This window comes from Streptomyces sp. bgisy159 (assembly GCF_965341775.1).
Classification (GTDB): domain Bacteria; phylum Actinomycetota; class Actinomycetes; order Streptomycetales; family Streptomycetaceae; genus Streptomyces.
In genome coordinates, this window is the sequence record NZ_CBDQZH010000052.1 from 1 (window position 1) to 45,030 (window position 45,030).

At 72.0% G+C, this 45,030-nt stretch carries 30 protein-coding genes and 1 pseudogene; 3 read left to right on the plus strand and 28 right to left on the minus strand.

The features are described from left to right. Positions 1 to 248 precede the first annotated feature (248 nt). The 3 genes and pseudogenes from ACSLTV_RS31810 to ACSLTV_RS31820 form a co-directional block, all read right to left on the minus strand. Positions 249 to 1,010 carry an SDR family oxidoreductase gene (locus ACSLTV_RS31810; RefSeq protein ID WP_432159206.1) on the minus strand — a complete coding sequence of 254 codons (762 nt, stop codon included), beginning with the start codon at positions 1,008 to 1,010 and terminating at the stop codon, positions 249 to 251. Positions 1,011 to 1,327: 317 nt separating this feature from the next. After that, positions 1,328 to 1,597: a Tn3 family transposase gene (locus ACSLTV_RS31815; RefSeq protein ID WP_432159207.1), complete on the minus strand. Its 270-nt coding sequence runs from the start codon at positions 1,595 to 1,597 to the stop codon at positions 1,328 to 1,330. A gap of 77 nt (positions 1,598 to 1,674) precedes the next feature. After that, positions 1,675 to 2,626 (minus strand): annotated as a pseudogene (locus ACSLTV_RS31820) (transposase); the annotation flags it as partial. A gap of 432 nt (positions 2,627 to 3,058) precedes the next feature. On the opposite strand from ACSLTV_RS31820, the gene ACSLTV_RS31825 reads away from it, so the two are divergent. After that, a complete protein-coding gene (locus tag ACSLTV_RS31825; protein WP_435613357.1) occupies positions 3,059 to 4,690 on the plus strand; it encodes an IS1182 family transposase in 1,632 nt (543 codons plus the stop codon). A 632-nt stretch (positions 4,691 to 5,322) separates the two neighbouring features. Here ACSLTV_RS31825 and ACSLTV_RS31830 read toward each other — a convergent pair. From ACSLTV_RS31830 to ACSLTV_RS31850, 5 genes are all read right to left on the minus strand, one after another. Further along, positions 5,323 to 6,324 carry a helix-turn-helix domain-containing protein gene (locus ACSLTV_RS31830; RefSeq protein ID WP_435613358.1) on the minus strand — a complete coding sequence of 334 codons (1,002 nt, stop codon included), beginning with the start codon at positions 6,322 to 6,324 and terminating at the stop codon, positions 5,323 to 5,325. Between the two features lie 231 nt (positions 6,325 to 6,555). Then, positions 6,556 to 8,604, minus strand: coding sequence for a phenylalanine--tRNA ligase subunit beta (locus tag ACSLTV_RS31835; protein WP_435613359.1), 2,049 nt, complete (start codon positions 8,602 to 8,604; stop codon positions 6,556 to 6,558). A gap of 9 nt (positions 8,605 to 8,613) precedes the next feature. Beyond that, a complete protein-coding gene (locus ACSLTV_RS31840) occupies positions 8,614 to 9,687 on the minus strand; it encodes a phenylalanine--tRNA ligase subunit alpha (RefSeq protein WP_435613360.1) in 1,074 nt (357 codons plus the stop codon). A gap of 256 nt (positions 9,688 to 9,943) precedes the next feature. Further along, on the minus strand, positions 9,944 to 13,021 hold the full coding sequence (locus ACSLTV_RS31845) for a condensation domain-containing protein (protein ID WP_435613361.1): 3,078 nt from the start codon (positions 13,019 to 13,021) through the stop codon (positions 9,944 to 9,946). Then, positions 13,018 to 13,758, minus strand: a complete 741-nt coding sequence (locus tag ACSLTV_RS31850; protein WP_435613362.1) for a hypothetical protein — start codon at positions 13,756 to 13,758, stop codon at positions 13,018 to 13,020. The genes ACSLTV_RS31845 and ACSLTV_RS31850 overlap by 4 nt, the downstream gene beginning before the upstream one ends. Positions 13,759 to 14,001: 243 nt before the next feature. Here ACSLTV_RS31850 and ACSLTV_RS31855 point away from each other — a divergent pair, with 243 nt between their 5' ends. Both ACSLTV_RS31855 and ectB read left to right on the plus strand, forming a co-directional pair. After that, positions 14,002 to 14,991: an AMP-binding protein gene (locus tag ACSLTV_RS31855; protein ID WP_435613363.1), complete on the plus strand. Its 990-nt coding sequence runs from the start codon at positions 14,002 to 14,004 to the stop codon at positions 14,989 to 14,991. A gap of 18 nt (positions 14,992 to 15,009) precedes the next feature. Then, positions 15,010 to 16,284, plus strand: a complete 1,275-nt coding sequence (ectB, locus tag ACSLTV_RS31860) for a diaminobutyrate--2-oxoglutarate transaminase (protein WP_435613364.1) — start codon at positions 15,010 to 15,012, stop codon at positions 16,282 to 16,284. An 82-nt stretch (positions 16,285 to 16,366) separates the two neighbouring features. On the opposite strand, the gene ACSLTV_RS31865 is transcribed toward ectB, so the two are convergent. The 20 genes from ACSLTV_RS31865 to ACSLTV_RS31960 all read right to left on the minus strand — a co-directional run bounded on the left by ACSLTV_RS31865 (position 16,367) and on the right by ACSLTV_RS31960 (position 44,519). After that, positions 16,367 to 19,171, minus strand: a complete 2,805-nt coding sequence (locus ACSLTV_RS31865) for an AAA family ATPase (protein ID WP_435613365.1) — start codon at positions 19,169 to 19,171, stop codon at positions 16,367 to 16,369. Positions 19,172 to 19,219: 48 nt separating this feature from the next. Beyond that, positions 19,220 to 20,194 (minus strand): ornithine carbamoyltransferase, encoded by a 975-nt coding sequence (locus ACSLTV_RS31870; protein ID WP_435613366.1) that lies wholly within the window; start codon positions 20,192 to 20,194, stop codon positions 19,220 to 19,222. Between the two features lie 25 nt (positions 20,195 to 20,219). Continuing rightward, positions 20,220 to 21,167: a diiron oxygenase gene (locus ACSLTV_RS31875; RefSeq protein ID WP_435613367.1), complete on the minus strand. Its 948-nt coding sequence runs from the start codon at positions 21,165 to 21,167 to the stop codon at positions 20,220 to 20,222. 34 nt (positions 21,168 to 21,201) lie between these two features. Next, positions 21,202 to 21,354, minus strand: a complete 153-nt coding sequence (locus ACSLTV_RS31880; protein ID WP_435613368.1) for a hypothetical protein — start codon at positions 21,352 to 21,354, stop codon at positions 21,202 to 21,204. A gap of 202 nt (positions 21,355 to 21,556) precedes the next feature. Continuing rightward, the gene (locus ACSLTV_RS31885) at positions 21,557 to 22,840 is read right to left on the minus strand and encodes an MFS transporter (RefSeq protein WP_435613369.1); all 1,284 of its coding nucleotides are present in this window, start codon (positions 22,838 to 22,840) and stop codon (positions 21,557 to 21,559) included. Further along, positions 22,837 to 24,144: an ATP-grasp domain-containing protein gene (locus tag ACSLTV_RS31890; RefSeq protein WP_435613370.1), complete on the minus strand. Its 1,308-nt coding sequence runs from the start codon at positions 24,142 to 24,144 to the stop codon at positions 22,837 to 22,839. Before ACSLTV_RS31890 ends, ACSLTV_RS31885 begins: the two co-directional genes overlap by 4 nt. Beyond that, positions 24,141 to 24,398, minus strand: coding sequence for an acyl carrier protein (locus tag ACSLTV_RS31895; RefSeq protein WP_435613371.1), 258 nt, complete (start codon positions 24,396 to 24,398; stop codon positions 24,141 to 24,143). Before ACSLTV_RS31895 ends, ACSLTV_RS31890 begins: the two co-directional genes overlap by 4 nt. Continuing rightward, positions 24,395 to 25,522, minus strand: coding sequence for a branched-chain amino acid aminotransferase (locus ACSLTV_RS31900; RefSeq protein ID WP_435613372.1), 1,128 nt, complete (start codon positions 25,520 to 25,522; stop codon positions 24,395 to 24,397). Before ACSLTV_RS31900 ends, ACSLTV_RS31895 begins: the two co-directional genes overlap by 4 nt. Positions 25,523 to 25,528: 6 nt before the next feature. Next, positions 25,529 to 26,659, minus strand: a complete 1,131-nt coding sequence (locus tag ACSLTV_RS31905; protein ID WP_435613373.1) for a thioesterase domain-containing protein — start codon at positions 26,657 to 26,659, stop codon at positions 25,529 to 25,531. After that, positions 26,656 to 29,922, minus strand: coding sequence for a non-ribosomal peptide synthetase (locus ACSLTV_RS31910; protein ID WP_435613374.1), 3,267 nt, complete (start codon positions 29,920 to 29,922; stop codon positions 26,656 to 26,658). Before ACSLTV_RS31910 ends, ACSLTV_RS31905 begins: the two co-directional genes overlap by 4 nt. Next, on the minus strand, positions 29,919 to 34,712 hold the full coding sequence (locus tag ACSLTV_RS31915; protein WP_435613375.1) for an amino acid adenylation domain-containing protein: 4,794 nt from the start codon (positions 34,710 to 34,712) through the stop codon (positions 29,919 to 29,921). Before ACSLTV_RS31915 ends, ACSLTV_RS31910 begins: the two co-directional genes overlap by 4 nt. 12 nt (positions 34,713 to 34,724) lie before the next feature. Next, complete coding sequence (locus tag ACSLTV_RS31920; RefSeq protein WP_435613376.1) at positions 34,725 to 35,465, minus strand: thioesterase II family protein; 741 nt, start codon at positions 35,463 to 35,465, stop codon at positions 34,725 to 34,727. Positions 35,466 to 35,501: 36 nt separating this feature from the next. Beyond that, positions 35,502 to 36,764: a cytochrome P450 gene (locus tag ACSLTV_RS31925; protein WP_435613377.1), complete on the minus strand. Its 1,263-nt coding sequence runs from the start codon at positions 36,762 to 36,764 to the stop codon at positions 35,502 to 35,504. Positions 36,765 to 36,845: 81 nt separating this feature from the next. Then, entirely contained in the window at positions 36,846 to 39,128 is a 2,283-nt protein-coding gene (locus ACSLTV_RS31930) for an amino acid adenylation domain-containing protein (protein ID WP_435613378.1), read from the minus strand. Further along, positions 39,125 to 39,358, minus strand: coding sequence for an MbtH family protein (locus tag ACSLTV_RS31935; RefSeq protein ID WP_435613379.1), 234 nt, complete (start codon positions 39,356 to 39,358; stop codon positions 39,125 to 39,127). Before ACSLTV_RS31935 ends, ACSLTV_RS31930 begins: the two co-directional genes overlap by 4 nt. Positions 39,359 to 39,391: 33 nt before the next feature. After that, positions 39,392 to 39,682, minus strand: coding sequence for a hypothetical protein (locus tag ACSLTV_RS31940; RefSeq protein ID WP_435613380.1), 291 nt, complete (start codon positions 39,680 to 39,682; stop codon positions 39,392 to 39,394). A gap of 45 nt (positions 39,683 to 39,727) precedes the next feature. After that, complete coding sequence (locus ACSLTV_RS31945) at positions 39,728 to 41,812, minus strand: molybdopterin-containing oxidoreductase family protein (protein ID WP_435613381.1); 2,085 nt, start codon at positions 41,810 to 41,812, stop codon at positions 39,728 to 39,730. A 20-nt stretch (positions 41,813 to 41,832) separates the two neighbouring features. Then, positions 41,833 to 42,702, minus strand: a complete 870-nt coding sequence (gene dapF / locus ACSLTV_RS31950) for a diaminopimelate epimerase (RefSeq protein WP_435613382.1) — start codon at positions 42,700 to 42,702, stop codon at positions 41,833 to 41,835. Continuing rightward, on the minus strand, positions 42,699 to 43,382 hold the full coding sequence (locus tag ACSLTV_RS31955) for a 2OG-Fe dioxygenase family protein (RefSeq protein ID WP_435613383.1): 684 nt from the start codon (positions 43,380 to 43,382) through the stop codon (positions 42,699 to 42,701). Before ACSLTV_RS31955 ends, dapF begins: the two co-directional genes overlap by 4 nt. Positions 43,383 to 43,466: 84 nt before the next feature. After that, positions 43,467 to 44,519 (minus strand): iron-containing redox enzyme family protein, encoded by a 1,053-nt coding sequence (locus tag ACSLTV_RS31960; protein ID WP_435613384.1) that lies wholly within the window; start codon positions 44,517 to 44,519, stop codon positions 43,467 to 43,469. Between the last annotated feature and the right edge of the window lie 511 nt (positions 44,520 to 45,030).

Sequence of the window (45,030 nt, forward strand, 5' to 3'; positions counted from 1 at the left end):
TTCCCCTGTGGCCCCCCCCCCCCCACACCCACTGGTCAGCGCCCCAGGGCGACTCCGCCGCCCGCCGTGGGGCGGGCAAATCGAAGGTGCCAGAGACTTGGTGACCTTGGAACGAATCTTTTGCGCGTCAGGAGGCAGGGATGGCGGTCACCAGACCGCCGCCGACGGTGCCGCTGTCCTGTGGCTCGGTGACGATGGCCGAGCGGGACATGCCCCCATGGCGGCTCTGGTGGGTGACTGGGGAAATGTCAGGCCTGGCGGGTCGGCAGGACGATCGACTGGCGCAGGTTGACGTGCTGGCGACGGCTGACGGTGTACGCGATGAGGTCGGCGATGTCCTCGGCGACGAGGGCTGGGATCGCCGTGAACATACCGCCGAGCTGCTCGCGCAGTTCCGGGTTGTCGATGTGCTCACCGAGTTCGGTGTCGGTCAGGCCCGGCTCGATGGTGCTGACCCGGACGTCGCGCGGGCCCAGCTCGGTGCGCAGTGCTGCGGACAGCTGGGTGAGGGCGGCCTTGGTGGCCCCGTACACGGCGTAGTCGGGGAAGGGAACATGGGAGGCGATGGAGGAGACGTTGACAAGGTCGGCGGTGCGGCCGTCGGCGGCGGCTGCGGTGAGGTCGGGGGTGAACGCGCGGATGACGCGCAGGGCGCCGGTGAGGTTGGTGTCGATCATGCGGGTCCACTCGTCAAGCCGGCCCTCGGCGAGGGGGTTGGGAAGCATCACGCCGGCGTTGTTGACCACCAGGTCGACCCGGCCGTAGGCATCGTGGACGGCCTTGGCGGCGGCGTCGACGGAGGCCTGGTCGGTGACGTCGGCGGTGACGGCCAGGGCTTGGCCCCCGGCGGCGGTGAGTTCGGCGGCCAGCGCGTCCAACCGATCGGTGCGCCGGGCGAACAGGGCGACGCGGGCGCCACCCGCTGCGAGCAGGCGGGCGGTGGCCGCGCCCATGCCACTGGCCGCTCCAGTGACGACGGCGGTACGGGCGGCGAGGGCGGGATAGCTCATGGGGTGCTCCTGGGTCTGCTACGCGGGCCGGTCCCGGTGGACCGGCCCGGCGGGTCGGTGCGGTAGGGCGGATGCGGACCACTCTGCGCCCGGCCGGGACGGCCAACTAGGGCCTGCCTTTCCCTGGGAGAGCCAGTACCCCCCTGGGCCGGGCGGCCGGGTCTGCGCTGCGGGCTGGAGAACGCGGGCTTGGAGATGGCGGGCAGCCGCTCGGCGACCGTATCGACCAGCTCGCTATGGCGGCCGGGTACGACGCGGCGGCCTGGTTGCACATCGCAGACCGGCACGAGCAGCCCAGCGCGCGGGGGCGGCGTCGCTCACGCCTCCGTACGTTCCTCGGCCGACTTCCCATCGCCCGCAGTGCGGGGGCCTGGCACCGCAGCCACTGCGAGATTGAGGCGAGCGTCCATGTCGAGGTTGACCTCTCCGTAGGGGCGGACATGGGACCAGAACAGCGGGGCCAGGCCGCGCCGGTCGGCCGGTGTCAGAAGGTCGGCCCACTCCGGCTCGCCGAGGATGTCCTGGAGCATGAGGGTGTTCACGTAGACCAGAGCGGACTGGAGGATCCGCAGGCAGAGGACGAACATTTCCTGCTCGTCGCGCCGGTTCGGGGACTGTAAATCGTTCGGGTCTGTTCCGTAGTCGGTGGTGACGGAGGGTGTCGTCAGCCCAGGAGGAACCGGTGGCGGAGGAGAGAGAAGCTCGCGCGACCGTACATCTGGCACTTGATCAGCTTGGTTTTGTTGTTGACGCCTTCGGTACCGCCGTTGTGGTGCGGCAGGGTGAGGGCGGCGTCGACTGCGGCGCGGTCCTTCTCGAGGCCCCGGGTGAAGGCATGCAGGTGGGGCAGGTCCTCGGCCTGGACCGAGGTGATCCAGGTGCTCAGCAGGGTGGCATTGCCGTCGGCGGGATCCAGCAGCACGGCGAAGTGGTGGATGAGGTCGGCCAGAGCGGTCATCTCGTGGCAGGCGGTGCCGGCGGCCTCGATGCGTTCCCGCTGGTGGTCCTTGAGCCGGTCGGGTCGGGTGAGCAGCTAGCGGGCGAGGCGCCGGGGCGAGAGTGCGGGCCGGTCGGCCTCGACTCGGCCCTGGTTGATGTAGCGGACGAGCAGGTTCGAGCTGCCGGTGTAGCCCAGTTCCCTGATCTCCTGGAGGAGATGGGTGACGGGGACGGCTGGGTTCTCCAGCCGGCGTCGGCGCAGGTGATCGCGGTAGGGATCCACGAGGGTGGGCCGGTACTTGGGGGCGCGGATGAGGCGCTCGGGCTCGGCGACGCGGTCGTAGCGCTTGACGGTGTTGAGAGCCAGGTTCAGGCACGCGCGCACTCAAGAAGTCCGACTCCGCGCTCGCGCAGGGCGTGGACCTGCTGCCAGCGCTCGCGGGTAGTGGCCGGCCTGTCTCCCCTCGGCCGGGGGCGGGCCCGATTTCGCCCAGCAGGTGCTGTGCGCGGCGACCTCCTTGCGGACGGCCTCGGCGTAGGTGGCCGATCCGTCCCGGCACACGGCCTCGATGCCCGCGCAGCCAGGCTTCCAGAGTGGCGGCTTCGCGGCCGGGCAGTACCTCGATTCGCTCACCAGTCTCGGCGTTGATGATGATCGTGGCGTAGCTGTGCCGGCGGGGCACCGACGGAATGCGCTGGTCAGCAGCTCCCCGCGTGCAACGGAGATCGTTTCCCGGGAAGAGATTGATCGTTTCCCACCGTGCAGGTCCCACGGGCTCCCGGTCAGATCAGGCAGGTGGCCTGTCCTCTCAGATCTCCTCAATCAATGCCGACAGACTCTTCGTCACATTGGAGGTAAGCAGTGTTGTCTTTCTGATCTTGAGAGCTTCTGATCATGGACAGAGTTTGGATCGAACCGCAGTGGCAAGAGTTCGGCATCGGCCCCCTGGCTGCCTCGGAGGCCATTGAGCGACTCTGTCGGTGATCTTGAGATTCCCCGGCGCGATGGCGTGATCATCAGGCAGGCTCGGCTCGGTTTCGAAGGTCGGACGTCTTCGTGAGGTGAGTTGGTGTCGCTGCGTGCTCGTCCGGGTGGGCAAGTTCCGTCGTTGACCGCGCAGGTGGCGCGGGCGAGTAACCCGAACGGGACGACCGCGATGTGGGTCCGTGACAGGCTGGACGGGTTGTGGCGTGATGAGGACTTTGCCGCCTGGTACTCGCGCAACGGGCGGCCGGGATTGTCCCCGGCCCAGCTCGCCACGGTGAGCGTGCTGCAGTTCCTGCTGAACCTCTCGGACCGGCAGGCGGCCGAGGCGGTGCGGTGTCGCATCGACGTGAAGTACGCCCTCGCGCTGGAACTGGACGATCCGGGCTTTCACCACAGCGTGCTGTCCGACTTCCGGGACCGGCTCGCCGAGAACGGCCGCGCTGACGCCCTGTTCGATCTCGCGCTGGCACGGCTGAAGGATGCGGGCCTGGTCAAGGCCCGTGGGCGGCAGCGCACCGACTCCACCTGCCTGCTGGCCTCGGTGCGTGAGCTGACCCGTCTGGAGCTGGTGCTGGAGGCGGTCCGCGCCGCGCTGGAGGAGACCGCCCGCACCAACCCGCAACTGCTGGACGGTCTGGTGGACGAGGACTGGGCCCTGCGTTACGGCCGACAGGTCCGCCTGGTCAGCCAGCCCAGCCGGCCGGCCACGCGGCTCAAGCAGGCCGGCGCCGATGCCTTCCGGCTCCTGGACCACGCCCGGGGCGCGGGGACCACTCCGGGCCCCGCTGTGGAGGCACTCCGCCAGATCACGATGCAGAACTTCCTCGTTGACGCTCACGGCAGGCCATGCCCGCGGGCTGAGAAGGACGGGCTCCCGCCCGCCCGCTTACGCATCGAGTCGCCGTACGGCCTGCAGGCACGCTGGGTGCGCCGCGGCCACCGACGCTGGACCGGCTACCTCGCCCACGTCACCGAGACCTGCGACGACAGGGGCGTCAACGTGATCACGGACGTGGCCACGACCGTCCCGACCGCGGACAGCACCGCCTTGCCCGGCATCCGCACCCGGCTCGAACGGCGCCACCTGCTACCCGCACAACACCTGGTCGACGGCGGCTACACCTCCGTCGCGCTGATGGACACCGCCGCCCGCACCCACCGCATCGAGGTCATCGGTCCCGTCGCGCCCGACAACTCCTGGCAGAGCAAGGCCGGCACCGGCTTCACCCGCGAGGACTTCGCTGTCGACTTCGACCGTCGTCAGGTCACCTGTCCCGGCGGAAAGACCAGCGGAAACTGGACTGAACCGCCCTCCCAAGCGCCCTATACCCTCGTGGCGTTCGACGCCCGGCACTGCAGCCCGTGTCCCCACCGCAGCGGGTGCACCCGCTCAACCGATCCACGCAAGGGACGAACCGTACACTTCCTCCCTCGTCGCCTCCACGACCTCCAGGCCCAGAACCGCGCCGACCAGCAAGATCCGCAATGGCGGCGCCTCTACGCCTCCCGCTCCGGCGTCGAGGGCACGGCCAATGTGCTGGCCAACGCCCATCAGATGCGCCGCTGCCGCTACCGGGGCACAGCCAAAGCGCACATCCAGCACGTGCTGACCGCGATCTCTGTCAACATCGCACGCCTCAGCACGCAGGAGCCAGACGACTCCACCTACCGGCCCCGACCGCCGACAGCATTCCAGCAGTACCTCGACGCCCAGGAACTGCCCCGCCCCCGCTGGTGGCGCCAAGGACAGTGACCAAGGAAAACCAAGATCACCGAAAGAGTCGCTCATTCGCCGCTTGGCGGGCGGCTACTGCGCGGTTGCGTGTGAGCCTGCAACGACCGACCGGGACTTCGGAACGACAAGGCGGGCTACGCCAAGGCTCAAGCCAAGATCGCCAAGGCGTGGGAAGCGGTGGCTTTGAGCCTTTCACCAGGGGCGTGTACCTGCTGGACCTACCCTGCGCCATGCCTCCGACTCCCGGGAGAGGTGGCAGAAGCGGTTCGGCCGGTGAAGGGCCTGAGGTGCGGGAGGCTTCAGCGCACCCGCGGTCTGGCCCGTTGAGGCCGCCGCCACATCTCTGACCAGGGATCGGCCGCCCGCAGCTTGGGAGTTGTACACCTGCCAGCCCGCTTGTCGACCTTCTGCCGTTCGGGGCCGCCGTACTCCAGGGGCTGCCCTGCTTGTCGTCGGTCTCGGGGCTGATGTGCTCAGTGCATGGGTGTCGTCGGCGCGTTCGACGATGGCGAGGTTGGCTGAAGCTTGTCGGTTGCCCAGGCCCACTCGGCACCGTCCGTTCACGGGTGATGAGGGACTCACCACGCCCTGATCACTGGACCAAGACTCCTGTTCGGCCAGCCAAGCCCCATGCTCGGAGGGATGCCATCTCACCCATGTGAACCACTGATCCACCCCCGCCTGGTCGCGTGAACAGCGAGTTCGAAGCGGCTGCGGGCACTGACGCGGCCCATCAGGTCAGCGGTAATGCGGCGGGCAGTGCGGACCGAGACGCCGAGACGGCGGGCGACGGTCTCGTCCGTGTGCCCGTCGGCCAGCAGATCGAGCAGGGCCCGCTCCTGGGCGGCGAGATCGTCGTCGGCCTTCGGGACCCTGTGGTCCACGGTCAGCGGACGAGATTCCTGCCACAGGAGGTCGAAGAGCTGACACATGGCGACGAGGACGGCGGAGCCCTTGACCACCAGGGCGCCGCTTCCCGAGGCGTCCGCGTTGAGCGGGGCGACCGCGACCTCCCGGTCGAAGATGAGCATGCGCGAGGGAACAGTGGCTCGGGTGCGAACCTCCGCTCCCAGATCGGTCAGCCATTGCGCGTACTCAACAGATTCCCGGTCGTTTCGGAGACTGTCGAGGTAGATCGTTTTGAAATTGACGCCGCGCTCCAGAAGCATCTGGTTCAAGGGTCGTCCGGCGGAACGATTTTGCGCCGTCTGCGCACCGTCTGGCGCACAGGACAGTACCTCGCTACGGCAGTCATACGAAAGCTGCTCGATCCGTGCGCGTATGGCCTCGATGCCGATGAGGCGCTCCACATCGCCGTTTTCCTTGGCTCTGACGGACTGCACGAAATCCTCTTCGAGTCGCGCCGCGAGAACCTTGCTCGCCGCCAGGTCGCTCTGAAGCCGCATCAGGTCGACTTCTTTGCGCGCGATCAGCGCTGCCAGTCCCAGCTGAGGGCTTATGGGCTGATATGCCCCGGAAGACTCCCATGAGGGCCGAACCAGTTGCTGCTCGGCCAATTCGGCGAGAAATTTTCGCACTTCTTCAGGAGACCACCCCAGTTCACCGGCGAGCTCATCCACACCGGCACTGGGCTTGCGCAGCATCTCCTGATAGACTTTGAGCTGCCGCTCCTCCAGCCCCAGGACGTCCACAAAGCACCCCCATGTCTGCCTTGTCACGCGAACCCGGGTCGGTCGAGGCCCCAGGTTCGAACAGATTCAACATTGACGTCCGGGGGAGTTGCAAGACTGCCCCGTCTTCGACGGCAGGATGGCCGAAACACGCTTGAGGAGTGCGGTGACTCCGCGCGGGACGCGGACCAGCAGAGAGTCGGTCTTTCTCCCCTGCCGGTCCGCGGACCCGTGCACCAACAACGTGTCCGCTCAGCGCAGACGTGCCCCGAATTCCCGGTGCAGTGCTTCGACCACGTCTGCGCGCACGGTGCCGATGGACTCCGAGGTCAACGTCGTCGTCCGGGACCGGAGCGTCACCCGGAGGGTGAGCGACCGGTGCCCCTCGGGCACCCACCCGTCACGGAACTCACCGATATAGGAAACGGCAGAGATCGCCTCGTCGACTTCCCTGACGGACTTCTCGATCCGTTCCCAGGCCACCTCGTCGGCGACCACCACCGATAGATCGAAATCCGCATCGGGCAGCTCGGGGATCGACCGGAAGGTGTTGTGGCGCGACGCGTGCCGGTGCAGCGGCCCGAGATCGAGTTCGAGGCAGGCCACCTGCACCCCGTCGATCCCCGCCGCCCGCCGGATGCGGGGCGGCAGGAGCGCGAGCGTGCCCACGGGGGTCTCGTCCGACCTGACGGCCAGCCGCGCGGTGCCGTCCGCCCACGCCGCGTCGCCCCCGCGCGCCCAGCCCACCCGGTCGAGGTGGGCATGGCGGACGATCAGCTCCAGGACGCCCTTGGCCCGCCGGAAGAGGACCGGTCCGTCCTCGCCCACGAGGGCGAGGACGAGCGCCTTGCCCATCCGCGGAAGCGGTTCGTACCGTCCCTGGTACGGCTGGAGCGGACCGGCCGCGAAGACGGTGCCGATCTCGAACACCCCGAACTCCGGGGTGTGACGCAGGTTGGTGGCGACGGCCTCCAACAGGCCGGGGACGAGCGAGGGGCGCAGCGCGCCGCGGTCGGGCGCTGGCCCGCCCTCGAACCGGACCAACCGGTCCACCGGGAAGCCGACGGCGGCCATCAGCTGCTCCGGGGGCCAGGGGTAGGTGATGACCTCCTGCAACCCGGACCGGTGGGCCAGCACTTCCCGGATCACGCGGTCCACCGGCGCGCGGTTCAGCGACCGCACGGGGTGCAGGGTCACGCTGGTCCGCGTCCTGGGGAGCCGGTCGTACCCGTGGATCCGCGCCACCTCTTCGAGGACGTCGTGGGCCAGGGTGATGTCGCCGGTCGAGCGCCAGGTCGGTGCCGTGACCCGGAGCGTCGTGTCGTCGATCTCCGCGTCGAAGCCCAGAGCGGTCAGCATGCGGTGCAGCTCGGATGTCTCCAGGGCCTCGCCGATACGGCTGTCGAGGAACTCCCGGGTGAGCTGCACCCGCGCCCGCTCCGTGGGCTCCACGGTCACATCCTGCATCCCCGTGATGCCGGCGCCGGGCACGACCTCCCGGAGCAGGTGCAGGAAGAGGTCGACGGCTTGGTCCACACGCTGGGTGTCGAGCCCCTTCTCGTACCGTGCCGACGCCTCGGTCCGCAGGCCCAGGCGCTGCGTGGCCGCCCGCACCGGTCCGGGCAGGAACGTGGCGGCCTCCAGGAGGAAGCGGCGGCCGGCCGCGTCCACCGCGGTGGCCTCGCTGCCCATCACGCCGGCGACGGCCACGGGCGTCGCGTCGTCCCGGACGACCGGGGTGGCCTCGGTGAGCTGGGCCTTGTGGCCGTTGAGTAGTTCCAGGGCGGTGCCCGCCTCGGCGCATCCCACCGACAGCGGCGGGGCGAGGCGGTCACGGTCATAGACGTGGGTGGGCTGGCCGACCGTGAACATCACGTAGTTGCTCAGATCGACCAACAGCCCGTTCGTGCTCTCGCCGATGCGGCGGAGCCGGTCCTGGACGTACCGCGGTGTGCCGGCCACCTGGTCGACGGTGAACTCCACGGTGGTGAAGCGCCGGCACAGCGCCGGGTCCAGCGTGCCGATCAGGCCGTCGACCGCCCCCGGCCGCGCGGCGGCTGGTAAGGTCCGCAGCGGCAGGCCGTAGATGACCGCGAACTCCCGCGCGATGCCGTAGTGCCCCCACAGGTCCGGCCGGTTGGTGAGCGACTTGTTGTCGATCTCCAGGACGACGTCGCCCTCGACCTCGACGACGTTCTCCACCTCGACCGTCTTCAGGGTGAGGTCGTGGGCGAGCTGCGCGGGGCTCCTGTCGGCGGGGAGGTCGACGAAGTCGGAGAGCCACTCGAGCGATACCTTCATCGTGCCCTCCTAGGCGAACTGGCTCAGGAACCGCAGGTCGGCGCTGTGCATCAGCCGGACGTCGTCGATGCCGTAGCGCATCATGACGAGCCGGTCCAGACCGACGTTGACGTAGAAGCCGGTCCAGCGGTCCGGGTCGAGGCCGCCCGCGCGCAGCACGTTGGGGTGCGGCATGCCGCCGGGCATGATCTCCAGCCAGCCGACTTGGCCGCAGGTGCGGCAGCCCTGCCCGGCGCACACCTGGCACTCCATGTCGATCTCGAAGCCAGGCTCCACGAAGGGGAAGAAGCCCGTCCTCATGCGGGTGCGGACGGGCCGCCCGAAGACGGTGTCCAGGATCGTGTCGACGAGGAACTTGCCGGCCGTCATCGGCATGTTCTCGTCCACCAGCAGCACTTCGTACTGGAAGAACGCGCGCTCGTGCCGGGCGTCCGTGCTCTCGTTCCGGTAGACCCGGCCCGGATATACGAACCGGAACGGCGGCTCGTGCTCACGCATGTACCGCACGCTCGCCCCGGTGAGGTGCGGACGCAGGCACAGGCGCTCCGCCCCCTGGCGTTCCTCGGTGCCGCCGAGCCAGAAGGTGTCCATGCTCTCCCTGGCCGGGTGACCGGCGGGGAAGTTCATGTGGTCGAACTCGTACAGCTCGGAACTGATCTCTGGGCCTTCGTAGACGTCGAAGTTGAGCGCGGCGAACGCGTCGTTGAGGTCGTACATCAGCTGCACGGTCGGATGCATGCCGCCCGTGCCGGGGCCGGGCCGCAGGCCGGGGAGCGTGACGTCGAACGGCGCGGACAGGGCGGGTTCCGCGTCGAGCAGCTCCCGCTCCCGCGTGTCCAGGGTGGCCGTGAGCAGTTCATGCGCCTCGTGCAGGGCCGCACCGATCACCTTGCGGTCCTCGGGTGCCAGGGCGCCAATGCCGCGCCGGAGCCGGAGCAGGGAACCAGACTTGCCCAGCACGTCGCGCCGGACGTCCGCAACGTCGGCCGGTGCCGAGGCGCCGCTGATGTCGGCGAGCGCCCTTTCCCTGATCTCCTCCACCTCACGCAGCAGAGATGCCGGATCGCGGGTGCGATCGGTCATGAAAGTCTCACTCTCTGGAAGTCATGGCCCGTCCACCGGGCAGGGCTTGGGTCGGCGCACCGTGGAGAAGGGGGGAGAGTGCCCCCGGGGCTGCCCTACGGTGCTTGCCGCTGGCGCCGGGGAAGGACTGCTAGCTCGACGCGTCGTGGCACCCGGCAACCCCGGGGCACATAAATCGGAACGCGGAGACCTTCATGGGCCGCAAGTGTGCCAGCCGCACCGCGAGCAGGCAAACGGACCGGCGGCCCGGCAGGTCTCAAATGGCTTGATCCCGCCCCGCCTTGCCGGTGAGCACGGAGGCGACGCGGGCCAGCGCCGGGGGGCTCGCCAGCTGCTCGTGGACCGCGTCGACGGTGTGCTGCTCGATCACGCCCGTGACGTACGGCCGCCACAGCTCGGCCGAGCCGGCGGCCACGGGCCGTCCCCGCCCGGCGTCGAAGGCCAGCACGTCTCCCGCGTACGTGCCCGGGGTGTGGTGGCGCATCAGCCGCACATGGTGGGCCGACGCCTTCATCAGGGCCGCAACGGCCTCCTCATCCAGCTCGGCGAGCGGGCTGCCCACGGTGCGGGCGGCGTGCAGCACCTGGCCCGGCGTCGTCCCGCCCTCCGGCAGCAGGGCGGGGTCCAGGCCCAGCCCTTCGGCGAACAGCCGGTGCTCATTGGCCGGGGTGGGCGCCGCGTCGTCGGCGGCCCGGGGGAAGGAGTCCAGCAGGGCCAGCAGCTCCACCCGTTCCCCGCGTTCCTGGAGTAGGCAGGCCACGGCGTGGGCCACGACGCCGCCGAACGACCAGCCCAGGAGCCGGTAGGGGCCCGTGCCCTGCACCCGCTGGAGCAGGCCGAGATAGTGCTCGGCCATGGTCGCCACGGAACCGGGTGCCGCGCCGGGGTCCGTGAGAACGGCGGCCTGCACGCCGTAGAGCGGCTGGTCGGGGCCGAGGAGGCGCGCGAGTCCGGTGTAGCACCAGCTGAGGCCGCTGCCGGGGTGGAAGCAGAACAGCGGGGTCGGACCGCCCTCGCGGCGGATCGCCATCAGCGTGTCGAGGCCGGCGGTCGAGGAGCTGCGCGTGCCGTCCTCCGAGGGGGCGGCCCAGGCCAGCATCCCGGCCACCGTCGGTGCCTCGTAGAGCCGGCGGACGGTCAGGCGCAGCCCCGCTTCGCCGTTGACCCGGCCGACGATCCGGGCGGCGGTCAGCGAGTCGCAGCCCAGGTCGAAGAGGTTGTCGTCGAGGCTGACGTCCGGGACGCCGAGGATGTCGCCGACGGCCGCGCACAGCGCCTTCTCCCGCGGGGTGCTCGGCGGCCGGCCAACCTGTGGAAGGGCGGCGTCGGGGGCTGGCAGGGCTTTGCGGTCCACCTTGCCGTGCACGGTGACCGGGAGGGCGTCCAGCCGCACGAACACCTGCGGCACCATGTAGTCGGGCAGCAGGGCGGCGAGGTGGCGCCGCAGCTCGGCGTCGCCGGGATCCTCGTCCGGCCGGGCGACGACGTAGGCGACCAGCCTGCGGCGGCCCGGCGTGTCCTCCCGGGCGAGGACGACGGCGCCGGTCACCGACGGGTGGGCGGCGAGAGCGGCCTCGATCTCCGCCAGCTCGATCCGGTATCCCCGGATCTTGACCTGGTGATCGGCCCGGCCCAGGTACTCCAGTTGCCCGTCGGCCCGCCAGCGGGCCAGGTCGCCCGTGCGGTACATGCGGGTGCCGGGCGCACCATACGGGTCGGGCCGGAAGGCGGCGGCCGTCATGGTCGGCCGGTTGAGGTAGCCGCGGGCGATCCCGGCACCGGCCAGGTACAGCTCGCCCATCACCTGCGCCGGCAGGAGTTCCCCGGCCGGGCCCAGGACGTAGGCCCGGTCACCGGGAACGGGCCTGCCGATGGGGGCGATGGCGCCCGGCGGCACCGGCGCGCGCTCGCGCGGGCTGTTGTTCCAGCGGTCCAGCAGGTCGCGGCGCTCCTCGTCCCCGACGACGTCGACGTCCCCGACCGGCAGGTCGGGCCGACGGGCCATCTGCTCCAGCACCAGGGCCAGCCGGGCGAGCAGCCGATCGGCGCCCCCGGGCACGGCGGCGCCGGACCGGTACGTCAGGTCCAGGAGCAGCTCCTCACCGGGCACGGCCATGAGACTGACGGGGTAGTGCGTCGCGTCGTGGGCGTCGACGGTGCTCACGCGCAGCCCGTGGACGGGCGTCTCCTCGTCGGGGCCGCCGGGGTAGTTCTGGAAGACCAGCAGCGTGTCGAAGAGGTCCCCGGCCCCGGCGAGGCGCTGGATCTCGGCCAGTCCGAGGTGCTGGTGGTCCAGCAGGCGTGTCTGGGCGTCCCGCAGCCGCCCGAGCACCCGGGCGACGGATTCGTCGTGGCGCATGCGCACCCGGACGGGGACCGTGTTGATGAACAGGCCGACCATCCGCTCTGCACCGGGCAGCTCGGGGGGACGCCCGGAGACCACGGTGCCGAAGACGACGTCGTCCCGCCGGGTCAGACGCCCGAGCAGCAGGCCCCAGGCGCCCTGCACGACAGTGTTGAGGGTGAGCCCCTGCCCATGGGCGAGCCGCGTCAGGGCGGCGCTCGTCCCGGCGCTGAGGGTCCGCCGCAGCTTGCGGGGGGCACCGGTGGCCCGCCCGCCCGGCACGAGATACGTGGGGCCGTCGACGCCGTCCAGCGCCTGGCGCCAGTGCGCCCGGGCCGCCGCGTCGTCGCGGGACTTTAGCCACTTCAGATAGTCGCGGTAGGGCACGGCGGGCGGCAGACCGGCGTCCTCGGGCAGCCGTCCGCCCCGCACCGCCGTGCCGTAGAGCGTCATCAGGTCGTCGACGAGCAGCGGCAGGGACCAGCCGTCCAGCAGGATGTGGTGGCAGGTCAGCAGCAGCCGGTGCGCGTGGTCGCCGAGGCGGGCGAGGGCGAACCGCACCGCGGGAGGGCGGCGCAGGTTGAAGCGGGCGGTGCGCTGCTCTTCGGCCAGCCGGGCCAGTGCGGCGTCCTGGTCGTCCGCGCCGAGTCCGGACAGGTCGTGCTCGGTGCGGGGCACGCGGACCCGGGTGGGGATGACCTGGATCGGCTCGCCGGTGCGGCGGTGCCGGAAGGCGGCCCGCAGGGAGGAGTGCCTCTGGAGCAGGGCGTCCGCGGCGCGCCACAGCGCGGCCGCGTCCAACGGCCCGTCCAGCCGGAGCACGAGCTGGATCGCGTAGGAGTCCTGGTCCGCCTCGTCGAACTCGGCGTGGAACAGCAGGCCTTGCTGGAGCGGAGAGAGTCCCAGGACGTCCTCGATCCGGGGTCCGCCGGCCTGTGCGGCCGACGGGGCGGCGGCCCCGTGGGGGGTGGTGGTCGGGGGAGTCGTCATGACAGAGCCTTCTCGTCTCGTCGCACCCACACGGCCGAACTCCTGCCGAGTTCCGTGCCATCGTGGCGGAAGATCGCAGTCTCGCACCGGACGGCCCGGTCGGCGGACGGCACGCCGCGGGCCGTGAGGACCGTGGTCTCGCCCGCGCGCGGCAACGCGCGGACGCGTGCAGTCATCCGGCCGAGGACCATCGGCGTGGCCACCGGGTCGAACGTCCAGCCGCCCGGGCAGTCCAGCACCGCCCAGACCAGCTCGGGCCGGACCAGTCCGTCGTCGCCCGTGTGCTCGTCCCCGGGGGTCCAGGTGCACGCCGTGGTGCCGGCGCGGCCGGCTACCGGTCCTGGCGCCAGCCGCAGCCCGTGGTCGTCGTGCCGGGGGCCGCAGACGTAGCAGGTGTCGAAGGGGTGGCCGGCGCGGCCGGCGTAGCCCTGCTCGGCCCGGCGCGCCGTCGGCGGGTCGACGAAGCCGACGGGCTCCTGCGGTACGGCGCCGACCGCGGCCGAGGCGATGAGGTCGTCCCCGTCCCAGAAGGTGACGCGCCGTCCGGCGACGACCCTCAGGTCGGTCTCCAGCGGCGGCGGCGCGAGGAGCTGGACGACGACGTCCCCGGTGCCACCGCGCCCGCCGGTGCCGAGCACGGGGCGCGCCGCCTCGGCGAAGACACCGCAGGCGTAACCCCCGTTGGCGCTATCGGGAGGGCCGTTGTAACGCCGGCCGATGCGTACGTGAGTGGGCACGGTCCCTGGCTCCCTGGTCGGTGGAGAGGCGGACGGATCAGTCGCCATTCCCGCACCGCACCGAGGCGCGTCACAACCCCTACCACCCCCCTGCCCGCACCCCGGGAATCCGGAATGCGCAGGGGGCGAGGTCCCATTCTTCGCCGACGCGCGTTGTCCGCCGCGCAGGCCGTGTCTACGGTCGTCGGGCGAAAGGGTGTGTCGTTCTGAAGCAGTGCTTCCCGCAACAGAATTCGAGGCCGTATGAATGCCGAAAACGCTTCATGGGAAGGGCGCACGGCAGGCGCTCTCTTCCTGGCTCAGGCGGCGCGCCGGCCCGGCGCGGAAGCCGTTGTCGACGGAGAGGCCCGCCGCACGTACGGCGAACTGGCCCGGGACGTGGAGAAGCTGGCCGCCGATCTGGTGGCCCGCGGCGTCGGGCGGGAGGTGTCCGTCGGCGTCCTGCTGCCCCGCTCGTACGAACTGGTCGTCTCGATGCTGGCGGTGCTCGTCGCCGGCGGTGTCTACACGCCGCTGAACCCGGCGCTGCCGGACTCGCGGCTGAGCGCCCTGGCCGAGGACACCCTGCCGCCCGTGGTGCTCTCCCGTCACGCGCTGGACGACCGGCTGCCCGGCCTGACCGCCGCGCGGGGCGTGGCGCGCGTCGAGGTCCCGGCCCTGCTCGCGGACGCGTCCGCGCCGACGGCGGGATCCGCGGTCGCCGACCGGCACGCGTCGGCCGCCGCCGCGTACGTGATCCAGACGTCCGGTTCGACTGGCCGGCCCAAGAGCGTGCAGGTCGGGATGGCTTCCCTGATCAACACGCTGACCTGGTGCCGGGACGCATGCGGCATCCACGAGGACAGCCGGGTCCTGCAGGTGATCGCCTCCAGTTTCGACGCGTCGATCCGCAGCTATCTCACGCCCCTGCTCACCGGCGCCGCCCTGGTCCTCTTCCCCGAGGGCCCCTTCGACCCCGCCGCGCTGCTGGAGCACCTGGCCCGGGAGCGGATCTCCGTCTTCAACCCGGCCGTGCCCAGCCAGTTCCACCCGGTGGTGGAACTCGCCGCGGCGGAGGGCTTCCGGCATCTGGACGCGCTGCGCTGCCTGGCTCTGGGCGCCGAATCCCCGGACCTGACGGCCCTGCGCCCGTGGATCGACTCCGGGCACTTCCACGCCCGGATCCTGAACGTCTACGGCCCGACCGAGGCCGCGGACATCGCCTGCTACGCGGAACTCGTCACCACCCGCTGACCCCACGAAGGAGTTCCCATGGCCCCCCTCCACTCCGACACCACCGTCTTCGAGTCCGTCGAGTCCGAGGTGCGCAGTTACTGCCGCACCTGGCCGACCGTCTTCACCCGCGCCCAGGGCAGTCATATGTACGACGAGGACGGCAGGGCTTTTCTCGACTTCTTCGTGGGCGCCGGAACCCTGAATTACGGGCACAACAATCCGGTGCTGAAACGGGCTCTGCTCGACTACCTGACGCACGACGGCATCACGCACAGCCTGGACATGTACACGGAGGCGAAGCGGACGTTCCTGGAGTCGTTCCGGGACCTCATCCTGCGCCCGCGCGGCCTCACCTACAAGGTGATGTTCCCGGGGCCGTCGGGCACCAACGCGGTGGAGGCGGCGCTGAAGCTCGCGCGGAAGGCGACCGGCCGCGAGGCCGTGGTGTCGTTCACCCACGCCTTCCACGGGATGACGCTGGGCTCCATGTCGGTCAGTGGCGCCGCGGCCCGCAGCGAGAACCCCGGCATCCCGCGGCTGCCCTCGTACCACCTGCCCTTCGACCGTTACCTGGACGGTGACACGGGCGCCCCCGACGTCCGCTGGTTCCGGCAGCTGCTGGACGACAAGGGGTCCGGCTTCCCGCATCCGGCCGCCGTGATCGTCGAGGCCGTCCAGGGCGAGGGCGGCGTCAACGTGGCCCGCCCGGAGTGGCTGCGCGAGCTGAGCCGGATCTGCAAGCAGCACGACATGCTGCTGATCGTCGACGACATCCAGATGGGCTGCGGCCGGACGGGAACGTTCTTCTCCTTCGAGGAGTCCGGCATCGAACCGGACATCGTCACCCTCTCCAAGTCGCTGAGCGGGTACGGCCTTCCGCTGGCCGTCACCCTGCTGCGACCCGAACTCGACGTGTGGCGGCCCGGCGAGCACAACGGCACGTTCCGGGGCCCTAACCCGGCCTTCGTCACGGCCACAGCCGCCCTGCACACCTACTGGTCGGACAACCAGCTGGAGAAGCAGGTATTCACGCACGGCGACCAGACGGAGCTGGCGCTGCGCCGCATCAGCCACACCCGGGCTGGCGAGGGCGTCTCGGTGCGCGGACGCGGCCTGGTGTGGGGGCTGGCCTTCGACATGCCCGAGCATGCCGCCGAGGTCCGCCGCCGGTGCTTCGAGCAGGGCTTGGTCATCGAGACGGCGGGCCCGCGCGACGAGGTGGTTAAGCTGCTGCCCCCGCTCACCTGCACCGTCGACGAACTGGAGTGGGGGCTGGACGTGATCACCCGGGCGGTCGCCGAGACGGGGTGACCACCGCACCCGGCCATCAGGACCGGACGATCCGTACGGTACGGCGGTGCCGTACGGGCGGCCGGTGCGGCAGGTGCGCCGCTCAGGAGGCCAGGACCGCTGCGGCGTGGGGTCCGGCCGGGGAACCTGGCAGATGGGTCGGCAGCTCCTTGCGGCTGCGCACCCCGAGCTTGCGGTACACCCGGGTCAGATGCTGCTCGACCGTGCTGGCCGAGACGAAGAGCCGGGTGGCGATCTCCCGGTTGGTGTGCCCGCGGACGGCGAGCGCCGCCACCCGGATCTCGGACTCCGTGAGCACGGCCGCACCGTCCCCGTCGGCCGGATCCGCGGCCGGGTCGCCGGCCGGCAGAGCCCCCGGCCGCACCGACGGCACCGCCGGGGGCGCCGCGCCGTGCACCTCGGCCATGCGGCGGGCGCGCCGGGAGTAGGCGCGGGCGCGGGCCGAGTCGCCCAGCCGGTGACAGACCTCGCCCAAGTCCATGAGGACACCGATCGGCTCGTACTGGTCCCCGCAGGACTCCAGCACCTCCAGCGCCTCGGTCAGCAGCGGCAGCCGCCGCTCCAAGGGCGCCGCGGCGGCCCGCAGCCGCAGGGCACGGCCACGGTCGGCAGGGGCGCCGGCCGCCGTCGCGAGCTGCTCCGCGGTGAGCTTCGCCGCCTCCTCGGGGCGGCCCAGCAGGAACCAGCACTCGGCGGCGGCGGTGCGCCAGGGCACGACTCCGGGCACGTCGACGCCCCAGGCGCGCATCAGTTCGCCGCATCGGTGGAAGTCCGCCAGAGCGGCATGCGGGCGCCCCGCCGCGAGGTGGTGGCGGCCGCGGGCGTACAGGTACTGCAGGCCGTAACGGGTCTCGAACAGGGCCGCGGGGACCGGCCTCGCCAGCAGCTCGGCGGCCTCGTCGAGGTGGCCCGTGCGGACGGCCGTCAGCACGGCGACGCTTAGCGGCAGCCCGGACACCACTCCCCAGGAGGCCGGGGGCAGCGCGTCGAGGGCGGTGCCGCTGTGCTCCCGCGCCGCGTGCAGATCACCCAGGTGAAGGGCGGCCTCCGCCCGCACGGCGTGCAGGAGGGCCCGCCAGGCGGGGGCGAGGAGACGGGCCGGCCGGGGCAGCTGCAGGTCGCACCACTGGGCCGCCGCGCCGGCCCGGCCGGCGGCGACGAGCACGGTCAGGGCCGCGCAGGTCGTTGCGGTGGCGGTCAGGTCGCCGGACCAGGCGCAGCGTTCGGTGAGCACCTGCTCGGCCCGCGCGACGGCCTCGCCGGGACGGCCCCGGGTCAGCGCGTCGAGCAGGTGAGCGGTGGGGCGCAACCACAGCTCGGGGCCGGTCTGTGGAGGCGGGCTGGCGATGGCCCGCTCGGCGGCGGTCACGCCCGGGTGGGCCCAGGCGATCCATCGCGTGGTGTCGAGCAGTCCGGCGTTCACCGTGGGGTCGCCGCCGGCGCGGGCGCGCAGCGTGGCGAGCGCCCGGCGGGCCGCGTCGTGCCGGCCGTGCCACAGCGACTGATGGAGCAGGGCGCGGGTGTCGGGCACGCCGAGGTGCCCGTCCTCGGCGGCGCACACCAGGGCGTCGAGGTGGGCGCAGGAGCCAGCTGGGGACACCTCGAACTGCGCCGCGGCCAGCGCCGCCCGCACGGTCGCCCGCTCCCGCTCGTCGGCGCATCCCTCCAGCGCCAGTTCCAGGGTGGCGACCGCCCGCTGCCGCTCGGCGTCGCGCCGGTCCCGCTCGGCGGACTCCAGCAGCACAGGCACGGCCCACGGCTGCGGGGGCAGCCCGCAGGACAGCAGCAGCCGGGTCACCCGGGCGCCGTCCGCTCCGTGGTCGTGCAGCAGCTGCGCGGCCCGCAACCGCAGCGTCGCGCGCTCGCGCACCGGCAGCGCGGCCAGGATGCCCCGCCGGGCGGCGTCCCGGCGGAACACCCCGCCGGACAATAGGCCGGCGCCGGTCAGCAGGTCCAGGCACTGCGCGGCGGCATCGGCCTCCACGCCGACGAGTTGGGCGACCAGATCCGGGGAGGCGTCGTCACCGAGCACCGCCAGCGCCTGGGCGGTACGCCGCAGGCCGGGCGGGGAACCGCGGTGGATCAGGGACAGCACCGCCCGGACGTACGCTGAGTCGCCGTATCCGGCGGCGCCGCCCGCGCGGACGTCCTCGATCAGGGCCCGCAGCAGCAGCGGGTTGCCGCCCGCGTCGGCCAGATCCTCCGCCAAGCGGTCGGCTCCCCGCTGCCCGAGCGCGGCACGCGCCATCCGCAGCGCCCCCTCGTGCGACAGCGGGGCCACGCCCATGCTCTCGCAGTGCGGCTGGCCGAGCAGCTCCGCGCGGAAGGCGGTGCGCACGGACGGGGACTCCGGGCCCTCGGCGGGCAGCGCGCTGGCGGTGAGCACCATGGTGATCCGGGTCGAGCGCAGCCGGCGTACCAGGTAGAGCAGGCAGTGCAGGGACGGGGCGTCCGCCCAGTGGACGTCGTCGACGGCGATCACCACGGCCGTGCCCTCGGCGAGTTCCAGCAGCGGCAAGGTCAGTTCGCGCAGCGACCGGGCCAGTTCAGGGCCGACCGTGCCGAACCCGTCCGTGTCCTGCGGCGCCCGGGCGGCCGCCCGCTGGAGCGACCCGGCGGCCTGGGCGGCAAGCCCGTCGGGCAGCCGGACGCTGTGCAGCAGCTGCTCGAACACGCCGAACGGCAGGGAGTGCTCGGCTGCCGAGCAGGCCGCGTTCAGGACGAGGGCGCCGGCGCGGCCCGCGTCCTGCACGGCCCGGTGCAGCAGCTCCGTCTTCCCGGCCGACGGGGCGCCCTCGATCAGTGCGGCGCCGCCGGTGCCCACCGCACCGCGCCGGAACGACGCCTCCAGCCGGAGAAGTTGTTCGTCCCGTTCGACCAGGTACACCGGTTGATCCCCCCCAAGGTGCGCGCGGTGGTGAGCGGAGCGGGCCGGTCAGGCCACGGGCGCCTCGCGGTTGCCGAGCACGTACAACAGGGCCGCCGCCGCCGCGGACTCCTTGTGGTAGGCCTGGCTGCGGACCAGCGACAGGGGGCCGTCGATGACCTCGGAGGTGGCCTCCAGCTCCCGGATGGCTGGCAGGTCGTGCATGAAGAGGGCCTCCGTGCCGCCGCTGAAGCGGCGCATGGTGTCCGCCGTGACGGCAAACGGACGGAAGGCGTCCGCCCAGTCGTCCTCCTCGTAGGGCACGCCCATGGACTGCCAGCGCGTGGTGTACACGGCGTCCACCGGGTCGGGCGCGGCCGGGAGGCGGTCGTATTGGGTGATCGCGTCCCGGTCCGCCAGGGCGTTCAGCGCCTTGACCTCATCGTCGGTGAACCCGCGCCCGACCGGGCTGTAGACGTCGAGGGTGAGGCCCGGCGTCCTGGTCGCCAGCAGGGCCAGCGCCCGGGCGGTGTTGTTGACCAGCCCGAGGTAGGCGAGGCGCAGGCCGCGGCCGGAGGGGCCGCCGACGGGGCCGAAGTGGCCGCGCAGGGCGCACAGGTCGGCGATGGCCTGGGTGGGGTGCTCCTCGTAGCTGAGCGCGTTGACCGTGGCCGGCAGGGAACGCGCCAGCTCCTCCATCTCCTGCTGCGGGCCGTTGGTGCGGACGACCGCCGCGTCCAGGTAGTTGCCTAGGACCAGGCCGGTGTCGCCCCAGCTCTCGCCGGTGCCGACCTGGAGGTCGGCCGCGCCGAAGTGCAGGGTGTCGCAACCCAGAGTGCGGGCCGCGCTCCAGAACGAGGTCCGGGTGCGGGTGGAGGGCGCTGTGAAGAGCAGACCGACCTTGGCGCCGTCCAGCAGGCCGCGAAAGGGTGCGCGGGAGGTGCCGTAGGCGAACGCGACGTCGCCCAGCGCGGCGATGTCGCCCGCCGACAGGCCGGACAGGCTCAGCAGGGGCTGCCGGGGCGAAAACCTGGTGGCGTCCATGTGCTCTCTCCGATTCTTCTCGGTACTAGTGGGCGCTGGCTTGGGGGAAACCCGCGCGGGCAAACGCGTCCAGTCCGTCGGGGATGTCGAGCACGCCGCACTCCTCGAACAGCGCCACGGTCCGGGCGGAGGCGTGGACGATGCCGTTCAGCACGGACACACGGTCGTAGGACTCGTTGATGACGGTGGTGACGGTGTCGTCGCTGAGGCCGGCGTGCCGGAGCGCGGCACGGGCGGACCGGGTCGCCGGCTGCAGGGACTCCACGACGATCCCGGGCAGCAGCCGGGCGACGAGGCGGCGCTCGCTCGTGCTGAGCTGCCCCCACAGGTGCTTGAAGAACTCGGCGAAGTACGCGTGGTGCCGGCCCTCGTCGATGGCGTGGTCCTTGACGATGTCCCGGACCAGGGTGATCACACCGGTGTCCTTGGGCACATCGTTCAGCAGGGCCGTGATGAGCGTCTCGAAGACCACCACCTGGAGCAGCTGCACCAGTCGGCGATGGTCCGGGTGGGCGTCCGCGACGCCGTCGAGGCGGGCCAAGAAGGGCTGGAACTCGTAGTCCAGCGACTTGATGCCCGACCGGTGCTCCAGCTGGTCGACGGCGTCCATACTGTAGAGCGCGTGGTAGTTCTCGTCGACGCAGATCTTGAAGGCGTCCATGCGCAGGCGCCGGGAGAGTTCGAGCCCGCTCTTGTTGTCGGCGATGCGCTGGGTGGCCCGCAGGACCACCGAGACCTCGAACTCGGCGGTGAAGTTCAGCCACTGGTAGAGGTGCTGGGCCTCGACATAGCGCCTCAGCGGTGCTTCCTGGGCCGCGACCAGCGGGTGGTTCAGGTGCGGGATCAGGTGCTTGGGGAAGAAGTGCTTGAGAACGTCGCGGTCCTGCGGGGTGAGACGGCGGGGCGTGGCCCGCACTCCCGCCTTGTCGTACCAGTTCTCGAACACCTTCAGTTCGGCCATGGTGTACGTCATCGGTCAGCCACCCGGGGCGTCGGTCGCGGCACGGTCACTGCCAGCCGACGTCGCCGGCCGGACCGTCGCTGACCGCCACCCGGACATCGTGACCGACTGGCGTCTCCCCACCCGCCGCGAGCGGCAGCACGGCGGCGGCCACCAGGGCCGGGGCGATCCACCTGATGATCGTCTTCAGAACGGTCATGGCTCGTCCTTACCTTCATCGGAACAGGGGTCTGCTGCGGCATGACCGGACCGGACCCCCCGTGCCGGCCGGGCACGGAGGGGGCCGTCGGTCTCACAACAGAAACTTTGTTGGCTGTGAGGCGTGGAGAGAAGACGTAACCGCTGGCAGACAGGTGCGATGGCAAGGTGATGCCAGGTACCGGTCCGGCCCGTCAGGGGGCTCAGGCCGCCTGCTGTCCGGGCTTGCGCCACGGCACGCGACCACCGAGCGTGAGCCGTGTGCCCACGAACGAGGGCACCACCACCAGCGCGCCGAGCAGAATCCAGCCGGCGCCGTGCGGAACACCCAGCACCAGGCCGGTGACGAGCATCGGCCCGACGATCTCCTGGGTGTCCAGGCTCAGCCCGAACACCGCCTGGTACTCGGTCACCCGGGACTCGTCGGCGAGCATGTACGACAGCCCCCAGGCCCCGGCCGACTGGACCATCTCGCTCACCGTGAGCAGGACGACCGCCCCGGTCAGCAGGGCGTACTCGGTCACCCCGAACCCGCCTGCGGTGAAGCACAGCAGGGCACAGCCAGCGCCCATGGCGAGCGTGCCCCGCCACTGGGCCAGCGCCGCGCCCCCGGTCGTGTCGGTGCCGCGGGTCAGCCGGGTCTGCAGCAGCACCACCAGCACACAGTTGGTGACCGTGATCGCCGGCACCGTCCAGTGCGGCGCCCCCGTGCGCTGGATCAGCCACAGGGGCAGCCCGATGAACAGGGCCGAGTCGTGCAGGCAGCCGAAGAGGTTGGTGACCGTCGCGACGAGGAACGGCCGGTCCCGCAGGGCGGCGTACCCGCGCCGGGGCGGGGCGTCCGGCTCGGCCGCCGCCGCGGGCGGCAGTGTCATGGTGAGCACGGCGCACACCAGCAGTGCGGCCACGTCGACCAGCAGCAGCACCTTGTACGCCTGCTGAGTGCCCACGCCGATGGCCCAGGCGGCGCCCAGACTGCCCAGCGCGAACCCGCCGTTGAACGCCACGTAGGTGGCCGCGCGGACGCGTACCCGGGTCGCCGGGAAGATCACCGCGATCAGCCCGGACCGGACCGGCGACAGCAGCCGCTGCACGATCACCACGGCCCCGGTGACCACCACGAACCCGGCCAGGGAGACGGGCAGCAGGTAGCCGAGGAAGGCCAGCCCGCTCGCCAGGTGGAGCAGGGCAAGCAGGCGCCGCCGATCCAGCCGGTCCGCCGCCTTGCTGAACGGCAGGACGAAGACCATGGCGACCGCGCCGGCGGTGCTCAGCGCGACACTGATCTGCCCCGGGGTGCGGTGCAGCGACTCGGTGAAGAACAGCACCTGCGACGCGGTGAAGGCGCCGGCGCCGAAGGAACCGATCCCGAAGATGGCGAACAGCCTGCGCTTGGCCCGCCGTAGCCGGGGGTCGTTCTCCTCGGCCTCCATCGCCGCCTTGCGGCGCTCCTCCTGGTCGGCGTCAGTGCCGGTGTCGACGCTCATGCCCGCTCTCCCTTCAGTGCCGCGGCGCTCGGCAGCTCCCAGCCCGACAGCGTCACCTCACGCTCGACGCCGTCCTCCTCCCGGAGCCGCACGGTGAACCGCAGCAGATGGTGCACCCGTTCCAGCAGGCTGTACATGGCGTCGTGGTCGTCGGCCACCGCGTTGAGCATGTCCAACTCCTGGGTGCTGACCCCCGGCCGCATCGGCCGGCCCGGTGCCAGCAGCAGCCGGTGGTTGATCACGCCCGGCAGCTTCTTCAGCCGGTCGGTGCCCTCCACTCGCACCAGGCAGGTCGACGTGGGCGACGCGAGGTGGCTGAACTGGAAGGCGAGCCGGTCCTCGGGCGGCGGCGTGAACGGGGGGTTCTCCCCTAGCGCCAGGCACGCCGCGTGCATGACCAGGCTGGACCCGCCCGCGTGGGAGATCACCTCGTTGGTGTAGCCGCCCATGCGGCCGTTCACCTCGATGATCCGCGGCCCCCGCGCGGTCAGTTTGATCTCGGTGTGGGTCACTCCCCAGCGGAAGTCGAGCGCCTTCAGCGCCCGGTCGGCGAGATCCGTCACCTCGGCCCGGGCGGCGGCGTCGAGGTGGCTCGGGCAGAACTGCCCGGGCTCCCGGAACGGGGACACCAACCGGAGCTTGGACAGCGGCAGATGGACCGCCTTGCCGTCCGCGACGATGCTCTCCACCGAGCAGTAGTCGCCGTGGTGGCCCTGGTCAGTGCCGATGAGCATCTCTTCCAGGATCAGCTCCCGCTCGGGCGCACCGCCCTCCCCCGGGGTGAGCAGCTCCCGCACGAGCGCCGCACCAGCCGCCGCGTCGGTCACCGGGAAGGTGTTGCGGCTCGCGGAACCCACCGTGGGCTTGACGACCGCGGGCAGCCCCACGGTCGCCACGGCCCGCTCCCAGTCCCGAGGGTGCCGCAGCAGCGCGCAGCGGACCGCGTCGACGCCGTGCTCGGCCAGCGTGGTGCGCTGCACGAACTTGTCGGTGAGGGCGACCGCGGTCTGCGGCGACTGCCCGGGCAGGCCGTGCCGCACGGCGAGGTCCGCCGCCGTGCGCACGAGGCTGTCGGAATACGTCACCACCCCGTCGATCCCGGACATGTCCGGGCCGGGGCCGTCGGGGTCGTAGAACACCGGCGGGAGCATCTGCGACAGCATCGCGATGCCGGGGTCGTCCCGCAGCGGCCGCGGCACTGCGACGACGAGGTCGGCCACCGGCCTGAGGGTGCGCATCAGCTCCACGGGGCCCAGGGCCCCGGGCGCGTACAGCACCTTGAGGACCTTGCGCCGGCCCGTCACGCCGCCCTCACCCTCTCGTGCACGGCACCGGCGAACTCGCCGAGGGTGGGGTGGTCGAAGATGTCCCGCATGGACAGCTCCACTCCGTAGTGCTCGTTGAGCCGGCTGACCAGCTGCAGCACGGCGAGGCTGTGGCCGCCCTCCTCGAAGAAGTCGGAATCCGGCCCGACGTCGGTGAGCAGCACCTCCTTCCAGATGCCGGCGACCACGTCGAGCACCTCGGCCATGTTCTGGGTTCCTTCCGCTGTCGTCATACGTAGTGCATCCATTTCTGGGGATCGGGGGCCAGCCCTCGTTCAATTCCGGAGAGCAGGTCCGAGAGCATTCCGGCCACCAGTCCGGGCCGGCCGTCACCGACGCTGAACTCGTCGCGGGCCGTGCGGACCGTGCCCACGGAGGTGACCTGTGCGGCGGTGCCGCAGGCGAAGACCTCGCTGATCCGGCCGCTGCGGCAGCCCTCGCGCCACTCGTCGACGGCGATGCGCCGTTCCTCGACGTCCAGGCCCAGTCCGGGCGCCGCCCGCAGCAGGGTGTCGCGGGTGACGCCGGGCAGGATCGTCCCGGACAGGGGCGGCGTCACCAGCTTCCTGGCAGGGCCGTCCCGCTCGACGAAGAAGACGTTCATGCCGCCGAGTTCCTCCACCCAGCGGCGCTCCTGCGAGTCCAGCCAGACCACCTGGTCGCAGCCGTGCTCGCCGGCCTGGGCCTGCGCCGCGTACGAGGCCGCGTAGTTGCCGGCGTACTTGGCCGCCCCGGTGCCGCCGGGGGCCGCCCGGGTGTGGTCCTCGCTCACCCACACGGTGATCGGGCGGGGTTCGCCGAAGAAGCCCTCGGTGACGAAGGCGATCAGCAGGAACCGGAACTCGTCGGCGGGGCGCAGGGCCAGCCCGGTCTCGGAGGCGAACATCAGCGGGCGCAGGTAGAGGCTGCGGTGGGGCTCGCCGGGGACCCATGCCTCGTCGGCCGTGACCAGTTCCTCCACGGCGCGGACGAAGGTCTCCTCGGGCAGTTCCGGCATGAGCAGCCGGGCCGCCGAGCGGCGGAAGCGTTCGGCGTGCGCATGCGGACGGAACACGGCCGTGCGGCCGTCCGCGGTCCGGTAGGCCTTGAGCCCCTCGAAGACGGCCTGCCCGTAGTGCAGGCCGACGGTCGCCGGGTCCAGGGCGAGCGTCGCGTACGGCTCCACCCGGCCGTCGTGCCAGCCCTCCTGGCGGGTCCACCGCAGGGTGACCATGTGCTCGGTGAAGGCGGTGCCGAAGGACGCGTCCGCGGACCGCGCGGCCCGCTCCTGCGCGGTGGCACGCCGGGTGCTGAGCCGCCGGGTGAAGACGGCCGGTGCGGCATGCGTGGCCTCCGTGGCCGAGTCAGTGGTGATCATGAGGCATCACACCATCGGGGTGAAGAAGAAGGTGTCCCGCTCGGTGAAGCGGCCGTCGTCGTCGAGCGTGAAGAAGTCCGCGAACCGCAGGCCCACCTCGCGGCCGTCCTTGACCGTGCCGTTGAACGTGCCGTTGACGGCCACCCTGTTGCCCTCCGCCACCAGGGTGGTGACGGAGTGCCGGCCGTCGACGATGACGCGTTCGCCGCGGTAGAAGGCGGCCAGCGCCTCCCTGCCGACCAGCGGCTCGTACCCGGGCCGCCGGTAGACGGCCGTGGGCGTGAACAGTTCGACCAGTCCGGTGAAGTCCTTGGCGTCCACCAGGCTGTAGTAGGTGCGCACGGCTTCCTCGGGGGTGACGGCGGCGGGCGCGGGCCGGGCGGACGCCGCCCGCTGGAGCGCGTCCGAGACGATGGCCATGACTGCCTCCCTGTTGGTGTCGTCGTGGTGAAAGAAGTGGCCGCCGGGCAGGACCGAGATCGTCGCCGGCAGCCGGGTGAGGTCGCGCCAGGGGCCGAGGGAGTCGACCGGGGTGCCGGCGTCGGCGTCGCCGCCGAGGACGACGAGCGGCACCGACAGCGGGGCCTCGTCGCCGTGGACGTACGTCTCGCACGCCCGGAAGTCCGCGCGCAGGGCGGGGACGACCAGCTCCAGCAGGTCCTGGCTGGTGAGCACGCTGCTCGGGGTGCCGGCCAGCGCGCCGAGATGGGCCATGAGGGCCTCGTCGGACAGCAGGTGGAGCGGCTGGTCCCGCACGACCGGCAGGCTCGGGGCTGGCGCACCGGAGGCGATCAGCACGGCCGGCGGGCGGCCCGCCGCCTCCAGCAGGCGGGTGACCTCGTAGCCGAGCCACGCGCCCATGCTGTGGCCGAAGACGGCGTACGGCAGGCCGGCCGCCCGCCGGGCCAGCGGCTCGGCCAACCGGGCGGCGAGGCGGCGCATGTCCCCTTCCGGGGGCTCGGCCACTCTGCTCTCCCGCCCCGGCAGGTGGACGGGTACGACCTCCACCTCCGGCCCGAGAGCCTCCTGCCAGCCGCGGTACGCGGAGGCGCCGGCGCCCCCGTGCGGCAGGCAGAACATCCTGACGCGGGGATCGGTGACCCGGCGGCGGCCCGGGAACCAGGCGGCGTCGTTCATGTCAGGTCAGCTTCTTCCGTGAGCCTGGCGGACGCCTCGTCCTCGCTCATCGCCAGCAGCTCCAGCAGCAGTTCGGCGGCCGGTTCGGCGGCGTCCGGGCCACCGAGTTCCGTGGTGAGCCGGGTCGCGAGACGGCCGATGGTGGGGGCGTGGAACACCACGGCGGCCGTCAGCGGCAGGTCGAACATCTCCTGCAGCGAGCCAGCCAGGGCGACCGCCGACAGCGAGTGGCCGCCGAGGGCGAAGAAGTCGTCGTCACGGCCGAGTTCCGGCACCGCGGTGTCCAGCATGTCGCTCCACAGGACGGCCAGCAGCCGCTCGAGCGCCGTCACCGGCTCCTCATCGGCGCAGCCCCGAGGGCCGGCCGGGACCGGCAGCCGGGCCCGGTCCACCTTCCCGTTGGGGGTCAGGGGCAGCGCATCGAGCAGGACGAACGCCGACGGCACCAGATGGGCCGGCAGCTGTGCGGCCACGTGCGCCCGCAGCTCGGCGGGGTCCACGGCGCCGCCCGGGACGGGCACCGCGTACGCCACCAGCCGGCGCTCGCCGGGGGAGTCCTCGCGGGCCACGACGACGCCCGAGACCACCTCGGGATGGCCCACCAGCACGGCCGTGACCTCGGCGGGTTCGATGCGGTAGCCCCGGATCTTCACCTGGTCGTCGTTCCTGCCGAGGTACTCCAGGGTGCCGTCCCTGCGGTAGCGGCCGCGGTCCCCCGTCCGGTAGAGACGGCCACCGGGCCGCGTCCCGTACGGATCTGGCACAAAGGCCGCCGCCGTCAGCGCCGGCCGGCCCAGATAGCCGCGGGCCAGCTGGTCACCGCCGATGTACAGCTCGCCGGTGACACCCGGCGGGACGGGCAGACCGGCCGCGTCGAGGACGTAGATCTGCGTGTTCCACGTCGGCCGGCCGAGCGGCGGTGCCTCGCTGCCGCGCAGCGGTTCGCTGATGGTGACGCAGACCGTGGCCTCCGTCGGGCCGTAGGCGTTGATCATCGTGCGTCCGGCGGACCACCGCCCGGCCAGCTCGCCCGGGCAGGCCTCCCCGGCGACGACAAGGGTGCAGCCCGGGGGCAGCGCGTCGTCGGGGTCCAGCACAGTCAGCACCGCGGGCGGCAGGACGGCATGGGTGATGCGCCGGCGGTGCAGCAGCTCGCGCAGCGGCGGCCCGGGCACGCGCTCCTCGTCCAGCGGCAGCACCAGCGCGGCGCCGGCGTACAGAGCCATCACGAGGTCCCCGACCGACGCGTCAAACGCGGGGGAGGCGAACTGCAGCACCCGGCTCTCCGGGGTCAGCGCGAACCTCTCCGCGTGGCTGCCGGCGAAATTGTCCAGGCCGGTGTGGGACACGAGGACGCCCTTGGGGCGGCCCGTCGAGCCGGAGGTGTGGATGAGGTAGGCGGGGTGGGCGGTCAGCAGCGGCGTGGTGCGCTCGGCGTCCGTCACATCGGCCGCGGAGAGCCCCGCCAGCTCCGCGCGGATCTCCGGCGCGTCCAGCACCAGGGCCGGGCAGCCGGGGGGCGCGGCGGGATGCGCGGAACCGAGGGACAGCACGGCGGCGGGCCGGGAGTCGGCCAGCACGGTGCGCAGGCGTTCCTGCGGATGCGCCAGGTCCAGCGGCTGGTAGGCGGCACCCGCCTTGACCGTGGCGAGGAACGCGACGACGTAGTCGGTGGTCCGCGGCAGCGCCCCGGCGACGATGTCCTCGGGTCCGATGCCCCGTGCGATCAGCAGCCGGGCCAGCCGGCTAGCCGCGGCGTTCAGCTCCTCGTAGGTGAGCCGGTTCTCGCCGCACTCGACAGCGGTCGCGGCGCCGAAGCGGGTGGCGGCGTCCTCGAAGGCCTGGGGCAGGGTTCGGTTCGCCACTTCACGCGCGCTGTCGTTCCACTCGCGCAGCACCTGGTGCGTGAGCACCGGTCCGAGCAGGTCGAGCGTGTCGGCGGGGGCGTCGGGACCGGCCAGGGCCGAGTGCAGCAGCTGCCGGTACCGCTCACTGAGCGCGATGACCGACGCCGCGTCGTACAGGGAGGGCGTGTACTCGACGAGGAGGTCGAAGCTGTCCCCCTCGTCGATGGCCGCCACCAGGAGTTCGTACTGCGAGTGCCCGTTGTCGACCTGCTCCACGTTCCGGACGGCCAGACCGCCGGGGCGTCCGCCCGCGCGGACGGGGGTGCGCATGCCGAACAGCACCTGGAACAGCGGGCTGTGGCTGAGCGAGCGGTCCGGCTTGAATTCGTCGACGACCGTGTCGAACGGCAGCCGCTGGTGGTCGACGGCGTCGAACACGGTGGTGCGGGCCTGGCGGACCAGCGTGCGGAACGAGTCCCCGGCGCCGATCCGGCCGCGCAGCGCCACCGTGTTCACGAAGAACCCGATGAGCGGCTGGTACCGGCTGTGGGTCCGGCCGGACACGGTGGAGCCGACGACGACGTCCCGCTGACCGGAGAGCCGGGCCAGGAGCAGCTGGAACGCCGCGAGCAGGACCGTGAAGGGCGTGGTGCGCTCCGCCCGCGCAAACTCCCGCACCTTCTGCGACAGTCCGGCGTCTAGGCGCAGCATGTGCTCGGCGCTGGCGTACGACTGCTCGGGTCCGCGCGGCCGATCGGTGGGCGGGCCGACGAGCGGCGGGGCGTCGGCAAGCTGACGGCGCCAGTACTCGGCCAGTACGCCGCGTCCGGGCCCGGTCAGCAGCGCCTCCTGCTCCTCGCAGTACTGGTCGTAGGTCGCCGGCAAGGCGGCCAGTTCGGGCTGCCGTCCCTGGGCCGTCGCCGCGTAGCAGGCGTCCAGCTCGTCGAGCAGCAGGTCCAGCGAGACCGCGTCGAAGACGATGTGGTGGACCACCAGCAGCAGATGGTGCGTCGTGTCGGCGGTGCGCAGCAGCCGCGCGCGCAGGAGCGGGCCCCGCGCCAGGTCGAAGCCCGCGGCGACGTCCTTGGCGCAGGACCGCCGCAGTTCCGCGGCGCGCTCCGCGAGCGGCACCGTCCGCAGGTCCTCGACGACGAAGGGCACGTCCACCTGGTCCTCGACGAGGCGCACCGGCCGCCGGTCGCGCTCGGGGAACCTCGTGCGCAGGCTGTCGTGGCGGGCCACGACGGTCTCCAGCGCCGTGCGCAGCGCGTCCGTGTCGAGCGCCCCCTCCAGTTCGACGCGCCAGGCGAGGGAGTTGAGGGGCCGTCCCTGCGCCATCCGGTCGAGGAACCACAGGCTGCGCTGGGCCACCGACGGCTCGCTGCCGGCGGCCTCGTGCCTGGCCTCACTGATCACAGTTCTTCCTCTCCTGCCATGGCGAATTCCGCCTCCAGTTCGTCGATCTCCTGCTGGCTGAGCCCGCCGAGCGTCAGGTCCGACGGGGTCGTTCCGCCGCTGCCGGGCCGGGCCGCGTGCCGGGCCAGCCCGGCCAGGGCGCGCTCCCACAGGCCGGCGAGCGCGGCGACGTCCGGCTCGGTGAACCGGCCCGCGGGCCAGGAGAAGCCAGCCGTCAGCCGGGGACCCTCCGGCCCGTCCTCGGTGATCGCCACGATGTCCAGCGGGTGGGGCACCGGTGTGCCATCCGGGACACCACCGCCGACCAGCGGCTCGCCAGGTACGGCCGCCCAGTCCCGCACGGTCACCTCGGCGCCGGTGGCGGCGAACCGGCCGAGGTAGTTGAAGCCGATCAGCGGTGCGGGGGCTGCGGACAGGGCGGGGGCGGTGGCCGGGTTGAGCCACCGCAGCAGTCCGTGGCCGATACCCCGGTCCGGCACCTGGGCCAGTTGTTCCTTGACCCGCTTCAGCGCGGTGCCCGCGGCGGGGCCGCCCTTGAGGGCGTCGTCCGTGTCGATGCCGGTGACATCGAGCGCCACCGGGTAGAGGGTGGTGAACCAGCCGACGGTCCGGGACAGGTCCAGGCCGCCGAGGGACTCCTCCCGGCCGTGGCCCTCCAGGTCGACGAGGACCCGGCCGGACGCCGCGTGCCCGTGACCGGCCCGCCAGGCGGTGACCGCCAGGGCGAGCCCAAACAGCAGCACCTGTTCGGGGCCGGTGCGGAAGGCCTCGGGCACGGGCCCCAGCAGCTGCGCCGTGAGGCCGGCCGGCAGCGTCCGCTCCAGGGTGACGACCTCGTCGGCGGTGCGCCCCGGCACGCTCTTTGCCTGCTCCGCGCCGGCGTCACCGGCCTGCCCCACCCGCTGCCAGTACCCGGCCTCGGCCTCCCGAGCGGGGTCGATCGCCGTCCGGTGCAGCAGCCGCGCCCAGCGGCGGAAGGAGACCGGGACCGGATCGAGCCGGGGCCGTTCGCCCCGGGCCACCGCCTGCCAGGCCTGCGCCAGATCGTCCCCGATGATGCGCCAGGACACGCCATCGACCGCCAAGTGGTGGACGAGGAGCAGCAGTTGTCCCGGCGCGTCGGGACCGGCGTCCCACCATACGGCGTCGACCATGCGGCCCGCCTCGGGGACCAGCCGGGCGGCGGCCTCCGCTTCGTGGCGGTCCCGCAGACTGGCTCCCGCCGCCGCCCCGGCCGGGTCCGCCTCGACGCGGGTCAGCACGTCCTCGGCCGACCGGGAGCCCGGTGCGGGCACCTCCAGCAGCTCCTCGCCCTGCTCGGTCGTGACCAGCGCGGCGCGCAGCATGTCGTGCCGGTCCAGCAACGCCTGCAGAACCTCGGCGAGCTGACGATCCGTCATCCCGAGCGGGGTGCTCACCAGCAGGGACTGGTGGAAGCCCGCGGTCGGGCCACCCTGGCCGCGCCACCAGCACATGATCGGCGTCAGCGGGACCGTGCCGCTGCCGTCGTCCTCCGCGGCCCCGCCCTCGTCGGCACCGGTGACCGCCGCCACCTGGGCCAGGGCGCGGGGGGTCCGGTGCTCGAAGACCTGCCGCGGAGTGAGCTGGAGACCGACCCGCCGGGCCCTGCCGACCAGGTGGATCGAGCCGATGCTGTCGCCGCCCAGGGCGAAGAAGTCGTCCAGCGGTCCGACTCCGTCCAAGCCCAGCAGGTCGGCGTAGAGCGCGCACAGCACGGCCTCCCGGTCCGTCGCCGGCCGCTCGGCGGCGTCCTGGCGCGGTGCCGCCGGCGCGGGCAGGGCAGCACGGTCGACCTTGCCGCTGACCGTGGTGGGAAACCGGTCGAGCACCACGATGTCAGCGGGGACCATGTACGCTGGAAGCGCCGCCGCGGCCAGCTCCCGCAGCTCCTCCGGGCCGGGGAGCGCGTCGCCGGCGCCGGTGACGTAGGCGGTCAGTCGCTGCTCCCCCGGCCGGTCCGTGCGGACCGTCACCACCACGCGCGCCGCGGCCGGATGCCCGGCCAGTACGGCCTCGATCTCGCCGAGTTCGATCCGCAGACCGCGGATCTTCACCTGGTGGTCGGCCCGGCCGAGGAACATCAGCGCCCCGTCGCCGCGCACCCGTGCCAGGTCCCCGGTGCGGTACATCCGGGACCCCGGCGGCCCCCAGGGATCGGGGACGAACCGCTGGGCGGTCAGTCCCGGCCGGCCGAGGTAGCCGAGGGCGAGCTGGTCGCCGGAGAGGCACAGTTCACCGGGGCTGCCCGGCGGCATGGGCTGGAAACCGTCGTCGAGGACGCGCGCCGCCGTGTTCCACACCGGCCGGCCGATGGGGATGTCGGCGCCGGACCCGCCCGCCGGGCAGGGCCAGGCGGTCACGTCGACGGAGGCCTCGGTGGGGCCGTACAGATTGTGCAGCTCCACATGGGGCAGCACCGCGTGGAACCGGTCGGCCAGCGCTGCGGGAAGGGCCTCCCCGCTGCACAGCACCCGCCCCAAGCTCCGGCAGCCGGCGGCCGTCGGTTCCTGGAGGAAGACATCGAGCATGGACGGCACGAAGTGCAGCGTGGTGACGCCCTCACGCCGGACCAGCTCCGCGAGGTAGGCGGGATCGCGGTGGCCGTCGGGCCGGGCCACCACCAGGGTCGCCCCCTCCAGCAGCGGCCAGAAGAACTCCCACACCGACACGTCGAAGGACGACGGGGTCTTCTGCAGCACCCGGTCGGCCGCGGTCAGCGGATAGGCGGACTGCATCCAGCGCAGCCGGTTGAGGATGCCCCGCTGCGGCACCAGCACGCCCTTGGGGCGCCCGGTCGAGCCCGAGGTGTACAGCACGTAGGCGGGGTCCAGCGGATGCCGGGGCGCGCGCAGCTCATCGTCGAGCAGCGGGCCGGCCGGCAGCGCGGCGAGCCGCTGTTCCAACGCGGGGTCGTCCATGGCCACCCAGGGCAGCGTGTCCGGCCGGGGGCAGGGCGACCGGCTGGTGGTCAGCAGGCAGACCGGCGCGGCCTCCTCCAGCATGAACCGCAGCCGGTCCGCCGGGTGGTCGCGGTCCAGCGGCAGGTAGGCGGCACCGCTGCGGGCGATCGCGCCGAGGACGACGATCAGCTCCAGGGACCGCGGCACGTCCACGGCGACCACCCGGCCGGGACCAGCGCCCTGCGCGATCAGCAGCCGGGCGAGCCGGGACGCCCGGGCGTCGAGTTCCCGGTACGTCAGCTCCGCGCCCTCGAACCGGACGGCCACCGCGTCGGGCGTCCGCGCGGCCCGGTCGGCCAGTGCCGTGCCGAGGGCGTCGTCGTTGATGCGGACCGTCTCACCGGTGCCCCCCGCGAGCACCTCGCGCAGCTCGTCCTCCGGCAGCGGCGGCAGGTCCGCCAGCGGCAGGTCCGGCTGGGCGGCCAGGTAGCCGAGCAGCCGGACGAAGCGCGCGGCGAGCCGCTCGATCGAGTCGGGGGCGAACAGGTCGGTGCGGTAGCCGAAGAGCGCCTCCAGCCCGTCCTCGCGCTCGGTGAGCCCGAGGCTGAGGTCGAACTTGGCGTAGGGGGCGGGCAGCGGGTACTCCCGCCAGTCGGTGCTGGCCGCGGCCGACGCGGGTTCCCGGGCCGGGGTGACGTCCAGGTAGGCCTGGAACAGCGGGTTGTGCGCGGCGGTGCGGTCAGGGCACAGCGCGGCGGTCACCTGGTCGAACGGGACGTCCTGGTGGTCGTAGGCCTCAGCCATGGTCTGCCGGGCCGCCCGGACCAGACCGCGGAAGGTCAGGGTGGAGTCCACCCGGCCCCTGGCGACCACGGTGTTGACGAACAGGCCGACCATGTCCCGCGTCTCGGGCCGCGAACGGCCCGCGACCGGCACCCCGACGCAGATGTCCCGCTGCCCCGAGTGCCGCGCCAGCAGCACCTGATAGGCAGCGAGCACGGCCGTGAACAGGGTCGCCCCTTCCTCCCGGCACAGCACGCGCAGCGCGGCGGTGGCCGCCGGGCCGACGACGGTGGCGGTCTCCGCCCCCTCGAAGCGCGTGCGGACGGCGGGCCGTGGCCGGTCGGTGGGCAGCTCCAGCAGGGCCGGCGCGTCCGCGAGGCGCTCCTTCCAGTAGGCGAGGCGGTCCTGGACCTCGCTCTCCGGCCCAGGCTCGCGTGTCCAAGCGGCCCAGTCCCCGAAGCGGGCGGTGAGCGGCGGCAGGTCCTCCCGGCCGCCGGCCGCCCGTGCGGTGTACACCTCGGCCAGTTCACGGAGCAGGATCTGGACGGACGCCCCGTCGCAGACGATGTGATGGACGGTGAGCAGCAGGATGTGGTCGTGCGGGCCGAGCCGGAACAGCACGGGGCGCAGCAGCGGGCCCGCCTCGAGGTCGAAGGGCTCGCGCAGGGCCGCCACGATCGCCTCGTCGGGCCGTGCCGGATCGGCGTCCCGGACCGGCAGCGCCACCGGCCCCGGCGCGGAGAACCGCTGGCGCAACCGGCCGTCGACGGTGCCGAACGTCGTCCGCAGCGCCTCGTGCCGGGCAACCAGCGCGGTCAGGCACTCCGCGAGCAGCCCGACGTCCAGGTTCCCGGGCATTCGCAGCGCCGACCCGAGGTTGTAGGCGGCGGCCTCGTCCCCCAGGTACTGGTCGAGGAACCACAGGGACTCCTGGGCGTGGGTCGCCGAGGCCGTGCCAGGATCGGGGCGGCGAGGCAGGGCGGGGCGCGGGGTCGGCGCGGGCCCGGTCCGCTCGCCCCGCAACTTCGCCAGCAGGGCGAGTTTGGCCGGCGACAGTGATCCCTGCGCACGGTCGGTGAGAGCCATGGGCTGTCCGTCCTATGCGGTCGCGGATATGTCGGTGAACAGGCGGAGCAGGGCCTCGGGCGCGGCGACGAACGCGTAGTGGTCGCCGTCGAGGACGACCTGCTCGGTGTCGCCGCAGGCCGTCCAGCCGCCCATCAGGCGCGGCTCGATCCCGGTGTCACGGCTCCAGCCGACGGAGGTAATGGGGCACGGCAGCCGGCGCGGCTCGGGCACGTGGTAGCGCTTGTTGACCTCCACGTCGTGCCGCAGCACGCCCAGGGCCAGGTCGATAAGCCCCGGATGCGGCTCGCCTCCCATGCCGACCAGCAGGTCGCGCAGCTCCTCGGCCAGTTCGGCGTCGGTCATCTCCAGGAACCGCCCGTACGGGCCGTCCTGCGGGGCGACCTCGGAGGAGACGACGAGCCGGGCGGGCGGCGGGGCACCGCGCTCGGTCAGCCGCAGCGCTGTCTCGTACGCGGCGAGCGCGGAACTGCAGTGGCCGAACAGGGCGTAGGGCCGGTCCAGGTACAGCAGCAGCTCCGAGGCCAGGGCGTCCGCCATGGCCTCGTAGCTGTCGAAGGGCTCCTCCCGCATGCGGTTCTCCCGGCCGGGCAGCTGCACCGGGCAGAAGTTGACGCCCTCATGCAGCACCGGCCACTGCCGGTACATGCTGGCGCCGCACCCCGAGTAGGGGAGCAGGAAGACCCGCGCCCGGGCCTCGGGCAGCGGCTCACGCAGAAAGAGTCGGCTACGCCGTGTGGTGGTCGATGTCATGGGTCAGTCCTCTGGTGGGCTCTGGAGACGGACGGGTCAGTACGCGACGGGGGCCCGCTTGAGCCGGTTCCGCGCCGTGATCGGCAGGCTTTCCCAGCCGTTGATGATGTTGGAGTGCAGCCGCCTGCCTGGGCCCGCCGGCGCGAACTCGGTGAAGCGGCTGAAGAGTTCGGCCATCACGACCCGCAGCGAAACCCGGGCCACGGTGTGCCCCACGCAGTAGTGCGGTCCGATGCCGAACGCGATGTGCTTGTTGGGCCGACGCCGGATGTCGAAGGTGAACGGGTCGGGGAAGACCTCCTCGTCCCGGTTGGCCGAACCGAGCCACACCACGACCGGGTCGCCCGCGCCGATGCGCTGGCCGCGGAGTTCGACGTCGCGGGTGGCGTACCGCATGAAGTGGTTGGTGGGCGACGACCAGCGCAGCGCCTCCTCGACGCCGGTGGCGAGCGCGGAGGAATCGCCCGCCCAGTCGTCGAGGGTGGGGGTGCCCATCAGCTCGTCGAGCGCGGTGACCGGCACCTGGGCCATGGTTACGCTGGCGCCGAGCAGCAGGCTGTAGCAGTTCGCGACGATCTCGCCGAGCGTCAGCCGCCGCCCGTCCAGCTCCATCCGCAGCAGTAGGCTGACGAGGTCGTCGCCGGGCGCCTTCTGACGGCCCTTCACCAGGTCCTGAAAGTAGGCGAACAGTTCGCGGTGGGCTGCCTTGAGGACGGCCTGCGTGCCTCCGGGGCGGGCGAAGCGGGGGTCGTCGGGGGCGATCGCGGCGGCGGTGAGTTCGATGAGCCGGGCTCGGTCCGCGTGCGGCAGGTCCATCAGGGTGCCGATGACCGCCATCGGCATCCTGGTCATGCGCTCGGCCAGGTCGTAGGGGCCGCCGTCGCCGAGCGGGGTGATCAGGGGGAGGACCGCGGCGCGGATCTGCTCCCGCTTCGCCTCAACCTGCTTGATCGCGAGGGCCCTCTGCAGCGGCTCCCGGAGGTCGGCATGACGGGGCGGGTCGGTCGCGGCCATCTGCCGGCCGCCCGCCGGGTCGTCGCGGCCCAGGAGCACCAGCAGCGTGCCGCGCTCGGAGGTGAACGTCGCGTGGTCGCGCAGGACGTGGTCGACGTCGGCGTACTTGGTGATGGACCAGTACGGCTGGCCGTCGGCCGCCGTCCGGCGACTCACCGGCGCGTGGGCCCGCAGCTGGGCCCAGGTCGTGTGCGGGTCACCGGAGCTGTACAGGCCGGGATCGGTCAGGTCGCCGAGGTTGTGCGCCACGGGGCAGCGCGCCGCCGACGGGGTGATGTCCAGCATGGTGGGTGGTCCTGTCCTTGGGTGAGGCCGGGCGAAGGCGGGGCGGCCGGACGGCCGCGCACGGCCGGGCGTCGGCTTGGTTCAGCCGTCGGTGGGGGCGGCGGCCTCGATCGCGGTGGCGAGTTCGGCGATCGTCGGGCGCAGGTAGAGCGTGCGCGCGGGGATGTCGACGCCGAACTGCTCGTGCAGGGCGGACAGCAGCTCCGCCGCCATCAGGGAGTGGCCGCCAAGGTCGAAGAAGTCGTCCTCCACCCCGACGGGTTCGATGCCGAGGGCCTGTCCCCACAGGTCGGCGAGCCGCTGCTCCAGTTCGGTGGTGGGCGCCACGTACTCGTTCCAGACGGTGCGGGGCTGCCGGCTCACCGCGGGCAGGGCCCTGCGGTCCACCTTGCCGTTGCGGTTCAGCTCCAGGTGCGGGCGGACCAGGACCGCCCAGGGGACCATGTAGGCCGGGAGGCGGGCGGCGAGCCGGTCCCGCAGCAGCGTGCCGAGGGCGGCCGGGTCGGTGGTGCTGGCTGCGGACTCCGCCGGGACGACGTAGGCGATGAGCCGCTGGCCCGTTCCGCCGTCGTCCTGCGCGGCGACCGCGGCGACCGAGACCTCGGGGCAGCCGGTCAGCGCTTCCTCGACCGCGCCGAGTTCGACGCGGTAGCCCCGCACCTTGACCTGCCGGTCCGCCCGGCCCAGGTACTCCACGGTGCCGTCGGCCCGGCGCCTGGCCAGGTCGCCAGTCCGGTACATCCGCTCCCCGGGGCGCCGCGGCGACGGGTGCGGGAGGAAGCGGGCGGCGGTCGCGGCCGGCCGGTTCAGATAGCCCCGGGCCAGTCCCTCGCCCGCGGTGTACAGCTCGCCCGCCACCCCCGGCGGCACCGGGTCGAGCCCGGCGTCCAGGATGGCCACGGACGTGCCGCTGACGGGGGCTCCGATCGGCACGGACGCGCCCGGCGGCGGGGTGTCGCTCGTCCAGCAGGTGGTGTACGTGGTGTTCTCCGTCGGGCCGTACCCGTTGGTGTAGACCACACCCGGGTGGGCCTCGAAGAGCTGCCGCACATGCGGGGCGGAGGCGACGTCCCCGCCGGTCAGGACATGGCGCACGCCGGTGAAGACGTCGATCCGGGACGCGATCGTCGCGTGCAGCAGACCGGTCGGCAGCAGCAGGACGCTGACCTGCTCGTCCCGTACGGTTGTGGCCAGCTGCTCCATCTCGATGCGCCCGGCGGGCAGCACCGCCAGCCGACAGCCGTTCACCAGGGCACCGAAGATCTCGAACGTGGCGGCGTCGAAGGAGACCGGGGACAGGTGGAGGAAGACGTCGTCGGGCCGGATGTCCACCCAGTCCGTGCCGCGCACCAGCCGGGACACGGCACGATGCGGTACGCCGACGCCCTTGGGCTCGCCGGTCGAGCCGGAGGTGTAGCAGAGGTAGGCGAGGTGGTCCGGCGTCAGCCCGGTGGGCGGCACGAAGGCCTCGGCCTCGACCGTGTGGTCGGCGGGGTCCAGGACGGCGATGCCCTCAGGCACGAGTCCGGCCAGGCCGGGCGGGGCGACGGCGACCCGCACCCCCGCGTCCTCGGTCAGGGCGGCCAGCCGCGGCGCGGGATCATCGGGGCTGAGCGCCAGGTACGCCGCGCCGGACTTCAGCACCGCCAGCAGCGTGACGATCAGGTCGAGGGAGCGCTCCATCAGCACGGCGACGACGCTCTCGGGGCCGACGCCCTGCGCCTGGAGGGCAGCCGCCAGCGCCCGGGCGCGCCGGTCCAGCTCCTCGCGGCTGAGGCTCTGCCCGGCGTGGCTGACCGCCGGCTCGCGCGGCCCGCGGGCGGCCTGCTCGGCGATCAGCTCGTTCAGCCGGACGGCCTGCTCCGGGGCCTGGGCCGAGCCCCAGAAACCGTCCGTGTTCGTATCGGGCGAGGTCAGCCGGAGCTGGGCGAGGGGGGTCCCGAGCGCGGCCCGCCCGGCGCTCAGGACGGCTCGTACGACGTGCTCGAACAGCTCCGTCTCACCCGGCTCCCACTCCTGGCCGTGCCCGCCGGACACCTCGACGGTGCCGTCCGCCGCGAGCCGGACCAGCGGACGGTTCTCCGCCCGCCCCTCGGGGTCGGCGGGCACACCGCTGAACCAAACGGTAGGCTCCGGCGACTCGCCGCCCGTCCGCGCCTGGTCCCCCAGGTCGACCAGCGCCTTCCCGGCCTGCGTCACCAGCCCGGCGAATGTCTCCGACGCGTCCGCCTCGAACTCGGCACAGCCCTCGCGTGTCTCCGGCCCCTCTGTCACCAGGCAGCCGACGGTGATCCGCTCTTGGAGGGTACGGCGGTACAGGGCGGCCACGACCGCCGCGAGGGTCTCCTCGATGCTCGTGTTCACGCCCCGGCCGTCCTGACACTCAGCGGACGCATGTCCGTCCAGACTCGGTCGATGTGCGCCAGGCATTCCTCCTCGGTGCCCTCCGTGCCTTCGGCGCGCCAGCCCGCAGGAATCTCCCGGGCGGCCGGCCAGATCGAATACTGCTCCTCGTGGTTCAGCACCACGAGATAGCGCACCGAGTTGTTCTCCGTCTGCGATATGGACACAGGGGTCTCCCCTTGGTGATTCATTGCGTTGACTGTTCTTCTGGGTTTTCCCGGGGCTCACAGCCCCTGCGAAGCGCTGCCTTCCTGGCCGTCCGCGGCCACTTCCACCAGGACCCAGGACGGCGAGAGGTGATGCTCCGTCACCTCCGAGCACAGGCTCTGAGCGGTCTCCAGCGCCGCCTGCTGGGTGAGGCTGCGCAGGAACATCGTCACCAACAGAAGCCCGTTCGCCGGATGCACATGGACGTACTGGAGTTCATCGCCGTAACGATCCGACTGGCGAAAGAGGTGCCCGATGTCGGTCGGTTTTCCCGGCGGTGGAAGAAAGAATGCAACAGCGATCCGCATGGCCTCGCGCTCGCGTGAGAGGGTGGGTGACAAAGAATTACGGCGTCATTCCGCTGTGCATACCTCCACCCGGTTGTCGTGATAGACGGCTCCGCCCCCCATGTCGGCGTCCCGCTCGGCCACCGTGGCGTTGACGCCCGGCGCGCCGCCCATGAGCCTCGACCAGTGGCCCTTGGTGGTCCTGGCGACCCCGGGGCGGACGGACCGCCCCACCCGCAGTTCCGCGGTGAAGGCGCCCCGGTTGTTGAAGACACGGACCTCCTGCCCCTCGGTCAGCCCACGGGCCGCCGCGTCGTCCGGATGGAGTTCGACCGTGGGGCCGCCGGCCCGGCGGATCAGCGACTCCTTGTTGGCGAAGGTCGTGTTGAGGAAGAAGTGCGACGCGGACGAGATGAGCACCAGCGGGAACCGGCGCGCCAGCTCCTCGTCGGCGGCCTCCCGCGGAGGGGTGTAGCCGCACAGCGGGTCGTGTCCATCCGCCGCCGCCGTGGCCGACACGAACTCCAGCTTTCCGGACGGGGTGGGGAAGCCCTCCGCGAACGGCAAGAAGGGGCTCGGGTAGTTCAGCCGGGCCCAGCCCTCGCGGCGCAGCCGGTCCAGGTCGATCCCGTCCAGCGACGGGTGCCCGCTGGACAGCAGCTCCCGGGCCAGTTCCTCGTCCGACGCGTACAGGCATGGGTCCTTCAGGCCGAGCCGGGCCGCCAGTCGGCGGAACGTCTCGGTGGTGGACAGGCAGGCGCCGGGCGGTTCGACGGCGGGCTCGTTCCAGGCGATGTACAGGTGGCCGTACCCGTCGTGCAGGTCGGCGTGCTCCGGCTGCATCGTGGCGGGCAGCACGATGTCCGCGTAGTCCACCGTGTCCGTGTGGAAGTGGTCCATGACCACGGTGAACAGGTCCTCGCGCAGCAGGCCGGCGCGCACGGCGCCCTGCCCGCCCACGGCGGCGGCCGGGTTCGCCCCGTACACGAACAGCGCCTTGACGGGCGGATCGTCGACGGTGGTGAGCGCCTCGCCGAGACGGGTCATCGACAGGCTGCGCACCGGATGGGGCAGCAGATCGTCGCGGTAGAGGGCCTCCCGGTCGCCGCCGAAGTAGCCGTCCGTCGAGTACGCGATACCGCCCCCCGGGTACTTCCAGTCGCCGGTCACCCCGGGCAGTGCGGCGAGGGTGCGCAGGGCCATGCCCCCGCCGGCGTGCCGCTGGATCCCCTGCGCGGCCTTCATCCCGGTGGGCCGGGTCACGGCCAGCCGCTCCCCCAGCCGCACCACGCTCTCCATCGGCAACCCGCAGATCCGCGCCGTGCGTTCCGGCGTGAACTCCTCGATCCGGGTGCGGAACTCGGGCCAGCCCAGGGTGTGCTTCGCCAGATACGCACGGTCCTCGGCGCCGAGGGAGACCACCACGTGGAGCAGTCCGAGGGCGAGCGCGGCGTCCGTGCCCGGACGGAGCGGCACGTGCTCGTCGGCGAGTCGTGCCGTACGGGTCAGGACGGGATCGATGGCCACCACATGGGCCCCCGACCGCTGGGCCTCCGCCACCACCTTCCACAGGTGGTGGCTCGTGGTGAGGGTGTTGGTGCCCCACAGCAGGATCAGCCGCGAGTGACGCAGGTCCTCCGGATCCATGCCGCGGCTGGTGCCCAGCGTGTACTCCGTGCCGACCAGTCCCGCGATGGAGCAGATGGTCATGTCGTGGCGGGAGGCGCCCAGCGTGTTCCACAGCCGGCTGCCCGCCCGCCCCTGGAGCCCCTGGACGTACCCCAGGTTCCCGGTCCCCTGGTAGGGCCAGATCGCTTCGCCGCCGTACCGGTCGATCACCTCCGACAGGCGTCGGGCGATCTCGTCGAGGGCGTCGTCCCAGCTGATGCGGACGAACCTGCCCTCGCCCTTGCGGCCGGTCCGGCGCAGGGGGTGGAGCAGGCGGTCAGGCGCCCGGGTGTGCTCCAGGTACTGGTTGACCTTCACGCACAGAGCGCCGCGTGTGTACGGGTGGTCAGGGGTGCCACGCAGCCCGACGGCCGTTCCGTTCTCGACCTGGACCTGCCAGGAGCATCCGTCGGGGCAGTCCAGTGGGCAGGCTCCGGGCACGATCTTCAGGCCGGACCTTGTGCTCGCGGGCGCGCCTGACATGGGAACTCCCCTCGTCCGGTTCATGGTTGCCGCTCCGTGCTCAGCAGCGACAGGAACTCGTCGGCCAGGGTCGTGGTCCCGACGCGGGAGCAGGGCCCGGTGAGCAGCACCCGCTCGTCGCCGGTGATCTGCACCTTCACCGACCCACCCGGCATGACCACAGTGACCCTGTCGTCGATGAGTCCCAGCCTCCGGGCGGCGCAGGCGGCGGCGCAGGCCCCGCTGCCGGAGGCCAGGGTGTATCCGGCGGCCCGCTCCCAAATCTCGATCCGGATGGTGCGCCGGTCCTCGACGGTGAGGAACTCGATGTTCGGCCGTGCCGGGAAGTGGGAGTGGCCGACGAGCGCGGGACCGAGGCGCGCGGCCAAGCTGACGTCGGCGTCGTCGACCGGTACGACGACATGCGGCACGCCGTTGTACACGGCCGTGATGTTCAGCCTGACTCCCGGGGCGAGGTCCACTGGTACGTCGATCAACTCGGCGCCGCCGGGCTGCCCGGGGTCGTGGTGCGTACAGGTGCCCAGGTCGATGGTGCCGACGCCGTCCGGACGGCCGCCGAGGCGCACGTGCACGCTCCCGCCGGACGTCCTGAGCGTGATCTCGTCCCGCTCGGTGTGGCCGTACTCGCGTAGGTACCGGGCGAAGACGCGGAGGCCGTTCGCGCTACGCGCGCACTCCGAGCCGTCCGAGTTGAAGACCCGCACGTCGAACACGTCGTCCCCGTCGGCCTGGGCGGGGAGCGGGCCGTATAGCACTCCGTCCGCGCCGATTCCGGTGTGCCGGTCGCACAGCAGCCGGGTCGCGTCCGCGCCGGGGGCGGGCGCCGCCTGTGCGGGGTCGGCGATCAGGTAGTCGTTGCCCAGGGCGTGGTACTTGACGACGGTGCTCATCCCTGGCTGACGGCCTCGGTCTCGAAGTCCTCGCCGTACCAGCGCTCGCTCCAGCGCGAGAAGGACACGACGGTGATGTCCCGGTACCCCTCGTCCTCGACCGGCACGATGTCTGTCACGTAGTGCCACAGCTGGCGGTCGTCGAAGGCGACGGCCTGGCCCTCCTGGACCGTCGTGGTGAAGATCGGCGTCTCCTTGTCCTCCGCGTTGCGCAGCGTGAGTTCCGCACCGGTAATGCCGGCCCTGCGGTAGACGGAGATCACCACGAACTCGTGGCCGTCCTGGTGGACGCCTTCGGGAACGACGACACCCTGCAGATCCTTGTTGGTGATGACCCGGTACTGGTGGACGTTGATCTGCCAGACGTCGTCCTCGGGCAGCGGGATCTGGGCACACGCCTCCCGGATGTGCTCGGTGAAGTCGACCTCGATCGGCTTGTAGTGGCGGCGGATCCCTCCCGCGATGGGGTTGAACTTGGAGTAGGTGACGTACGGGCGGTGCGGGAGCAGCTCGAAGTCCCAGGCACCGTCCTTGTGCACCAGCTTGTACTGGGAGAAGCGCCGCCAGCGGTTGCCGTTGCCGATGTACTCGTCGAAGCCCAGGTCGTCGAAGCTCTCCAGGATGTCGCTGCCCGTCTCGGGAAGGGAGAACACACGGAAGCCCTGCTCGTTGAGAGCCATGGGTGATGCCTTTCTGGTGGGAAGGCCGGTGAATGAGTCGCAAGCCGGTCTGACACCGGCACATGGGCGGGGTGGGGCGCGGGCTCAGGCGGCCGCCGACTGCCTCTCGCAGTGCTCAAGAACCCGGTCGAGGTACCGCTGCGAGCTGTTCAGGCGCACGCAGGTGCCTAGGGCGATCTCGCGCCCGGCGTCCGGATCGCGCTCGACGACCGGACCGATGACGTTCTTGTACCAGCCGGCCGCGTGGCGGGCGTCTACTCCGATGTGCACGTCGTGGTAGATCTTGCCCTCCGCCGGAAGCCCCAGCCGGTCCCACGCCGTAACCAGCTGACGGAACCTGCGGGGCGCCAGGAATTCGGTGACGCCGTAGTACCCGATGGCTCGCTGGTAATTCCGACGGGACAAGGCAATAGCGGCTGATATGTTGCCGCACTCCTTGGCTTCCAGCAGAAGATTCCGGTCGATGTAGTCCTGGTCCACATCAATGGAGGCGAGGCACTGGGAGAACAGCGTCGTGTGTACCTCTACGAAGTCGCCATTGCCCATCTCGTCCCAGTAATTCGCCGCGATCTCCATCTTCTCGGCACCCTTGGTGCCCACCTGCATGACGGCCAGGATGTCGTCGAAACGGGGATCCAGAGACGTCTCCTGAGCCAGCAGGAAGCGGATGTCCTCGGTGGTCGCCGACTTGGCCAGATGGCGGGAGTACATGGGGTGCGAACTCGCCGGGTGCTCCTGGATGAGGGCCTTGAGCCAGCGGACGTACTCCTTGCCCCCGGTGGGGTAGCCCTTCAGCCACGCCTCCGGGACCTGCCGGAACTCGTTCTCCAGCATGGCGTTCTCGAGGATGCTCGTGACGTCCCTGATGACCGGCTGCGTGTCCTGGTCCGGGCTGCTCGCCGCGGTCTGGCTGAACTCGTACGCGTAGACGTCCGTGAGCACGTCGTGCAGATGCTCGTGGCTCCGGGGGTCCCCGTCACGGAACGCCCGGTGCGCGAGTTCCCGGCATTCCTGGGTCAACTCGGCCCGTTCGCTGTAGTTCTCGGTCAGCCCTTGCCATATCGCGCTGGAAGGAGATTTCACCGCCTCCCTGAATATCTGCAGCAAGGGCAGGGCCATGCGCCGGAAATTCGACATGCCACCATCCTTTCGACCATCTTCCCTGTGAGCCTCCGGGTTCTCGACCCATTGGCAAACTGCGGTACGTAGAAAGGATTGAGCACGCCCAGGGCAACTGTCAGCCGCTGCGCCTGGCAGGGTGTTGCCACGTCAATACCCTGCCACGAGAGGGGGCAGGTGGGTCACGTTCGCTGGGGCGGCGAATCCCCTTGTTCAGGCGGCCCTCGGACTGTTGGACGACATCCGCCGCTGGAGCTCCCGCCCGAATGCACTCCGTCGCTGACGGCGTCGGCCTGAGCGATCTGCGAGGAGAGTTGTGCGGGGATGGTGGATAACCCCTTGCTGGAGGAGCGCTGGGACTGCTCGGTCAGTCTCAACGCCACTGCCATCGGCACCACGCCAAAGGGCTGCCTCCCACAGCCCCGTCACCTCCATCGACCCCGACGCCGGATGGTAGGTCCGCCCCACCCGCCACCAAGACCTCCCTCACCCTGGACGACCTGATCCCATGAACCGCCCCGTGTCAGGT

Bases quoted from the DNA above. Each gene is read 5' to 3' on its own strand.
- ACSLTV_RS31960 (WP_435613384.1), bottom strand. From the start codon at position 44,519: ATGTCGAATTTCCGGCGCATGGCCCTGCCCTTGCTGCAGATATTCAGG.
- ACSLTV_RS31915 (WP_435613375.1), bottom strand. From the start codon at position 34,712: ATGGCTCTCACCGACCGTGCGCAGGGATCACTGTCGCCGGCCAAACTC.
- ACSLTV_RS31920 (WP_435613376.1), bottom strand. From the start codon at position 35,465: ATGACATCGACCACCACACGGCGTAGCCGACTCTTTCTGCGTGAGCCG.
- ACSLTV_RS31925 (WP_435613377.1), bottom strand. From the start codon at position 36,764: ATGCTGGACATCACCCCGTCGGCGGCGCGCTGCCCCGTGGCGCACAAC.
- ACSLTV_RS31905 (WP_435613373.1), bottom strand. From the start codon at position 26,659: ATGAACGACGCCGCCTGGTTCCCGGGCCGCCGCCGGGTCACCGATCCC.
- ACSLTV_RS31870 (WP_435613366.1), bottom strand. From the start codon at position 20,194: ATGGACGCCACCAGGTTTTCGCCCCGGCAGCCCCTGCTGAGCCTGTCC.
- ACSLTV_RS31955 (WP_435613383.1), bottom strand. From the start codon at position 43,382: ATGGCTCTCAACGAGCAGGGCTTCCGTGTGTTCTCCCTTCCCGAGACG.
- ACSLTV_RS31880 (WP_435613368.1), bottom strand. From the start codon at position 21,354: ATGACCGTTCTGAAGACGATCATCAGGTGGATCGCCCCGGCCCTGGTG.
- ACSLTV_RS31875 (WP_435613367.1), bottom strand. From the start codon at position 21,167: ATGACGTACACCATGGCCGAACTGAAGGTGTTCGAGAACTGGTACGAC.
- ACSLTV_RS31895 (WP_435613371.1), bottom strand. From the start codon at position 24,398: ATGACGACAGCGGAAGGAACCCAGAACATGGCCGAGGTGCTCGACGTG.
- ACSLTV_RS31855 (WP_435613363.1), top strand. From the start codon at position 14,002: ATGAATGCCGAAAACGCTTCATGGGAAGGGCGCACGGCAGGCGCTCTC.
- ACSLTV_RS31940 (WP_435613380.1), bottom strand. From the start codon at position 39,682: ATGCGGATCGCTGTTGCATTCTTTCTTCCACCGCCGGGAAAACCGACC.
- ACSLTV_RS31945 (WP_435613381.1), bottom strand. From the start codon at position 41,812: ATGTCAGGCGCGCCCGCGAGCACAAGGTCCGGCCTGAAGATCGTGCCC.
- ACSLTV_RS31900 (WP_435613372.1), bottom strand. From the start codon at position 25,522: ATGATCACCACTGACTCGGCCACGGAGGCCACGCATGCCGCACCGGCC.
- ACSLTV_RS31885 (WP_435613369.1), bottom strand. From the start codon at position 22,840: ATGAGCGTCGACACCGGCACTGACGCCGACCAGGAGGAGCGCCGCAAG.
- ACSLTV_RS31935 (WP_435613379.1), bottom strand. From the start codon at position 39,358: ATGAATCACCAAGGGGAGACCCCTGTGTCCATATCGCAGACGGAGAAC.
- dapF (WP_435613382.1), bottom strand. From the start codon at position 42,702: ATGAGCACCGTCGTCAAGTACCACGCCCTGGGCAACGACTACCTGATC.
- ACSLTV_RS31835 (WP_435613359.1), bottom strand. From the start codon at position 8,604: ATGAAGGTATCGCTCGAGTGGCTCTCCGACTTCGTCGACCTCCCCGCC.
- ACSLTV_RS31845 (WP_435613361.1), bottom strand. From the start codon at position 13,021: ATGACGACTCCCCCGACCACCACCCCCCACGGGGCCGCCGCCCCGTCG.
- ectB (WP_435613364.1), top strand. From the start codon at position 15,010: ATGGCCCCCCTCCACTCCGACACCACCGTCTTCGAGTCCGTCGAGTCC.
- ACSLTV_RS31810 (WP_432159206.1), bottom strand. From the start codon at position 1,010: ATGAGCTATCCCGCCCTCGCCGCCCGTACCGCCGTCGTCACTGGAGCG.
- ACSLTV_RS31840 (WP_435613360.1), bottom strand. From the start codon at position 9,687: ATGACCGATCGCACCCGCGATCCGGCATCTCTGCTGCGTGAGGTGGAG.
- ACSLTV_RS31815 (WP_432159207.1), bottom strand. From the start codon at position 1,597: ATGTTCGTCCTCTGCCTGCGGATCCTCCAGTCCGCTCTGGTCTACGTG.